The 57,127-nt window shown below is 70.2% G+C and carries 52 protein-coding genes, 1 tRNA gene and 1 pseudogene (1 of these 54 cut by a window edge); 20 read left to right on the forward strand and 34 right to left on the reverse strand.

All coding sequences use genetic code 11. The annotated features are described in order from the left end of the window. Nucleotides 1-349: 349 nt before the first annotated feature. The 5 genes from B8W67_RS08645 to B8W67_RS08665 all read right to left on the reverse strand — a co-directional run bounded on the left by B8W67_RS08645 (nucleotide 350) and on the right by B8W67_RS08665 (nucleotide 4,646). Nucleotides 350-422: transfer RNA gene (locus tag B8W67_RS08645), tRNA-Ala, on the reverse strand. 52 nt (nucleotides 423-474) lie between these two features. Continuing rightward, the gene (gene sepX / locus B8W67_RS08650) at nucleotides 475-1,614 is read right to left on the reverse strand and encodes a divisome protein SepX/GlpR (protein WP_069391397.1); all 1,140 of its coding nucleotides are present in this window, start codon (nucleotides 1,612-1,614) and stop codon (nucleotides 475-477) included. Nucleotides 1,615-1,758: 144 nt separating this feature from the next. After that, nucleotides 1,759-2,412: a GNAT family N-acetyltransferase gene (locus B8W67_RS08655; protein ID WP_085303454.1), complete on the reverse strand. Its 654-nt coding sequence runs from the start codon at nucleotides 2,410-2,412 to the stop codon at nucleotides 1,759-1,761. Further along, entirely contained in the window at nucleotides 2,409-3,677 is a 1,269-nt protein-coding gene (gene glp / locus B8W67_RS08660) for a molybdotransferase-like divisome protein Glp (protein ID WP_069391395.1), read from the reverse strand. Before glp ends, B8W67_RS08655 begins: the two co-directional genes overlap by 4 nt. Nucleotides 3,678-3,707: 30 nt before the next feature. Beyond that, complete coding sequence (locus B8W67_RS08665) at nucleotides 3,708-4,646, reverse strand: UTP--glucose-1-phosphate uridylyltransferase (RefSeq protein ID WP_085303456.1); 939 nt, start codon at nucleotides 4,644-4,646, stop codon at nucleotides 3,708-3,710. A 61-nt stretch (nucleotides 4,647-4,707) separates the two neighbouring features. Here B8W67_RS08665 and B8W67_RS08670 point away from each other — a divergent pair, with 61 nt between their 5' ends. The 3 genes from B8W67_RS08670 to B8W67_RS08680 all read left to right on the forward strand — a co-directional run bounded on the left by B8W67_RS08670 (nucleotide 4,708) and on the right by B8W67_RS08680 (nucleotide 6,470). Continuing rightward, nucleotides 4,708-5,313, forward strand: a complete 606-nt coding sequence (locus B8W67_RS08670) for a 5-formyltetrahydrofolate cyclo-ligase (RefSeq protein ID WP_085303458.1) — start codon at nucleotides 4,708-4,710, stop codon at nucleotides 5,311-5,313. A gap of 63 nt (nucleotides 5,314-5,376) precedes the next feature. Continuing rightward, on the forward strand, nucleotides 5,377-5,730 hold the full coding sequence (locus B8W67_RS08675) for an FmdB family zinc ribbon protein (RefSeq protein WP_085303460.1): 354 nt from the start codon (nucleotides 5,377-5,379) through the stop codon (nucleotides 5,728-5,730). A gap of 92 nt (nucleotides 5,731-5,822) precedes the next feature. Further along, entirely contained in the window at nucleotides 5,823-6,470 is a 648-nt protein-coding gene (locus B8W67_RS08680) for an SAF domain-containing protein (RefSeq protein WP_069391391.1), read from the forward strand. Between the two features lie 37 nt (nucleotides 6,471-6,507). On the opposite strand, the gene B8W67_RS08685 is transcribed toward B8W67_RS08680, so the two are convergent. From B8W67_RS08685 to rpmF, 6 genes and pseudogenes are all read right to left on the reverse strand, one after another. After that, entirely contained in the window at nucleotides 6,508-6,966 is a 459-nt protein-coding gene (locus tag B8W67_RS08685; RefSeq protein WP_338065980.1) for a large conductance mechanosensitive channel protein MscL, read from the reverse strand. Nucleotides 6,967-7,191: 225 nt separating this feature from the next. Continuing rightward, nucleotides 7,192-7,686, reverse strand: coding sequence for a MogA/MoaB family molybdenum cofactor biosynthesis protein (locus B8W67_RS08690; protein ID WP_069391389.1), 495 nt, complete (start codon nucleotides 7,684-7,686; stop codon nucleotides 7,192-7,194). A gap of 47 nt (nucleotides 7,687-7,733) precedes the next feature. Continuing rightward, nucleotides 7,734-9,047 carry a S1C family serine protease gene (locus B8W67_RS08695; RefSeq protein WP_069391388.1) on the reverse strand — a complete coding sequence of 438 codons (1,314 nt, stop codon included), beginning with the start codon at nucleotides 9,045-9,047 and terminating at the stop codon, nucleotides 7,734-7,736. A gap of 80 nt (nucleotides 9,048-9,127) precedes the next feature. After that, nucleotides 9,128-10,579 (reverse strand): annotated as a pseudogene (locus tag B8W67_RS08700) (HAMP domain-containing sensor histidine kinase); the annotation flags it as partial. Beyond that, nucleotides 10,579-11,265, reverse strand: a complete 687-nt coding sequence (locus B8W67_RS08705; protein ID WP_069391449.1) for a response regulator transcription factor — start codon at nucleotides 11,263-11,265, stop codon at nucleotides 10,579-10,581. The pseudogene B8W67_RS08700 and the gene B8W67_RS08705, both read right to left, overlap by 1 nt. 110 nt (nucleotides 11,266-11,375) lie before the next feature. Continuing rightward, nucleotides 11,376-11,549 carry a 50S ribosomal protein L32 gene (gene rpmF / locus B8W67_RS08710; protein ID WP_069391386.1) on the reverse strand — a complete coding sequence of 58 codons (174 nt, stop codon included), beginning with the start codon at nucleotides 11,547-11,549 and terminating at the stop codon, nucleotides 11,376-11,378. A gap of 197 nt (nucleotides 11,550-11,746) precedes the next feature. Between rpmF and B8W67_RS08715 the strand changes: the two genes are divergently transcribed. From B8W67_RS08715 to B8W67_RS08745, 7 genes are all read left to right on the forward strand, one after another. Then, a complete protein-coding gene (locus B8W67_RS08715; RefSeq protein ID WP_109561743.1) occupies nucleotides 11,747-13,438 on the forward strand; it encodes an acyclic terpene utilization AtuA family protein in 1,692 nt (563 codons plus the stop codon). Beyond that, entirely contained in the window at nucleotides 13,435-14,604 is a 1,170-nt protein-coding gene (locus tag B8W67_RS08720) for an acyl-CoA dehydrogenase family protein (protein WP_085303486.1), read from the forward strand. Before B8W67_RS08715 ends, B8W67_RS08720 begins: the two co-directional genes overlap by 4 nt. Nucleotides 14,605-14,642: 38 nt before the next feature. Then, nucleotides 14,643-16,232 carry an acyl-CoA carboxylase subunit beta gene (locus tag B8W67_RS08725; RefSeq protein WP_174254799.1) on the forward strand — a complete coding sequence of 530 codons (1,590 nt, stop codon included), beginning with the start codon at nucleotides 14,643-14,645 and terminating at the stop codon, nucleotides 16,230-16,232. Nucleotides 16,233-16,242: 10 nt separating this feature from the next. Then, a complete protein-coding gene (locus B8W67_RS08730; protein WP_085303489.1) occupies nucleotides 16,243-18,243 on the forward strand; it encodes an acetyl/propionyl/methylcrotonyl-CoA carboxylase subunit alpha in 2,001 nt (666 codons plus the stop codon). Then, on the forward strand, nucleotides 18,240-19,406 hold the full coding sequence (locus tag B8W67_RS08735) for an acyl-CoA dehydrogenase family protein (protein WP_069391381.1): 1,167 nt from the start codon (nucleotides 18,240-18,242) through the stop codon (nucleotides 19,404-19,406). The genes B8W67_RS08730 and B8W67_RS08735 overlap by 4 nt, the downstream gene beginning before the upstream one ends. Next, nucleotides 19,406-20,221: an enoyl-CoA hydratase family protein gene (locus B8W67_RS08740; RefSeq protein WP_085303491.1), complete on the forward strand. Its 816-nt coding sequence runs from the start codon at nucleotides 19,406-19,408 to the stop codon at nucleotides 20,219-20,221. Before B8W67_RS08735 ends, B8W67_RS08740 begins: the two co-directional genes overlap by 1 nt. Before the next feature lie 79 nt (nucleotides 20,222-20,300). Next, nucleotides 20,301-20,879: a DUF1707 SHOCT-like domain-containing protein gene (locus B8W67_RS08745; protein WP_085303493.1), complete on the forward strand. Its 579-nt coding sequence runs from the start codon at nucleotides 20,301-20,303 to the stop codon at nucleotides 20,877-20,879. A 20-nt stretch (nucleotides 20,880-20,899) separates the two neighbouring features. Here the strand turns inward: B8W67_RS08745 and B8W67_RS08750 are convergent, their stop codons facing one another. From B8W67_RS08750 to B8W67_RS08775, 6 genes are read right to left on the reverse strand one after another with little or no spacing between them, the layout of a single operon-like run. Next, nucleotides 20,900-22,879, reverse strand: a complete 1,980-nt coding sequence (locus B8W67_RS08750) for a vWA domain-containing protein (protein ID WP_085303495.1) — start codon at nucleotides 22,877-22,879, stop codon at nucleotides 20,900-20,902. After that, entirely contained in the window at nucleotides 22,872-24,266 is a 1,395-nt protein-coding gene (locus B8W67_RS08755; protein WP_372507428.1) for a sigma 54-interacting transcriptional regulator, read from the reverse strand. The genes B8W67_RS08750 and B8W67_RS08755 overlap by 8 nt, the downstream gene beginning before the upstream one ends. A gap of 39 nt (nucleotides 24,267-24,305) precedes the next feature. After that, nucleotides 24,306-25,907, reverse strand: a complete 1,602-nt coding sequence (gene purH / locus B8W67_RS08760; RefSeq protein WP_085303499.1) for a bifunctional phosphoribosylaminoimidazolecarboxamide formyltransferase/IMP cyclohydrolase — start codon at nucleotides 25,905-25,907, stop codon at nucleotides 24,306-24,308. Continuing rightward, a complete protein-coding gene (gene purN, locus B8W67_RS08765) occupies nucleotides 25,904-26,533 on the reverse strand; it encodes a phosphoribosylglycinamide formyltransferase (RefSeq protein WP_085303500.1) in 630 nt (209 codons plus the stop codon). The genes purH and purN overlap by 4 nt, the downstream gene beginning before the upstream one ends. A 56-nt stretch (nucleotides 26,534-26,589) precedes the next feature. Then, entirely contained in the window at nucleotides 26,590-27,972 is a 1,383-nt protein-coding gene (locus tag B8W67_RS08770) for a cell division protein PerM (RefSeq protein WP_085303555.1), read from the reverse strand. 39 nt (nucleotides 27,973-28,011) lie between these two features. Beyond that, entirely contained in the window at nucleotides 28,012-28,887 is an 876-nt protein-coding gene (locus tag B8W67_RS08775) for a DUF5336 domain-containing protein (RefSeq protein ID WP_085303502.1), read from the reverse strand. Between the two features lie 170 nt (nucleotides 28,888-29,057). Between B8W67_RS08775 and B8W67_RS08780 the strand changes: the two genes are divergently transcribed. Then, on the forward strand, nucleotides 29,058-29,903 hold the full coding sequence (locus tag B8W67_RS08780; protein ID WP_085303505.1) for an LLM class F420-dependent oxidoreductase: 846 nt from the start codon (nucleotides 29,058-29,060) through the stop codon (nucleotides 29,901-29,903). A gap of 31 nt (nucleotides 29,904-29,934) precedes the next feature. Here B8W67_RS08780 and B8W67_RS08785 read toward each other — a convergent pair whose 3' ends face one another. From B8W67_RS08785 to sucC, 3 genes are all read right to left on the reverse strand, one after another. Continuing rightward, nucleotides 29,935-31,479: an acetyl-CoA acetyltransferase gene (locus tag B8W67_RS08785; RefSeq protein ID WP_085303507.1), complete on the reverse strand. Its 1,545-nt coding sequence runs from the start codon at nucleotides 31,477-31,479 to the stop codon at nucleotides 29,935-29,937. Nucleotides 31,480-31,626: 147 nt separating this feature from the next. Next, complete coding sequence (sucD, locus tag B8W67_RS08790; protein WP_085303509.1) at nucleotides 31,627-32,529, reverse strand: succinate--CoA ligase subunit alpha; 903 nt, start codon at nucleotides 32,527-32,529, stop codon at nucleotides 31,627-31,629. A gap of 3 nt (nucleotides 32,530-32,532) precedes the next feature. Then, complete coding sequence (gene sucC, locus B8W67_RS08795; protein WP_085303511.1) at nucleotides 32,533-33,708, reverse strand: ADP-forming succinate--CoA ligase subunit beta; 1,176 nt, start codon at nucleotides 33,706-33,708, stop codon at nucleotides 32,533-32,535. 277 nt (nucleotides 33,709-33,985) lie between these two features. Between sucC and B8W67_RS08800 the strand changes: the two genes are divergently transcribed. From B8W67_RS08800 to B8W67_RS20525, 3 genes are all read left to right on the forward strand, one after another. Further along, the gene (locus B8W67_RS08800; protein ID WP_085303513.1) at nucleotides 33,986-35,083 is read left to right on the forward strand and encodes a M23 family metallopeptidase; all 1,098 of its coding nucleotides are present in this window, start codon (nucleotides 33,986-33,988) and stop codon (nucleotides 35,081-35,083) included. Between the two features lie 89 nt (nucleotides 35,084-35,172). Then, nucleotides 35,173-35,631, forward strand: coding sequence for a hypothetical protein (locus tag B8W67_RS08805; RefSeq protein WP_069391367.1), 459 nt, complete (start codon nucleotides 35,173-35,175; stop codon nucleotides 35,629-35,631). A gap of 18 nt (nucleotides 35,632-35,649) precedes the next feature. Then, on the forward strand, nucleotides 35,650-36,330 hold the full coding sequence (locus tag B8W67_RS20525; RefSeq protein ID WP_133056084.1) for a hypothetical protein: 681 nt from the start codon (nucleotides 35,650-35,652) through the stop codon (nucleotides 36,328-36,330). 12 nt (nucleotides 36,331-36,342) lie between these two features. Here B8W67_RS20525 and pcrA read toward each other — a convergent pair whose 3' ends face one another. Next, nucleotides 36,343-38,688 (reverse strand): DNA helicase PcrA, encoded by a 2,346-nt coding sequence (gene pcrA, locus B8W67_RS08815; protein ID WP_109561742.1) that lies wholly within the window; start codon nucleotides 38,686-38,688, stop codon nucleotides 36,343-36,345. Nucleotides 38,689-38,931: 243 nt separating this feature from the next. On the opposite strand from pcrA, the gene B8W67_RS08820 reads away from it, so the two are divergent. Continuing rightward, nucleotides 38,932-39,264, forward strand: coding sequence for a chorismate mutase (locus B8W67_RS08820; RefSeq protein ID WP_372507427.1), 333 nt, complete (start codon nucleotides 38,932-38,934; stop codon nucleotides 39,262-39,264). Nucleotides 39,265-39,280: 16 nt separating this feature from the next. Here B8W67_RS08820 and B8W67_RS08825 read toward each other — a convergent pair whose 3' ends face one another. Beyond that, on the reverse strand, nucleotides 39,281-41,095 hold the full coding sequence (locus B8W67_RS08825) for a molybdopterin-dependent oxidoreductase (RefSeq protein WP_085303520.1): 1,815 nt from the start codon (nucleotides 41,093-41,095) through the stop codon (nucleotides 39,281-39,283). 205 nt (nucleotides 41,096-41,300) lie between these two features. Between B8W67_RS08825 and ric the strand changes: the two genes are divergently transcribed. Continuing rightward, nucleotides 41,301-41,987, forward strand: coding sequence for an iron-sulfur cluster repair di-iron protein (gene ric, locus B8W67_RS08830; protein WP_085303521.1), 687 nt, complete (start codon nucleotides 41,301-41,303; stop codon nucleotides 41,985-41,987). Between the two features lie 29 nt (nucleotides 41,988-42,016). Continuing rightward, a complete protein-coding gene (gene pgi, locus B8W67_RS08835; RefSeq protein ID WP_085303522.1) occupies nucleotides 42,017-43,666 on the forward strand; it encodes a glucose-6-phosphate isomerase in 1,650 nt (549 codons plus the stop codon). A gap of 3 nt (nucleotides 43,667-43,669) precedes the next feature. On the opposite strand, the gene B8W67_RS08840 is transcribed toward pgi, so the two are convergent. The 10 genes from B8W67_RS08840 to cobF form a co-directional block, all read right to left on the reverse strand. Further along, nucleotides 43,670-44,041, reverse strand: a complete 372-nt coding sequence (locus tag B8W67_RS08840; RefSeq protein WP_085303523.1) for a DUF732 domain-containing protein — start codon at nucleotides 44,039-44,041, stop codon at nucleotides 43,670-43,672. Then, on the reverse strand, nucleotides 44,041-45,354 hold the full coding sequence (locus tag B8W67_RS08845; RefSeq protein WP_085303524.1) for a PPE family protein: 1,314 nt from the start codon (nucleotides 45,352-45,354) through the stop codon (nucleotides 44,041-44,043). Before B8W67_RS08845 ends, B8W67_RS08840 begins: the two co-directional genes overlap by 1 nt. Before the next feature lie 14 nt (nucleotides 45,355-45,368). After that, nucleotides 45,369-45,668, reverse strand: coding sequence for a PE family protein (locus B8W67_RS08850; protein ID WP_069391359.1), 300 nt, complete (start codon nucleotides 45,666-45,668; stop codon nucleotides 45,369-45,371). Between the two features lie 73 nt (nucleotides 45,669-45,741). Continuing rightward, on the reverse strand, nucleotides 45,742-47,001 hold the full coding sequence (locus tag B8W67_RS08855; protein ID WP_069391358.1) for a PPE family protein: 1,260 nt from the start codon (nucleotides 46,999-47,001) through the stop codon (nucleotides 45,742-45,744). 149 nt (nucleotides 47,002-47,150) lie between these two features. After that, complete coding sequence (locus B8W67_RS20825) at nucleotides 47,151-47,324, reverse strand: hypothetical protein (protein WP_163797292.1); 174 nt, start codon at nucleotides 47,322-47,324, stop codon at nucleotides 47,151-47,153. A 117-nt stretch (nucleotides 47,325-47,441) separates the two neighbouring features. Beyond that, entirely contained in the window at nucleotides 47,442-48,191 is a 750-nt protein-coding gene (locus B8W67_RS08860; RefSeq protein WP_085303525.1) for an SDR family oxidoreductase, read from the reverse strand. Between the two features lie 55 nt (nucleotides 48,192-48,246). Beyond that, on the reverse strand, nucleotides 48,247-49,110 hold the full coding sequence (locus B8W67_RS08865; RefSeq protein ID WP_069391356.1) for an Fpg/Nei family DNA glycosylase: 864 nt from the start codon (nucleotides 49,108-49,110) through the stop codon (nucleotides 48,247-48,249). After that, complete coding sequence (locus tag B8W67_RS08870) at nucleotides 49,103-49,780, reverse strand: phosphatase PAP2 family protein (RefSeq protein WP_085303526.1); 678 nt, start codon at nucleotides 49,778-49,780, stop codon at nucleotides 49,103-49,105. The genes B8W67_RS08865 and B8W67_RS08870 overlap by 8 nt, the downstream gene beginning before the upstream one ends. Further along, nucleotides 49,777-50,175, reverse strand: coding sequence for a phage holin family protein (locus B8W67_RS08875; protein ID WP_069391447.1), 399 nt, complete (start codon nucleotides 50,173-50,175; stop codon nucleotides 49,777-49,779). Before B8W67_RS08875 ends, B8W67_RS08870 begins: the two co-directional genes overlap by 4 nt. An 8-nt stretch (nucleotides 50,176-50,183) precedes the next feature. Further along, nucleotides 50,184-50,969, reverse strand: coding sequence for a precorrin-6A synthase (deacetylating) (cobF, locus tag B8W67_RS08880; RefSeq protein WP_085303527.1), 786 nt, complete (start codon nucleotides 50,967-50,969; stop codon nucleotides 50,184-50,186). A gap of 131 nt (nucleotides 50,970-51,100) precedes the next feature. Between cobF and B8W67_RS08885 the strand changes: the two genes are divergently transcribed. The 3 genes from B8W67_RS08885 (at nucleotide 51,101) to B8W67_RS20830 (ending at nucleotide 53,218) form a co-directional block, all read left to right on the forward strand. Beyond that, a complete protein-coding gene (locus tag B8W67_RS08885) occupies nucleotides 51,101-52,018 on the forward strand; it encodes an AurF N-oxygenase family protein (protein WP_085303528.1) in 918 nt (305 codons plus the stop codon). Next, on the forward strand, nucleotides 52,015-52,788 hold the full coding sequence (locus tag B8W67_RS08890; protein ID WP_234806706.1) for a DUF4873 domain-containing protein: 774 nt from the start codon (nucleotides 52,015-52,017) through the stop codon (nucleotides 52,786-52,788). Before B8W67_RS08885 ends, B8W67_RS08890 begins: the two co-directional genes overlap by 4 nt. A gap of 283 nt (nucleotides 52,789-53,071) precedes the next feature. Further along, nucleotides 53,072-53,218, forward strand: a complete 147-nt coding sequence (locus tag B8W67_RS20830; protein ID WP_163797290.1) for a hypothetical protein — start codon at nucleotides 53,072-53,074, stop codon at nucleotides 53,216-53,218. A gap of 2 nt (nucleotides 53,219-53,220) precedes the next feature. Here the strand turns inward: B8W67_RS20830 and B8W67_RS08895 are convergent, their stop codons facing one another. Then, nucleotides 53,221-55,167: a fumarylacetoacetate hydrolase family protein gene (locus B8W67_RS08895; RefSeq protein ID WP_085303529.1), complete on the reverse strand. Its 1,947-nt coding sequence runs from the start codon at nucleotides 55,165-55,167 to the stop codon at nucleotides 53,221-53,223. Between the two features lie 19 nt (nucleotides 55,168-55,186). Next, nucleotides 55,187-57,127 carry the 3' portion of an ATP-dependent DNA ligase gene (locus B8W67_RS08900; RefSeq protein WP_085303530.1) on the reverse strand. 303 nt of this gene lie beyond the right edge of the window, so only the last 1,941 of its 2,244 coding nucleotides appear in the window; its start codon lies off the right edge, out of view — the gene reads right to left on this strand; it ends in the stop codon at nucleotides 55,187-55,189.

Genomic DNA, 57,127 nt, shown 5'->3' on the forward strand with positions numbered 1-57,127 from the left:
CCGAGTTTGCCCTACAGTGGGCCACGACCCACCAACCGAAAGTCGCATAACGACTGGACCACCAAACGGGTCCCCCTTACAAGGCCCGTAGCCACAGGGCCGACAGGTGCGCCGCCTGCCCGCGGAACACAGCGTCTGGGGTCTCTCTTGGCCTCCCTTGAACCTGCGGAGCTCAGTCGGTACCGAAGTGCCGGAGGAGGCTTCCCGGCGTGCCGGAAGCCAGCGACCGACACACTCCAGCGCGCGCTCTCCGCCGGTGTCCTCCGTGTGTCCTCGACTGCGGGAACCCTTAGCACGAGCAAACCCCCTCCCCCGGCTTCGTGGCCGGTGAGAGGGGGTCTGCGCCCTGTGGAGCTAAGGGGAATCGAACCCCTGACCTACTCGATGCGAACGAGTCGCGCTACCAACTGCGCCATAGCCCCGTGACCGGTAGCAGATTACCAGCCGCCACCGGCGGACCCGAAAACCGCTGGGCTACTGTCCCGCGGCGCGCGGCAGATCCGCGGCCCAGTCGTGCTCGCGTGCGAACTCGGTGTACTCCAGGTGTTCGAAGATCGGGTCCTCATCATCGATCTCGAGCACCGCCGCACCGGGCTGGCGCAGCCGCGACGGCACGATGTCGTATTCGCGGTCGGCGGTGTTCTCCACACCGAGGCGGGCACGTGCCATCCGCTGGGCGCGCCGACGCCGCAACTGCTCCTCGATGCGGGTCTGCCGGCGCAGATACGTCAGGTAGAGCACGGTGACCGCGCCGGTGACCACGCACAGCCACCACGCCCCGGGAGCGACGGTCAGCGCCGCCACCGCCGAGACCAGCAGCAGCGCCGCCATCACGCCGATCATGCGCTTGCGGAACCGGTACTTGCGGGCACTGACCGCCGCGGCGGTCCGGGCGTCGCGCTGGTAGCGGCGGGCTGCCGCCCGCTCGGACGGCGTGGTGGGCTCGCGCCGAGCCGCCCCGGCGGCCCCGCCGACATCACCACTCCCGTCGCCGTAGCCGTCCTCGCCGTAGGCCTCGTAGGCATCCTCGTCGTCGATGCCGTCCTCGTCGACGTCCTCGGTCTCGAACACATCGTCGGCGCGCGCGGCCGGTGCCTCGGTGGGCTCCGCATCGGGTTCGGGGCTCTCGACGGTCTCGGTGACCGGGCCCGGCCCGGCGTTGACCGCCTCGGCGGCCTCGCGCACCTGCCCGTGGGGCTGGGCGGCCAATTGTTCGGTGTCGGCCTCGGCGCTGCTCTCGATGCTGCTCTCGGCCCTGTTCTCGGCGGGGTCCTCGACGACGTCGACGTCGAGGTAGTCCGGTTCGGCGGCAACCGGGGCGGCGACCGTCATCGCGGTGCCCGCGGTGGCCGCGTCGAGATCGGCGTCGATCGGCTCCTCGTCGTCGAGGGCTTCCTCGGCCGGCTGCCAGTGGGGGTCGCTGCGGTGCCCGCTGGCCGGGCCGCCGCGCTTGAGCAGACGGGCACTCGCACCGCTGGTGAGCACCCGGGTCGCCAACGCCACGTCGCTGGTACGCCGGACCGCGTCGCGCTTGCTGATCAGCATCGGCACCAGCACGAACAGCCAGAGCACGACGAGGGAGATCCACAGCAACGACTGGGGGATGCTTGGCATGGTGACCTGCTCCTTTCCCCGCCTAGGCTATGCCGGTCGGTGACAGCGTCCGGACAGGCGCGCCGAGACAAATTACACTTCTGTCATTAAACAGTTAAGCATCATCTATCACAGGTTTCACTTCTGTAACAGGGCGTGTTGGGGTCAGGCCCACTGGGCGCGGCCGGCGGCGACCAGCGTGGCCGTCACCGACCCGGCCACCTCTTCGACGGTCATCCCCAACAGCAGGTGATCGCGCCAGGCCCCGTCGACGTCGAGGTAGCGCCGCAGCACCCCCTCCTCGCGGAAGCCGACCTTGGCCAGGACCGCGCGGCTGGCGGTGTTCTCCGGGCGCACCGTGGCCTCCACCCGGTGCAGACCGACCGGGCCGAAGCAGTGGTCCAACCCGAGCGCCAACGCCGCGGTGGCCACCCCGGCGCCGGTGACCGCCGTGGACACCCAGTAGCCGATCCACGCCGAGCGCAGCGCCCCGCGGGTGACGTTGCCGATGGTCAACTGGCCGCAGAAGCGCCCGTCGACCTCGATGACGTAGGGCAGCATCCGGCCGGCGCGCGCCTCGGCGCGCAGCCCCGAACACAGCGGCGGCCACGCCGCGACCGCGTGGCGGGTCGCCCACTCCGGCCCGGCACTGGGTTCCCAGGGTTCGAGGTGATCGCGTTCGGCCAGCCGGATGCGGCTCCACACCACCCCGTCACGCATCCGCACCGGCCGCAGCCGCACCACCCCGGCGGTCACCCGCAGCGGCCCCACCGGGTCGGGCCAGCCCGGATGCAGCGCCCCGGAACGAAGGAAATTCACCCGCGCTGTGCCAGGAACGCCACGTCGACGGACTCGCCGGTGCGGATCTGGTCCACCTCGTCGGGCACCACCACCAGGCAGTTCGCCTCGGCGAGGGTAGCCAGCAGGTGCGAGGACTCCCCGGGCGTGCCGCCGAGGGCTTGCACCAGGTATTCGTCGGTGTCCTTGTCCCGCATCAGCTGGCCGCGCAGATAGCCGGTGCGTCCGGCCACCGAGGTGATCGGGGACAGGGCGCGGGCCCGCACCATCCGCCGCATCGGCTGCCGTTTGCCCAGCGACAGCCGGATCAGCGGCCGGATCATCACCTCGAAGACCACCAGCGCGCTGACCGGGTTGGCGGGCAGCAGAAACGTCGGCACCCGTTCGTCGCCGAGTTGACCGAAGCCCTGCACCGACCCGGGGTGCATGGCGATGCGGCTGACCTCCATCTCCCCGAGTTCGCCCAGCACGGCGCGCACCGATTCGGCGGCCGCCCCACCGACCGCCCCGGCGATCACCACGATCTCCGAGCGGGCCAACTGGCCCTCGATGACCTCGCGCAGCTTCTGCGGATCGGAGTCGACGATGCCGACCCGGGTCACCTCGGCGCCGGCGTCCCGCCCGGCGGCGGCCAGCGCGTAGGAGTTGACGTCGTAGACCTGCCCGTTGCCGGGGGTGCGGGCGACGTCGACGAGCTCGCCGCCCACCGACATCACCGACAGCCGCGGGCGCGGATGCACCAGCACCCGCTCACGGCCCACCGCGGCGAGCAGCCCCACCTGGGCGGCACCGATGATGGTTCCCGCACGCACCGCCACGTCCCCGGGCTGGACGTCGTCGCCGGTGCGCCGCACATAGGCGCCCGAGCGCACCCCGCGCAGCACCTGCACGCGGGTGTCGCCGCCGTCGGTCCAGCGCAGCGGCAGCACCGCATCGGCCAGGGTCGGCATCGGCGCCCCGGTCTGCACGCGGGCGGCCTGACGCGGCTGCAACCGGCTGGGGGTGCGGGCACCGGCCTCGATGAACCCCATCACCGGCAGGCTCACCGGCCCGCCGGCGGAATCCGCCTCCTCGGGGTCACCGCCGATGCTGCCCACCCCGAGCACGTCGACGCTGCGCACCGCGTACCCGTCGATCGCGGCCTGGTCGAAGCCGGGCATCGGCGCCTCGGTCACCACCTCCTCGGCACACATCAGCCCCTGTGCCTCCGCGATGGCCACGTGGATCGGCCGGGGGGCCACCGCTGCGGCAGCTACCCGTGACTGCTGCTCCTCCACCGAACGCACAATGCGCCTTTCTCCCAATCGGACCGAGCCCTACCGCTCGGCCAGCCCCAGTCGGGTCACCAACCAAGCCCGCAGATCCGGACCGTAGTCGTCGCGGGCCAACGCAAAGTCAACCGCAGCCTTAAGGTAGCCGCCGGGATTTCCCAGGTCGTGTCGAGAGCCGCGGTGCACCACGACGTGCACCGGATGCCCCTCGGCGATCAGCAGCGCGATCGCATCGGTGAGCTGCACCTCCCCGCCGGCACCGCGGCTGGTGCGCCGCAGGGCGTCGAAGATCGCCCGGTCCAGCACGTAGCGCCCGGCCGCGGCCAGCAGCGACGGGGCGTCGGCGGCGGCCGGTTTCTCGACCATGCCGTTGACCCGCAGGACATCGGGATCCTCGCCGTCGGCCAGCGCCGCGACGTCGAACACGCCGTAGGCGCTGACCTCCTCGCGGTCCACCTCGATCGCGCAGAGCACCGAGCCGCCGTAGCGGGCGCGCACCGCCGACATGGTCTCCAGCACCCCGGTCGGCAGCACCAGGTCGTCGGGGAGCAGCACCGCCACCGCGTCCTCGTCGGGCGCCAGGGTCGCCTCCACGCAGCCGATCGCGTGGCCCAGCCCCAGCGGCTCGGCCTGCACCACCGACTCCACCTTGATCAGCCCCGGGGCACGGCGCACCTTGGCGAGCATCGCCTTCTTGCCGCGCGCCTCCAGGGTGCCCTCGAGCACCAGGTCCTCGACGAAGTGCGCCACGACGCCGTCTTTGCCCTCGGAGGTGACGATCACCAGTCGCTCGGCGCCGGCTTCGGCGGCCTCGGCGGCCACCAGTTCGATGCCGGGCGTGTCGACGACGGGCAGCAGCTCCTTGGGCACGGTCTTGGTGGCGGGCAGGAACCGGGTGCCCAGGCCGGCCGCGGGCACGATGGCGGTACGCGGGACCGGTCCGCGGGTGGACGGTCGCGGCTGCGGAGGCGGGTCGGACGACATTGTTCACACGATAACGGCAGCACCGCGATGCCCCCGGCGCGGCGGTGGGAAACTAAAGGTCATGGCCGATTCGCCGAAGGTCGCGCTGCGCCGACGACTGCTCGCCGCCCGCAGCGCGGTACCCGCCGACCGCCGCGCCGCCGAGGCCGACGCCCTGCAGGCCCATCTGGCGGCACTGCCGATCGCGGGCACCACGGTCTGCGCCTACGTTCCGGTGGGCACCGAGCCGGGCACCCCGGACATGCTCACCGCGCTACGGCGCCGCGGGTTGCGGGTGCTGCTGCCCGCGGTGGCCGACGGACCGCCGGCACCGCTGCACTGGGGTGAATACCACCCCGACACGCTGGTCACCGGACGCTTCGGGCTGGCGGAGCCGCCGCCGCCGTGGCTTGCCGCCGAGGCCGTCGGGGATGCCGCGGTGGTGCTGGTGCCGGCGCTGGCCGTCGCCACCACCGGTGCCCGGCTCGGTCGCGGCGGCGGCTTCTACGACCGGTCGCTGCCGCTGGCCGACGCCGGCGCGGCCCTGGTGGCCGTGGTGCGCGACGACGAGGTGCTGGCGGCACTGCCCGCCGATCCCCACGACGTGGCGATGACCCATGCGCTGACCCCGGGGCGGGGTCTGGTGCGTCTCACCCGGGAGGCATCGGGAATCACCCCGTCCGATTAGCGGTTTTAGCACTTAAAACGATAGAGTGCCAATGCGCACTCGCATCACATCACGGAGGTTCTCGTGCCGACCTACAGCTACCAGTGCACCGACTGCGGCGACCGGTTCGACGTGGTGCAGGCGTTCACCGACGACACATTGACCACCTGCACCAAATGCTCGGGCCGGTTGCGCAAGCTGTTCGGGTCGGTCGGGGTGGTTTTCAAAGGCAGCGGTTTCTACCGCACCGACAGCCGGGCCGGAGCGAAGTCCAGTGCACTGGCCGCTTCGGGCAACGGCGAGAAATCCGGCGGCAACGGTGAGTCCTCCAACGGCTCGAGCGCCAAATCCGACTCCTCCGCCGGCTCGAACACCACCGCGTCCTCGGGATCCTCGGGATCCTCGTCCTCGGCATCATCGTCGGCGTCGGCCGGCTGACCGTCCCGACGGCCGGACCGTCCGGCGAGGCTATCCACAACCACCCACCGTGGTGAGCACGCCGACGGGCCCGGCGGGTCTAGCGTGCCGACATGGCCGAATCGCTCAACCCCACCGTGTGGAGCCGGTTGGCGGTCATGGTGCGACCGGACTGGTCGCGCACGATGCGGGCCCGACGGATCACCGCCGCGGCGTTGGTGATGCTCGCCGGCGGCGCCGCACTGCGTCCCGAACCCGGCGAACCCCGCATCACGGTGGTGGTCGCAGGCCACGACCTACGCCCCGGCGTCACGTTGAGCCCTGACGACGTCAACATCGAAAACTGGCCGAGCACAAGGGTTCCCGACGGCGCACAGACCGATCCGGACGTGGTCTTTGGCGCGATGCTCGCCGGACCGGCCCGCCGCGGGGAGATCCTCACAGATGTGCGGCTGGTGGGTTCGCGCCTGGCGGTGGCGACCGCGGGTCCGCAGGCGCGCATGGTGGCCATCCACCCGGCCGACCCCGCGGTCCTCACCCTGGTGCGCCCCGGCGACGTCATCGACATCCTGGCCGCCACCGATTCGCAGACCACGCCGACCCTGCTCGCCGGTGACGCAGTGGTGGTCTCGGTGTCGACCGCACCGAGCGGCCGGGAGCGCGACGACGACCGGGTGATGCTGGTGGCGTTGCCGGCCCCCGCCGCGACGACGGTGGCCGCCGCCGCGCTGGCCGGCCCCGTCGCGCTCACCGTGCACTGACCGCGCCCCGACCCGGCGGGGCCCAGACCGCGGCCGGCTAAACGGTGGTCTGCAGGCTGCCGCAGTGCTTGCACTTGCGGGCAAGCTCGGGCAGGTCGTCGGAGAGGCATTCCGGGCAGGCCTTGGTGGGCGGCTCCGGCTCTTCCTCGCCGAAAACGGTGATGCCGCGGCGGGCCTGAACGGCCCGGTAGGGCACCACGATGGCGAAGTACACCACGATCATGAACACGATGAAGTAGACGATCCCGGAGATCAACGCCCCGAAGTCCATGAATGTGGCCTCGTTGCCCTCTTCGCCGAGCTGCACACCCAGCCCGAACGCGCTGTCGGGCTGCGCCGCGGCGACCAACGGGTTGATCACGCTGTCGGTGAATGACTCGACCAGTTTCGAGAACGCCAGCGCGACCACCAAACCGATGGCCACCGTGATGACGTCATCGCGCATCAGAAAATTTTTGAAGCCCTTGATCACGACAGCGGTCCCTTTCGTCCACACGGGTCAGACGGGCACCCCCGTCTCGCCGCATTTTATGCGGATGGCACTACCGCTGCGGATCTTTCGCAGAACTGACGGTATTCAACGGTGGTGCGGTGGCACGTTATCACGCAGCCACCGCTCGCGATCCTCGGCTTCCCGCTGGGCGTCGGGATCACGTTCATCGGCGGATTCGGGCGGGAAGTCGCCGCCGAAGACCGGATCCCCGGTGCCGCCCACCGCTATTCAGAGCTCCAGACTGGAGAGCTGATCGATGATCGTCGCCGCCAACGGGATCAGCGTGGCCATCCCGTCGCGCACCGCGTACCGCGACGACGCCAGGTTGACCACCAGTGTGCTGCCGGAGATCCCGGCCAGCCCCCGCGAGAGACTCGCGTCGGTGATCCCGGCTGCCAGCGCCGAGGCGCGCAACACCTCGGCAATGCCGAGCAGCTCGCGGTCGAGGATGTCGCGGGTGGCTTCCGGCGTGACATCACGCGGGGTCACCCCGGTGCCTCCCACCGAGATCACCAGATCCACTCCCCCGATCACCGCGGTGTTCAACGCGCTACGGATCTCGACCTCGTCGGCCTCGACGGCGATCACCCCGTCGACGAGGAATCCCCCCTCGGTGAGCAGCTCGGTCACCAACGGGCCATTCGAGTCGACGTCGCCGTGCGCGGTGCGGTCATCGACGACGATGACCAGCGCCCTGCCGATCCGTTCCGCTGCCTGTTCCATGGTTGTCACCGTATATCCGCCTGCCCTCCGCGTCGCGGCTACTCCGCTCAATCGTCTGCCTCCCCCAACGTCACCTGCACCGTTTTACTCTCCCCCGACGCATCCCGGTACGTCAGGGTGATGGTGTCGCCGGGCGCCTTGGAGCGCACCGCGGCGATCAGTCCGTTGGCGCTGCCGATCGGACGATCGTCGCAGCGGGTGATCACCACGTCGTTGGGCAGTCCGGCGTGTGCGGCCGCGCCGTCCTCGACGACCTCGACGACCTTCGCCCCGTGCAGGCTGCTGTCGGCGGCCAGCATCACCCCCAGCGACGCGTGCGAGGCCTTACCGGAGGCGATCAACTCGTCGGCGATCCGTTTGGCCTGGTCGATGGGGATGGCGAAACCCAGCCCGATCGAGCCGCTCTGCGCGTCGGCGCTGTCGCCGCCCAAGGTGGCGATCGCGGAGTTGATCCCCACCAATTCGCCGTTCATGTTCACCAGTGCCCCACCGGAGTTTCCGGGGTTGATCGCGGCGTCGGTCTGGATGGCGTCGAGCACCGTGCTCTGGTTGCGGGCGTCACCGGCGCTGGATACCGGCCGGTTCAGCGCGGAGACGATCCCGCTGGTGACGGTGCCCTGCAGTCCCAGCGGCGAGCCGACGGCCACGACCTGCTGGCCGACCCGCAGGTTGGTCGACGAGCCGATCGTGATCGGGGTGAACCCGGTGCTCGCCCCCTTGATGCGCACCACGGCGATGTCGCTGGCCGGGTCGGTGCCGACCACGGTGAACTCGGCGGTGTTCCCGTCGGCGAAGGTGACCATCGTCTCCGGGGCGGTGCGTCCGTCACCGGAGCTGTTCGCGGCCGCGACGACCACATGGCTGTTGGTCAGCACCAACCCGTCGTCGGAGTAGATGATCCCGGAGCCCTCCTCGAACTGCCTGCCCAGAAACGTCTCCAGGGTGACCACGCTGGGCACCACCTTGGCGGCCACCTGCTCCACCGAGCCCAGCGGCGGGGCCTCGGCGGCCGGCCGCGCCGGGGTGGAGTCGAGCACGCTGTTCGGCGGCGCCCCGGGCCCGGACACCGCGGGGTCCTCATGTGCCAGGGTGGCCACCCCGCCGCCGATGCCGGCCGAGACGATGGCGATGGCCGCGGCGCCGGCGGTCAGTGCGGCGGTACGGCCCGAGCGTCGCCGCCGGGGGCGTTCCGGCGGGGGCGGGTAGCCGCCGAGGTGCTGGGGATGACCCCACCCGGGATGCATCGGGTGCGGGCCGGTGCGCGTCGGGTGGGGGCCGGTGTGCGTCGGGGGAGCGGTCGGATTCGGCGCGTGATAGCCGGCCTGGCGAGGCGGTGGCTGGAACCGGGGATCAGTGGTCATGGTGCTCCGTTGTTCATTGTCGGGGCGTGAGCGGCCCGAACCGACACGTCGTGCGCTCACCGCTGCTCCGGCGGCGAGTGCGCAGGGACAACGTGCGGATTATCGGTGGAGTTCCCGGCCGGTGGGTCTGCCGCGGCGGAATCCGTCGCCGGTTTCCCCGGAAAGCGCACGTGAAACGTGGTTCCGGGCGGGTCGGCGCCGGCGGTGGTGTCGTCGATGGTGATGGTGCCGCCGTGTTTGAGCACCACCTGTTTGACGATCGCCAGCCCGAGGCCGGACCCGGGCATCGAGCGGGCCGCCGTGGCCCGGTAGAAGCGCTCGAAGACCAGATCGCGCTCCGATTCGGGGATTCCCGGGCCGTTGTCGGCGACCAGAAGCTCCGCGGCGCCCGGTTCGACCTCGGCCAACCGCACGGTGACCCGCCCCTGCGGCGGGCTCCATTTCGCGGCGTTGTCCATGAGGTTCAACACCGCACGCGACAGCGCGGCCGCGTCTCCGTCTACCACCCACCCGGTCACGTCGACGTCGAAGTCGATGTCGTTGCGGCGGCGGCGAACCCGATCGAGACCGCGGCCGATCACCTCGGACAGGTCGACCTCCTCGCGTTGACCGCCGCCGGCGTCCTCCCGGCTGAGGTCGATCAGGTCGCCGACCAGGGTCGACAATTCCTCGATCTGCGCGACCGCGTCATGGCGCAGATCCGCGATCTCGCTGTCAGGCAGTCGCGGCGCACCCGGTTGCATTGCAGCCATGAGCAATTCCACATTCGTGCGCAACGATGTCAGTGGTGTTCGCAGCTCGTGTCCGGCGTCGGCGACCAAACGTGCTTGCCGGTCCCGAGATTCGGCCAGCGCACGCAGCATCGTATTGAATGCCGTGGTGAGTCTGGATAATTCGTCGTCGCCGGTGACCGGGATCGGACGCAGATCATCGGTGCGGGCGACCCGTTCTGCGGCTTCGGTCAGACGCGCAACGGGACGCAGCGCGGTGCGCATCACCAGCCAGCCGGCCACCGCCGCGACCGCAACCCCCAACGCACCCACCGCCAGCAGCACCCAGCGCAGCCGGTGGATCACCGTGTCGGTGGGCACCAGACTCTGGGCCAGCACCAGGGTGCTGCCGTCGAGGCGGCGGACCGCGAAGATCCGCTGATCGTCGAGGGTGTTCCACGACCACAACGACTCCCCGCGCAGCACCGCCTGTTCCGGGGCGCCGACCGGCACCGGCAGCGGACCGCCGGCCGGGTAGCGCGTGCCGCCGGGCAGCACCAGCATCACGTCCATGTCGGAGTAGGTGGTGCCCTCGATGGCACGCTCCGGGTCGGTTTCCAGCACACCGCTGGAGCTCAGCACCCGCGCCTGATCCTCCAGCTGGTGGTCGATGTCGGCATACAGCGCCGCGGAGATCACGTGGTAGACGGCGAAGGCGACGACCACCACCACCAGTTCGACGGTGACCATGGCCAGCACCATCACCCGCGACCGCAGCGACACCGTCGAGGCGGCATGGCGACGCGGACGATGGCCCGACATCAGTTGGGCGACTCCCGAAGCACGTAACCGACCCCGCGCACGGTGTGGATCAGCCGGGATTCCCCCTCGGCCTCGGTCTTGCGCCGCAGGTACCCCACGTAGACCTCCAGCGCGTTGCCGGAGGCGGCGAAGTCATAGCCCCACACCTCCTCGAGGATGCGGGTGCGGGTCAACACCACCCGCGGGTTCGCCAGGAACAACTCGAGCAGGGCGAACTCGGTACGGGTCAGGCTGATCGGCCGGCCGTTGCGGGTCACCTCCCGCGTCACCGGATCCAAGGTGAGATCCCCGAACGTCAGGGTGACCGGTTCGGCGATGTCCTCGGCGATGGTGCGCCGCAGCAGCGAGCGCAGCCGGGCCAGCAGTTCTTCCAACGCGAACGGTTTGGGCAGGTAGTCGTCGGCACCGGCGTCGAGCCCGGCGACCCGCTCGGAGACCGAGTCACGGGCGGTCAGCACCAGGATCGGCAGGCCGTCGCCGGTGCTGCGCAGCTGCCGGCAGACTTCCAGCCCGTCCAGCCGGGGCATCATCACGTCGAGGATCATGCCGTCGGGCCGGTCGGCGGCGATCGCCTCCAGCGCCTCCACACCGTCGGTCGCCAGGCTCACCGCGTACCCGTTGAACGACAACGACCTGCGCAGCGATTCCCGTACGGCGCGATCATCGTCAACGACAAGTATCCGCAAGGCCACCGCTGTCATCCCATCGTCCGAGGTGCTGGTTAGGACCGTACCGTGCCGGTGGCCGGCACGCGGTCAACGACGGTCGGTGACCCTCGGCGATCGTTGCGCGACCGTCAGCGACGGTCCAGATCGATCAGGCCCAGCCGGGCCGCCTTGAGCAGCCGCCGCGGCACCTTGTGCTGCTGGCCGGCGACGTTGACGGTGACCAGGCCTTGGGCCTCGGCCTTCCACTGCGCGCGGCGATGCCGGGTGTTCGCGCGCGACATTCTGCGCTTGGGCACAGCCATGGTCGAGCTCTCCTATCGGGGTGTGCCGGGCAGACGACCGCGGCAAACGACTGCTCTCAGGGTAACGGGTCAGGCCCACCGGCTCCAAAACCCCCGGGGCAGGCCGGGCGGGCACCCCCGCGCGTGCGCTTGACGCGGTACCGCCAGTCCGGGCTAACCTACCGGTTGGTTGAGGGAGGGTGTGTATGACGGCTGCGGTGCGAATCGGGAACTGTTCGGGGTTCTACGGCGACCGGCTGGCGGCGATGCGCGAGATGCTGACCGGCGGCGAGCTGGATTATCTGACCGGTGACTACCTGGCCGAGTTGACCATGCTGATCCTGGGCCGCGACCGGATGAAGAACCCCGAGCGCGGCTACGCCAAGACCTTCCTGCGCCAGCTCGAGGAGTGCCTGGGGCTGGCCCAGGAGCGCGGGGTGAAGATCGTCGCCAACGCCGGCGGGCTCAACCCGGCCGGACTGGCGGGCGCGGTGCGCGAGCTCGCCGCACGCCTCGGCGTCGCGGTCACCGTCGGCCACGTGGAGGGCGACGACCTGCTCGACCGCGCCGACGAGCTGGGCCTGGGCTCGCCGCTGACCGCCAACGCCTACCTGGGCGCCTGGGGGATCGTGGACTGCCTCAACCGGGGCGCCGACGTGGTCATCACCGGCCGGGTCACCGATGCGTCGGTGATCGTCGGGCCGGCGGCGGCGCACTTCGGGTGGGCGCGCACCGACTACGACCGGCTGGCCGGGGCCGTGGTGGCCGGCCATGTCATCGAGTGCGGCACCCAGGCCACCGGCGGCAACTACGCGTTCTTCACCGAGATCCCCGCCGAGCAGGCGCTGCACCCGGGCTTCCCGATCGCCGAGATCGCCGCCGACGGTTCGGCGGTGATCACCAAACACGCCGACACCGGCGGGCTGGTCAGCGTCGACACCGTCACCGCCCAGTTGCTCTACGAGGTGACCGGCGCCCGCTACGCCAACCCCGACGCCACCGCCCGCCTCGACAGCATCGCGCTGACCGGCGACGGCCCCGACCGGGTGCGGATCTCCGGGGTGCGCGGCGAGGCCCCGCCGCCGACCCTGAAGGTCTCGCTGAACAGCATCGGCGGGTTCCGCAACCAGATGACGTTCGTGCTCACCGGGCTCGACATCGAGGCCAAGGCCGCCCTGGTGCGCCGCCAGCTCGAGGACGCGCTGACCGTCGCCCCGGCCGAGTTGGACTGGACGCTGGCCCGCACCGACCACGCCGACGCCGACACCGAGGAGACCGCCAGCGCCCTGCTGCGCTGCGTGGTGCGCGACCCCGACCCGCAGACGGTGGGGCGGCGATTCTCCGGCGCCGCGGTGGAGCTGGGCCTGGCCAGCTATCCGGGGTTCACCCTCACCGCGCCGCCCGGCGACGGCCAGGTCTACGGCGTGTACCGCCCCGGCTACGTCGACGCCGCACAGGTGCCCCACGTCGCGGTGCACGCCGACGGCACCCGCACCGCCATCCCCGCCGCCACCGACACCCTGGTGCTCGCCGGCGCCGAAGAACCGGCGCTGCCGCCGGCACCGCCGTCGGGGGCCACCCGCCGGGTTCCGCTGGGCCGTATCGCCGGGGCCCGCAGCGGCGACAAGGGCGGGTCGGCCAACGTCGGGGTGTGGGTGCGCACCGAAGCGCAGTGGCGCTGGCTGGCGCACACGCTGACCGTCGACATGCTGCGCACCCTGCTGCCCGAGACCGCGGAGCTGCCGGTCACCCGCCACCTGCTGCCGAACCTGCGCGCGATCAACTTCGTCATCGAGGACATCCTCGGGCTGGGGGTGGCCTACCAGGCCCGCTTCGACCCGCAGGCCAAGGGCTTGGGCGAATGGCTGCGCAGCCGCCACATCGACATTCCGGAGGACCTGCTGCCATGACCGTCTGGACCACGCCCGAGCGCCTGGCGCTGCGCCGCACCGTGCGCACGTTCGTCGACCGCGAGATCACCCCGAACATCGACGAGTGGGAGCGCACCGGGGAACTGCCCCGGCAGTTGCACCGTCGCGCCGGGGAGGCCGGCCTGCTCGGCGCCGGTTTCCCGGAGGAGGTCGGCGGCGGTGGCGGCGACGGCGTCGACGCGGCCATCATCTGCGAGGAGATGCACGAGGCCGGTGCGCCCGGCGGGGTGTTCGCATCCCTGTTCACCTGCGGGATCGCCGTGCCCCACATGATCGCCTCGGGCGATCAGCGCCTCATCGACGAGTTCGTCCGCCCCACCCTGCGCGGGGAGCGCATCGGGTCGCTGGCGATCACCGAACCCGGCGGCGGCTCCGACGTCGGGCATCTGCGCACGACCGCCGTCGCCGACGGCGACCACTACGTGGTCAACGGCGCCAAGACCTACATCACCTCCGGGGTCCGGGCCGACTACGTCGTCACCGCGGTGCGCACCGGCGGCGCCGAGTTGCCCGGCGCCTCCGGGGTCTCGCTGCTGGTGGTCGAGAAGGACGGCCTGGGCACCAGCCCCGGGATGGCGGTCACCCGCAAACTGGAGAAGATGGGCTGGCGCTCCTCGGACACCGCCGAGTTGTCCTACACCGATGCGCGGGTGCCCCGAGCCAACCTGGTGGGCGTGGAGAACAGCGGGTTCCTCCAGATCGCCCAGGCGTTCGTCGCCGAGCGGATCGGGCTGGCCGCCCAGGCCTACTCCAGCGCCCAACGCTGCCTGGATCTCACCGTCGCCTGGTGCCGCGACCGCGAGACGTTCGGCCGGCCGCTGATCTCCCGACAGGCGGTGCAGAACACCCTCGCCGAGATGGCGCGGCGCATCGACGTGGCCCGCGTCTACACCCACCATGTGGTGGAACGTCAGCTGGCCGGGGAGACCAACCTGATCGCCGAAGTGTGTTTCGCCAAGAACACCGCGGTCGAGGCCGGCGAGTGGGTGGCCCACCAGGCGGTACAGCTGTTCGGCGGTATGGGCTACATGGCCGAATGCGAGGTCGAACGCCAGTACCGTGACATGCGGATCATCGGAATCGGCGGCGGAACCACCGAGATCCTGACCTCGCTGGCCGCCAAAACGCTCGGGTTCCAAAGTTAGTCGGTTCCAAAGCTAGTCAAGGAGAGACAACCATGACGGTGTTGCGGTCGACCCTGGATCCCGCCTCCCCCGCCTTCGCCGAGGCGTCCTCGGCGCTCGGCGAGAAACTCGACGCCCTCGACGCGGAGCTGGCCAAGGCTCTCGCCGGGGGCGGGGAGAAATACGTCGACCGTCACCACGCGCGCGGCAAGCTCACCCCGCGCGAACGCATCGAGTTGCTCGTCGACCCCGATTCACCGTTTCTGGAGCTGTGCCCGCTGGCGGCGTGGGGCAGCGACTTCAAGGTCGGCGCGAGCCTGGTGGTCGGCATCGGCGTGGTCAGCGGGGTGGAATGCCTGATCGTCGCCAACGACCCGACCGTCAAGGGCGGCACCAGCAATCCGTGGACGCTGCGGAAAATCCTGCGAGCCAACCGGATCGCGTTCGAAAACCGCCTCCCGGTGATCTCTCTGGTGGAGTCCGGCGGGGCCGATCTTCCCACCCAGAAGGAGATCTTCATCCCCGGCGGGCAGATGTTCCGCGACCTCACCCAGCTGTCGGCGGCGGGCATCCCCACCATCGCGCTGGTGTTCGGCAACTCCACCGCGGGCGGCGCCTACGTGCCGGGCATGTCCGATCACGTCGTGATGATCAAGGAACGTTCCAAGGTGTTCTTGGCCGGTCCCCCGCTGGTGAAGATGGCCACCGGCGAGGAGTCCGATGACGAGTCGCTGGGCGGTGCTGAGATGCACGCCCGCACATCCGGCTTGGCGGATTACTTCGCATTGGACGAGCCCGACGCCATCCGGATCGGCCGGCGCATCGTGGCCCGGCTGAACTGGGCCAAGAAGGGACCCCGCCCCCACCCGGTCACCGAGCCGTTGTTCGACCCCGAGGAGCTGATCGGGGTGGTGCCGGCGGATCTGCGGATCCCGTTCGACCCGCGGGAGGTGATCGCCCGCATCGTCGACGGCTCCGAGTTCGACGAGTTCAAGCCGCTGTACGGCTCGTCGCTGGTGACGGGCTGGGCGCGGCTGCACGGCTACCCGGTCGGCATTCTGGCTAACGCACGCGGGGTGCTGTTTTCCGAGGAGGCCCAGAAGGCCACGCAGTTCATTCAGCTGGCCAACCGCTCCGACACGCCATTGCTGTTCCTGCACAACACCACCGGGTACATGGTCGGTCGCCAGTACGAAGAGGGCGGCATGATCAAGCACGGCTCGATGATGATCAACGCGGTGTCGAATTCGACGGTGCCGCACATCTCGGTGGTGATCGGCGCCTCGTACGGCGCGGGCAACTACGGGATGTGCGGGCGTGCCTACGAACCGAGGTTCATGTTCGCGTGGCCGTCGGCGAAATCCGCGGTGATGGGCGGAACGCAACTGGCCGGGGTGCTCTCGATCGTGAGTCGGGCCGCCGCGGCCGCCCGCGGTCAGGACTTCGATGAGGAGGCCGACGCGGCGCTGCGCGCGGCCGTGGAGGCCCAGATCGAGGCGGAGTCGTTGCCGATGTTCCTCTCCGGAAGGCTCTACGACGACGGGGTGATCGATCCGCGCGACACCCGCACCGTGTTGGGAATCTGTTTGTCGGCCATCGCCAATGGCCCGGTGGAGGGGACGTCGAACTTCGGCGTCTTCCGGATGTGAGGACGACGCGATGATCACTTCGGTTCTGGTCGCCAACCGCGGGGAGATCGCCCGCCGGGTCTTCGCCACCTGTCGACGGCTCGGCCTGTCCACCGTGGCCGTCTACACCGACCCCGACGCGCACGCCCCGCATGTCGCCGAGGCCGACGCCCGGGTGCGGTTGCCGTCGGCGAACAGCTACCTGTCGATCCCCGACATCATCGCCGCGGCGCGTTCCGCCGGCGCTGATGCGATTCACCCCGGCTACGGGTTCTTGTCGGAGAACCCCGATTTCGCCGCTGCCGTCATCGACGCCGGGTTGATCTGGGTCGGCCCCCCGGTCGCGGCGGTGCAGGCGATGGGCTCGAAGATCGAGGCCAAGAAGATGATGGCCGCGGCCGGCGTTCCGGTGCTCGACGAACTCGACCCGGCCACGGTGAGCGCCGATCAGCTGCCGGTTCTGGTCAAAGCTTCCGCCGGCGGCGGCGGGCGCGGGATGCGGGTGGTCGGTGACCTCGCCGCGCTCCCCGACGAGGTGGACGCCGCCCGCCGCGAGGCCGGCTCGGCTTTCGGGGACCCGACGGTGTTCTGCGAGCGGTACCTGCCCACCGGCCACCACGTCGAGGTGCAAGTCCTCGCCGACGCCCACGGCACGGTGTGGGCGGTCGGTGAACGGGAGTGCTCCATTCAGCGCCGCCACCAGAAGATCATCGAGGAGGCGCCCTCGCCGCTGGTCGAGCGGATCGCGGGGATGCGCGCCAGACTGTTCGAGGCCGCCCGGCTGGCGGCCGCCGCGATCGGCTACACCGGGGCCGGCACGGTGGAGTTCCTCGCCGACGACAACGGCGAGTTCTACTTCCTGGAGATGAACACCCGGCTGCAGGTCGAGCACCCGGTCACCGAGGAGACCACCGGGCTGGATCTGGTGGCATGGCAACTCGCCGTCGCCGAGGGGGCGGCGCTGCCCGCCGAGCCACCGGCGGCCACCGGACACGCGATCGAGGTGCGCATCTACGCCGAGGATCCCGCCCAGGATTGGCAACCGCAGGCCGGGGCGGTGCACACCTTCGACGTGCCCGGCGTCGCAGCCGAATTCACCCGTGTCGGGCGCGACGGCGGGGTTCGGCTCGACTCGGGTGTGTGCGCGGGCTCGACGGTGTCGATCCACTACGACCCGATGCTGGCGAAGGTGATCAGCTACGCCCCGACCCGCACCCAGGCGGCGCGGCTGCTGGCCGACACCCTCGCCCGCGCCCGCCTGCACGGGGTGCGCACCAACCGGGATCTGCTGGTGCGGGTGCTGCGCCATCCGGCATTCCTCGACGGCGCCACCGACACCGCGTTCTTCACCACCCACGACCTGGCCGCACTGGCCGCCCCGTTGGCCGACGACGACGCGGTGCGCGCCGCCGCGGTCGCGGCCGCGCTGGCCGAAGCCGCACGCAACAGAGCCGACGCCACGGCGCTGGCCGGTCTGCCCAGCGGCTGGCGCAACGTGGTCTCCGCCGACCAGGTCAAGACGTTCCGCGACGACACCGACCGCGAACACCGGGTCGCCTACCGTCACACCCGCACCACGGTGCTGCTTGCCGACGACCCCGGCTACGCGGTGGACTCGGCGAGCCCCACCGCGGTGGTGCTCACCGACCCGGCCGGGGTGGCGCGCACCTTCTGCGTCGCCCGCCCGACCGATCGGGACGTCTTCGTCGACTCCCCGCACGGCGCGGTGCATTTGACCACGGTGACACCGCTGCCCGAACCCGGCAGCGAGGTCGAGCCGGGCTCATTGGTGGCGCCGATGCCGGGCACCGTGATCCGGGTCGGGGCGGCCGTCGGTGACACCGTCGCCGCCGGACAGCCGCTGATCTGGCTCGAGGCGATGAAGATGGAACACACGATCAGCGCCCCCACCGACGGGACGCTGGAGGAACTGCACGTAGAACCCGGAACCCAGGTCGACGTCGGGACCGTCCTGGCCCGTCTGACGACCTCCCCCACCCCGACCCCCACCGACGAAGGAGACCCCCAGTGACCGACACCAGTTTCATCGAGAGCGACGAGCGCCGCGCCCTGCGGGAGGCGGTCGCCGCGATGGCCGCCAACTACGGCCAGGAGTACTACCTGGCGAAGGCGCGGGCCGGCCAGCACACCGACGAGTTGTGGGCCGAGGCCGGCAAACTCGGGTTCCTCGGGGTCAACCTGCCCGAGGAGTACGGCGGCGGCGGCGCCGGGATGTACGAGCTGTCACTGGTGATGGAGGAGATGTCGGCGAACGGCTGTGGGCTGCTGATGATGGTGGTCTCCCCGGCGATCAACGGCACCATCATCTCCAAGTTCGGCACCGACGAGCAGAAGCAGCGCTGGATCCCCGGCATCGCCGACGGGACGCTGACGATGGCGTTCGCGATCACCGAGCCCGACGCCGGATCCAACTCGCACCGCATCACCACCACCGCCCGCCGTGACGGCGGTGACTGGATCCTCAAGGGCCAGAAGACGTTCATCTCCGGGGTCGACCAGGCGCAGGCGGTGCTGGTGGTCGGGCGCACCGAGGAAGCCAAAACCGGCAACCTGCGCCCAGCCCTGTTTGTGGTGCCCACCGACGCGCCGGGGTTCAGCTACACCCCGATCGAGATGGAGCTGGTCAGCCCCGAACGGCAGTTCCAGGTGTTCCTCGACGATGTGCGGCTGCCCGCCGACGCCCTGGTCGGCTCGGAGGACGCCGCGATCGCGCAGCTGTTCGCCGGACTGAACCCGGAGCGCATCATGGGTGCGGCCAGCGCGGTGGGCATGGGGCGGCTGGCCATCGACCGGGCCGTCGACTACGTCAAGACCCGTCAGGTGTGGAAAACCCCGATCGGGTCGCATCAGGGCATCGCGCACCCGCTGGCGGCCAACCACGTCGAGATCGAGCTGGCGAAGCTGATGATGCAGAAGGCCGCCACGCTCTACGACAGCGGCGACGACGTCGGTGCCGCCGAGGCCGCCAACATGGCCAAGTACGCCGCCGGGGAGGCCTCGACCCGCGCGGTCGACCAGGCGGTGCAGTCCCTCGGCGGCAACGGTCTGACCAAGGAGTACGGGATCGCCGCGGCGATCACCAGCTCGCGGCTGGCCCGCATCGCCCCGGTCAGCCGGGAGATGATCCTCAACTTCGTCGCGCAGACCTCGCTGGGCCTGCCCAGGTCCTACTGATGGACACCCCGGTCGACTACACCGTCGCCGACGGGGTGGCGCGGCTGACCCTGAACTCGCCGCGCAACCGCAACGCGCTGTCCCCGGCACTCATCGATGGGCTGCACCGCGGTCTGCGCGACGCCGCCGCCGACGACGCGGTGCGGGTGGTGGTGCTCGGCCACACCGGCAACACGTTCTGCGCCGGGGCGGACCTGTCGCAGGCCACCGGCGGGGACCCGTTCGACCTGGCCGTCGAGCGGGCCCGTGAACTCGCCGCGACACTGCGGGCCATCGTCGCATCGCCGCTGCCGGTGATCGCCGCGATCGACGGGCACGTGCGGGCCGGCGGGATGGGGCTGGTCGGGGCCTGCGACATCGCGGTGGCCGGGCCGGCCAGCACCTTCGCGCTCACCGAGGCCCGCATCGGGGTGGCCCCGGCGATCATCTCGCTGACCCTGCTGCCGAAGCTGTCGGCCCGCGCCGCCGGCCGCTACTACCTGAGCGGGGAGACCTTCGGCGCCGCCGAGGCCGCCCGCATCGGGCTGATCACCGAGGCGATCGACGGGGCCGACGGGGCCGACGCGGCCGACGGGTCCGACGGGGTCGCCGCCGCGATCGACGCGCTCACCGGCCAGCTGCTGCGGGCCTCACCGCAGGGGTTGGCCGCCTCCAAGGCGTTGACCACCGCGGCGGTGCTGGCCGGGTTCGACCGGGACGGCGAGCGGCTGGCCACCGAGTCCGCCCGGCTGTTCGTCTCGGCCGAAGCCCAGGAGGGCATGCTCGCCTTCCTGCAGAAACGCCCACCGCGGTGGGCGCCGGATCCGGGGGCTTGACGGGCGTTCCGTCCGGCGCGCGACCTGGTTGCGCCGTCCCGGCTTGCTCTTGTGACGGTTCGTCGTAGGCTCTTAGGCCATGAGCACGCCAGGTCAGCCCTCATCGCGCGCCGCCGACACCGACCGGTTCCACATCGCGCAGCTGCTCGGCGAGGCCGCCGAGCAGGGCCAGCTCGCCCCGGAGGACTACCGCGACCGGCTGTCGAAGGCCTACGCCGCACAGACCCAGGACGATCTGGAACGCATCAGCGCCGACCTGCCGTGCGCGTTCGGCAGCCACCGCCCGGCGGGCGAGTCCAAGCCGGCGCCGTCGACGCTGCTGCTGGCGATCTTCAGCGGCTTCCAGCGGCGCGGCCGGTGGAACGTCCCGAAACGGCTGACCACGTTCACCCTCTGGGGCGGCGGGGTGGTCGATCTGCGGTACGCGGACTTCACCTGCGCCGACGTCGAGATCAACGCGTACTCGATCATGGGCGGGCAGACGATCCTGCTGCCGCCGGAGGTGAACGTCGAAATCAAGGGCCACGGCGTGATGGGCGGGTTCGACCACGAGGTCAACCGCACCGGCACCCCGGGAGCGCCGACGGTGACGATCCGGGGGTTCTCGCTGTGGGGTGGGGTCGGGATCAAACGCCGCCAACGCAGCCGCGGGGACTGAGCCTGCAGGGACTGCAGCCGTCAGCGCCGGTGCCGCCGGGCGTTGAGGTAGTCGCCGACCACCGCCGCACCGAGCCCGTCGAGATCGGGATCGATGACCCGCCCGCCGACCCGCCGGGCGATCTGGTCGATGAACTGCGCCAGTCCCGGGTCATCCCCGAGACGGAAGATCGTCACCTGCGCGCCGAGACGGGCGATGTCGCCGAAGCCGCGCACGGTCAGCCCGACGGTGCGCGGGTGCGGCGGGTAGTCGAAATACACCTCCACCCCGTCGCCGAAATCCTCCAGGTGCGCGGTCGGCTCCCCGTCGGTGACGATCAGCACCACCGGTTGGGCCCCGGGGTGGCGCCGCAGATGCCGAGCGGCCAGCGCCAGCGCGTGGTGCAGGTTGGTGCCCTGCTCGTAGATGCCCTCCAGCCCCATCAGTTCCTCGGCGGTGACCGTGCGGGCATGGCGGCCGAACGCGATGATCTGCAGCGCATCGGAGCGGAATCGGGTGCTGACCAGATGGTGCAGCGCCAGCGCGGTGCGTTTCATCGGCACCCACCGGTTCTCCATCACCATCGAGAAGGAGGTGTCGACCAGCAGCGCGACCGCCGCCTGGGTGCGGGTCTCGGTCTCGGAAATCTCCACATCGTCGACGGTGATCGACACCGCCGCCCCCGCCGTTCGCGGCCCGGCGCCGGCTTGGCGCAGCACCGCGTTGGTCAGGGTGCGCGCCACGTTCCACGGTTCGGTGTCGCCGAACTGCCAGGGCCGGGTCGCGCCGGTCAACTCACCGGCCGCGCCGGCGCGGCGGTGGTCGCGTTGTCCGCGGCGGGCCGAAAGCCGGTCGGCGACGTCGCGTAGCGCGGTCTGGCCGAGCCGGCGCATCGCCTTGGGCGAGAGCCGCCACTGCCCGTCGGGGCCGCGCCGGAAGAACCCCTCCCCCAGCAGGGCGCGTTCCAGCTCGGCCAGGGCCCGGGCGTCGACGACGGCGTCGTCGCCGAGTTGGCGGGCCAGCGCCTCGAGGTCGACATCGTCCATGCTCGCACCGGGGTAGCTCTGGGAGAGCTGCTCGATGAGCTGCTCGAGTTCGCCGACGTCGGCCAACGCCTGCACCGCCTGCCCCATGCCCAGCGGGTTGTCCCCGGAGAACCGTTCGCTGCCGGTCCAGTCCTCCCCCGGTCGGGCGGCCTGCAGGTGGCTGTCGAGGCGGGTCAGCGCCTGCTGCAGCGCCGGGGAGCCGAACGCCTGCATGGCCAGCGCGTCGAGTTCGGCCCGCTGCTCGGGGCTGAGGCTGTTGCGGAAACGCTGGGCCGCCGCGGCACGCCGGGCCAGCGAGTCGAGCAACTCCTCGACGTTGGCGGGGTTCTCCGGGAAGAACTCGCCGTGGCGTTCCATGAACCGCTCGAAGTCCTCGGCGGTGTCCTCACCGCGGGCGTGGGAGTCCAGCAGCGCGTTGAGGTCGTCGAGCATGTCGGTGACGCGCTGACGGTCGGCGTCGGTGGCCCCTTCGAGCGCCTGCTTCATCCCGGCGAAGCGCTGGTCGAGCATCTCGCGGCCGAGCAGGTCCTTGATCTTCTCGTAGGACTCCCGCGCCTGCGCCGAGCGCCACTGGTAGTCGGCGAGCTCGTGGACCGCCTTGGCCGGCGAAGCGGAGAGCGCGCCCAGTTGCATCTCGGCGAAGCGGGCGTCGTCGTCGAGTGCGCGGGCCAGCGCCTTGCGCTCGGCCAGCACCGCGTCGTCGAGCAGCTTCTTGATGTCGGCCAGGGTCCCGTCGAGGTTGTTGTTGCGCAACAATTCCCGCCGGCGCCGGTGCGCCTCGGCGGCCAGTTTGTCCGCGCCGGGCTGCGCGGCGTTGCCGCGGCGCAGCAGTTCGGCCAGCGCCCGACGCGGTGAGGCGCCGGCCATGACGTCCTCACCGATCTGTTCGAGGGCATCGCGCAGATCCAGCGGCGGCGCCAGCGGATCGGGCCCGCCGGTGTAGGCCGAGTATCGCGACGAATGCCGATCAGCCATAGACGGTTTCGCCCTCACCGGAGTGTTTGTCGAGGCGTTTGGCCAGATACAGCGCCTCCAACGCCAGTTCCACCGCGGCGGCGCGCTGTCCGGCGGACTCGGCGCCGACCCGCGCGGCGATGTCGTCAAGCACCGGCAGCTCGGGCAGCGCGGACAGCACCGCCTTGGCCGACACCCGTTCTCCGGTGGTCACCACCGAACCGGCCTCGACCGCGGTGACCAGGGCGCCGACGTCGATACCGCCGAGGACCGCGGCGGCGGTGTCGGCGACGGCCCGGCGCAACAGGTGCTCCAGCACCGCCTGTTCGCGGCCCTCCTCCCCGGACTCGAATTCCAGTTTGCCGCGCAGCACGTCGACGACGGCGCCCAGATCCACCACCCGCGCCACCGGATCGGACTCGCCGAGCACGGCCGCGCGGTGGCGTGCGGCGGCGGCGACGGTCTCGGCCGCGGCGATGGAGAACCGCGCCGACACCCCGGAGCGCTGGTCGACCGAGCGGGACTCCCGCAGGCTGCGGGTGAACCGGGCGATCACCGCCAGCAGGTAGTCGGGGACCTCGGCACTCAAGTGGGCCTCTTGGGCGATGACACCGACCTCGGCGTCGAGCTCCAGGGGGTAGTGGGTGCGGATCTCGGCGCCGAACCGGTCCTTGAGCGGGGTGATGATGCGACCCCGGTTGGTGTAGTCCTCCGGGTTGGCGCTGGCCACCACGAGCACGTCCAGCGGCAGCCGCAGTGTGTAGCCGCGCACCTGGATGTCGCGTTCCTCCATCACGTTGAGCATCGCCACCTGGATGCGCTCGGCGAGGTCGGGCAGTTCGTTGACCGCGACGATGCCGCGGTGGGCGCGCGGGATCAGCCCGTAGGCGATGGTCTCGGGGTCGCCGAGGCTGCGCCCCTCGGCCACCTTGATCGGGTCGATGTCGCCGACGAGGTCGGCGACCGACGTGTCGGGGGTGGCCAGCTTCTCGGTGTAGCGCTCGCTGCGGTGGCGCCACACCACCGGCAGCTCGTCGCCGAGTTCCTCGGCGCGACGGATCGATTCCGGTGTGACCGGCGTGTAGGGGTGTTCGTCGAGTTCGGCGTCGGCGATCACCGGGGTCCATTCGTCGAGCAGCCCGATCAGCGCCCGCAGCAACCGGGTCTTGCCCTGGCCGCGCTCCCCGAGCAGCACGAAGTCGTGTCCGGCGATCAGCGCACGCTCGAGTTGCGGCAGCACGGTGTCGTCGAACCCGAGGATGCCCGGCCAGATCCCGTCGGTGCCGGCTCCGTCGGCGAGAGCGGCGAGCAGGTTCTCGGCGATCTCCTGTTTGACGCTGCGTTGACGATGGCCGGCGGCGCGCAGCTCACCGACCGTGGTGCGGGGTTGAAAATCAGGTGCGGCCACCACTCCAACCTACGTGGGAGCGGCCGGACCCGTCGACGATCAGTGCGCGAAGTGCCGCGTTCCGGTCAGGTACAGGCTGATTCCGGCCGCGCCGGCCGCCGCGACGACCTCCTCGTCGCGCACCGACCCGCCGGGCTGCACGATCGCGGTCACCCCGGCAGCGGTCAGCGTCTCCAACCCGTCGGGGAACGGGAAGAAGGCGTCGGAGGCGGCGACCGCCCCGCGCACCCGCTCGCCACCGCGCTCGACGGCCAGGCGCGCCGCGTCGACCCGGTTGACCTGACCCATCCCCACCCCGACGGTGGCGCCGTCGGCGGCGATGACGATCGCGTTGGACTTCACCGACCGGCAGGCCCGCCAGGCGAACGCCAGATCGGCCAGAACCGCCTCCTCGGCACGCGCTCCGGTGGCCAACGTCCAGGAGGCCGGGTCGTCGCCGGGGGCGTCGAGGTTGTCGCGCTGCTGCATGAGCAGCCCGCCGCTGATCGGGCGCACCTCGATGCCCGAACGCAGCGGCTCGGAGACCACCAGGATCCGGATGTTCTTCTTCGCCGAGAGCACCTCCACCGCGCCGGGGGCGTAGGCCGGCGCGACGATCACCTCGGTGAAGATCGTGGCGACGTATTCGGCCATCTCGACGCTGACCTCGCTGTTGGTGGCGATCACCCCGCCGAACGCACTCAGGGGGTCGCAGGCGTGCGCCTTGCGGTGGGCGTCGGCCACCGAGATCGCGGATACCGCGATGCCGCACGGGTTGGCGTGCTTGATGATCGCCACGGCTGTCTGCTCGTGGTCGAACGCGGCACGCCACGCCGCGTCGGCGTCGGTGTAGTTGTTGTACGACATCTCCTTGCCGTGCAACTGGTCTGCCTGGGCCAGCCCCGGCCACGCTCCGGCGTCGCAGTACAGCGCGGCCTTCTGGTGGGGGTTCTCGCCGTAGCGCAGCACCGCGGAACGGTGCCACGTCGACGCAGTCCACTCGGGTAGCGGTTGACGCGGCTGTTCGGGGGCGAGACAGGTTTCCATCCAGGACGCCACAGCGATGTCGTATTCGGCGGTGTGTCGGAATGCCAACGACGCCAGACGTTTCCGCTCTGCGAGGGTGAAACCGCCGGTGTTGACCGCGGCGAGCACCCCGTCGTAACCGAGCGGGGAGACCACGACCGCGACGCTGGGGTGGTTCTTGGCGGCGGCCCGCACCATCGACGGTCCGCCGATGTCGATCTGCTCGACACATTCGTCGATGTCGGCCCCGGAATCCACGGTTTCGCTGAACGGGTAGAGGTTGACCACCACCAACTCGAACGCGGCGATCCCCAGATCGCGCAACGCGGTGACGTGTTCGGGTTTACGCAGATCGGCGAGGAGGCCGGCGTGCACCTTCGGGTGCAGGGTCTTCACCCTACCGTCGAGGACCTCGGGGAATCCGGTGACCTCTTCGACCGCGGTGACGGGGATACCTTTGTCGGCAATGGTTTTCGCAGTTGAGCCGGTTGACACGATCTCCACGCCGGCGGCGTGCAGTCCCTGGGCGAGGTCCACGAGACCGGTTTTGTCGTAGACACTGATCAGCGCTCGGCGGATCGGCCGTCGCGACGAGTCCGTCGGCTCATTCTCTGCAGCACGGGTGTCCACGCTCATCCTAGGATCGCCTTTCGTCCGGTCCAGTTCACACCGCCGGTCGCCAATGCGGCGACGACCTCCACCAGGAGTCGCCGCTCGGTGACTTTGATGCGTTCGTGCAGGGTGTCCTCATCGTCGTCATCGAACACGGTAACGGCCTGCTGGGCCAGGATCGGCCCGGTGTCGGTGCCGGCGTCGACGAGGTGCACCGTGCAGCCGGTGACCTTGACGCCGTGGCTGAGCGCATCAGCGACCGCATGGGCGCCGGGGAACGCCGGCAGCAGCGCGGGGTGGGTGTTGACGGTGCGGCCCAGATATTCGGAGAGAAACCGCGCCCCAAGTATTTTCATGAATCCGGCCGAGACGATCAGGTCGGGGTCGTGGGCCCCGACGGCGTCGGTGATCGCCGCATCCCAAGCATCCCGGCTGGGGTGGTCGGCCACGGGTATGCAAAACGTCGGCACGCCGGCCTGCTCGGCGATCTCGACCGCCCGGCACTCACGGTCCACACCGACGGCGACCACCCGGGCCGGGTAGTCACCGACCGCGGCGTCGAGCAGTGCTTGCAGCAACGATCCGGTTCCCGACGCCAGGACCACCAGTCGCGCCGGTGCGGTCGGAGGCACACGGATCGGCTGCTGCACGAGGGTGAGCCTAGTCGGCGGCGACGCCGCGGTGGCGGCCGGACACCGCGATCGGCTCACGAACCGGTCGGCGGCGGGTCGTCGTCGGTGAACATCTGGTCTTCGAGGTCGGCGAGCGGGGCCGGCGGCGGGCGCTGCGGCTCGGGCGCCTCGGTGTCGGCGGGCGCCGGCGGCTCCGGCGGGATGTCGGCGACCGGCTCGACCGGTGGCCCGTCGGGGGTATCGGGGACGTCGGGGGCCACCGGGTGGGGGGTCTGCGTGGTGGTGTCGGCGCGGGACGCAGGCTTGGCGGCCCGCCGGGGCAGGGTGACCCCACCGGCGACGACCACGGTTGTCGCGCCGATCAGGGTGAACCAGACGAACACCGCGGGGCCGAACGACGCCTGGTCGACGCCGACGTCGCCGAAGTTGCCCAGTCGCCCGCCCGCGGCGTATCCGAGTGCGGCCATGGCCAGCGCGGCCAACAGCGCGGCGACCAGCACCTGTGCGGCCGCCTGCAGCACCGGCAGGGCGCGGCGGGCACACTGTTGCCCCAGCGCCACACCCGACGATGCCCCGACGATCAACAGCGCCACCCAGACCGGCCCCAGCGGCGGCGGCGGGGCGGCGGCCAGGATCGGCACCGCGGGCATGTCGCCACCGAAGACGGTGAACGAACTGAATGTCGCGAACCCGAGGTGGGCGCTGGAGCCCACCGCGACGGCCGCAGTCCCGATGATCACGTTCGGGATGTACAGCACCGCCAGGGCGGTGAGGCTGAGCTGACCGAACGGGGAGCCGGTGATGGCGTAGAGCTCGTGCATCGTCGACCAGTGCACGACCAGGGACGCGGCGGTGACCGCCCCGGACAGACCGAACAACGCGAGCACGCCGGCGGTGGCCCCGCGAATCGATCCGGCCAGCCACCCCGGCAGCCGGGTCAGCGCCAGCAGTCGTGGGCCCACCTGCGAGCCGATTCCCAGTGCGGCCCCGAGCGCGTGGACGGCCACCACCCCGGTGAACGCCGACAACGCATTGGGGGTCTGCAGTTCGGTGATCACCGACGCGGCGTCGTGGATGACCGCCAGCGCGATCGCGGCGATGAGCACCGGCCCACCCACCGCCGAGGCGGCGATCCAGCGGATGACCAGCCACGATGACTGCGCTGAGGCGGCGTGGGCGGTGGTGCGCGCCACGGCCCACACCATCAGCATCGTCGGCAGCAGCGGCAGCACCCCCAGTTGGGCGCCGCCGACGGTGACCGGGACCAGGTGCACCGCCAGCCACATGCTCGCGGTGGCTCCCAGCGCCCCGGTCATGTCGCTGTTGGCGATCACCAATTGCAGCAACGTGACGGCCGCGATGATCAGCAGCGCGACCAGGGACGGCCCGAACGCCACCCGCAGCAGATCGCGCGCTTCGCGCGCCCCGACCGTGGGGCCGGGGGGCACCGCGGTCATCGGGCGCACACGGTGGTCAATGGGCGCTCTCGCGCCCGGCTACGACGGCGTCGGCCCGGCCGACCCGGCGTTGTCGGCGCTGCCGGCGCTGCCGGATTCCGACCCCGCCGACCCCGCGCCCGACGAACCGCTGTAGCCGGGGAAGCCGGTCGGCGGGGTCGATGCTGCGTGGTTCTGGGCATGTTGCGGGTTCGCGGAGTACCCGCCCGGCTGCGACTGATACGGCGAGTGCACCACGGTCTGCTGGTCGGCGCCGGGTGCCTGGGCGGACTGACCCGGCTGCCCCGGCTGCTGGGCCGGCTGGCCCGGCTGGCCCGGCTGACTGTAGTAGCCGGCGGGGGCCGACTGCGGCGCGTACTGCCCGTACGGCGAGTACTGCGGGTAGCTGGGCTTGGGCGCCGGCGCGGAGATGATGCCGGTCTCCAACAGCAGCGCGGCGACCGCAGCAAACGCCTGCAGAACCACCAGGACCAGGGCCAGCCACAGGCCCCAGCCGACCTTGGCGCTATCGAACTGGGAGGTGAACGCGTTGGAGACGACCCACAGCATCGACGTCACCGCGAGCACGGCGACCACCGGCGTGAAACTCCGTGCCCCCTTGCCGTCGGCGTCCTTCGCCGGCACCAGGCCCACCGCGGCGAGCAATCCGGCGATCACCGCCAGCGCGGTGTCGAAATCCAGTCCGGAACGATCCATGGACCCGGAGTAGGCGCTCTCGATGACCATTCGGGGGGCGAAACCGCTCAGGAACACCAGCAGGCCCAGCACGGCCACGACCGCACCCAAGATCAGCGGCAGCTTGTTGTCCCGGGCGTCGGGAGCGCCGAACGCCGACGCCGACGATGCGCTCGGGGCGCCGTAGGAGCCCGGGGACTGCGCAGGGGGATATCCGGGGGTGCCGGGCGGGTAAGTCATGGGCTTCTCCTGTGGTTCGCGTACTTCACGACGCCGCTGCCCGCGACGCGATTCGGCCTTCCACGCTAGCGCACCGCCGGATCCGTCAAACACAGCAAGTCCGGTGTTAACGGAATCGACACAGCATCGTGAGCTTGCCAGCGCGACTGGAACACGTTCTAATCCTGGGTATGGATTACGGGCTTGTGTTGTTCACCAGTGACCGCGGCATCACCCCCACGGCGGCCGCGAAACTCGCCGATGAGCACGGTTTCCGGACGTTCTACGTCCCCGAACACACCCACATCCCGATCAAACGGCAAGCCGCACACCCCACCACTGGTGATGCGTCGCTGCCCGATGACCGCTACATGCGCACCCTGGACCCGTGGGTGAGCCTGGCCACCGCTGCGGCGGTCACCTCGCGGGTGCGGTTGTCGACGGCGGTGGCGCTGCCGGTCGAACATGACCCGATCACACTGGCCAAGAGCATCGCCACCCTCGACCATCTCTCCGGTGGCCGGGTCAGCCTGGGGGTGGGGTTCGGTTGGAACACCGACGAGTTGGCCGATCACGGGGTGCCCCCGGGTCGACGACGCACCATGCTGCGCGAATATCTCGAGGCCATGCGGGCGCTGTGGACCGAGGAGGAGGCCTCCTACGACGGCGAGTTCGTCAACTTCGGACCGTCCTGGGCGTGGCCGAAACCGGTGCAGACGCATGTTCCGGTGCTGGTGGGCGCCGCCGGCACCGAAAAGAACTTCAAGTGGATCACCCGCAGCGCCGACGGCTGGATCACCACTCCCCGTGACTTCGACATCGACGAACCGGTGAAGCTGCTGCAGGACACCTGGGCGGCCGGGGGACGCAGCGGTGCCCCGCAGATCGTCGCGTTGGATTTCAAGCCGGTGCCCGAGAAGCTGGCGCGCTGGCGCGAACTCGGCGTCACCGAGGTGCTCTACGGGCTGCCCGACCGCAGCGAGGACGAGGTCGCCGGCTACGTGGAGCGCCTCGCCGGCAAACTCGCCGACATCTGAGCCGGCTCCCGCGGCGCGGGGACCGGCACGGTCAGCGCAGTGAGCAGCGGTTGCCGTAGTCCAGCGCGCGCACCGTGATCTCGGCGCCCAGCGGCTCCCCGTCGGAGAGCAACGCCACCAGGTCGTCGTCCTCACTGGTGGCCAAAAAGCGGGTGCCGTCCGCGAGGCGACCGATGATGATCCCGGTGCGGGTCGGCCAGTCGTAGCGCACGCTGTAGGTCTCGATGGTCGCGCGGCCCTCGGCGGTCTCGGTGACCGGCACCCGCGCCACGGCGTCGAGTTCTGCCTGCAGCTGGCGGCTGTCGTCGCCGCGCCAGCCGGTCGGGGTGGTCGCGTACACGCCGACGGAGTATTTGCTCATCATGCCGCCGTTCGCGCCGACCAGGCTGAATCGGCCGGGGCGGCGGCGTGCCGCGGTCACCGCCTCGGCGATCGCGTGCATCGAGTAGTTGTTGCCGGCCCCACCGAAGAACGGCAGGCCGCCGGTGAGGGTCAACCCACGCGGGTCCTCGGCGCTCAGCGCGAACGCGTCGCAGATGTTGAACACCGGGATCGGGAAGCAGCTGTACAGGTCGAGTGCGGCGACGTCGTCGAGTCCGATGCCGGCCACCGCCAGCGCTTCGGTGACCGCGGCGACCGCGGCCGGGCTGCGCCCCAGATCGGGGCGCTCCAGCAGCGGCTGCTCGCGCAGATCGGCGTGGCCGTGCAAATAGACCCAGTTGCTTTCCGGGACGCCGAGGCGTCGGGCGGCGGCCACCGAGGCCACCACCACCGCTGCGCCCTGGTTGACCTGGTCGCGGGCCACCAGCAGCCGCGGGTAGGGGTCACAGATCATGCGGTTTCCGGTGCTGATCGTCACCAGGTCGTCGACGCTGCGCTGCACCGGGGACGCCGACAGCGGGTTGCCCGCGGCGACCGCGGTGAACGGGGCGAACAACTCCCCCATCGCCTGCAGATACTGCGCCGGCGTCAGGCCCAGCCGCGCGCGACGGGCGTTCTCCAACAGGCCGTACTGCACCGGGGCGCCGGTGAGCCCGTGGCTGATCGTGTAGCGGTCGACGAACTCCTCGAGCCCGAATCCGCGGTCCTCGAGTTGCCCCTCGACGGTCTCGTGGAAATCCGGCGCACCGGCGGGCGGGACCCCGTCGGCGCCGGGGGCGAAGTGGCGGGCGGTCGAAGTGGCGTCGGATCCGCACAGCACCACCACGTCGGCGGTGTCGGCGGCGATCGCCGCGGCGAATTCGGTGAGCAACGCCTGCGGGCCCTGCCCGCCCACCTTGTCCAGGACGGCGCGGGCCGGATCGGCACCGATGCGGGCGGCCACCGAGCGCGGGAAATTGTTCGACTTGCCCAGCGGCGCAGGCGCGTTGGGCACCGAGATCTCGAACTGGCGGGTCGCGACGATCGTATCGACCGCCGCGGCCAGCGACGTCGGGTCGGCACCGCTGTCGGCGAGGGCGTGCCGCGCCGCCTCGGCGGCCAACTCGACCGGCGAGAGGGCGCGGTAGTCGGCGTCGTCGATACGTTCGGTCACCTGACCGACACCGATCACCACCGGTGTGCGCGGATCAATCACCCTGCGACTCTCCCTCTCCGGCCAGCCGCGCCCAGGCACAGAAGTCCCGCCCCGGCGAGCCGGGATTCCTGCGTCTGGGCGCGTTCTGGTGCGGTCTTCGCGGTCCCTGCGTCAGAGGAGCTCTGGGGGGTCAGAGGCTCTGGGGTGTCAGAGGCTCTGGAGGATCTCGCGGGCCAGGGCGGCGGTCTCCGAGGGGGTCTTGCCGACCTTGACCCCGGCGGCCTCCAGCGCGTCCTTCTTGGCCGCGGCGGTGCCCGACGAACCGGACACGATCGCCCCGGCGTGGCCCATCGTCTTGCCCTCCGGCGCGGTGAACCCGGCCACGTAGCCGACGACCGGTTTGGTCACGTTGGCCTTGATGTAGTCGGCGGCCCGCTCCTCGGCGTCCCCGCCGATCTCACCGATCATCACGATCACCTTGGTGTCGGGGTCGGCCTCGAACGCCGCGATCGCGTCGATGTGGGTGGTGCCGATGACCGGGTCGCCACCGATACCGATCGCGGTGGAGAAGCCGAAGTCCCGCAGCTCATACATCATCTGGTAGGTCAAGGTCCCCGACTTCGACACCAGCCCGACCGGGCCTGAGCCGGTGATGTTGGCGGGAGTGATCCCCACCAGGCACTCGCCGGGGGTGATGATGCCCGGACAGTTCGGCCCGATGATGCGGGTCTTCTCACCCTTGTCGGTGTTGTAGGCCCACGCATAGGCGCTGTCCTGCACCGGGATGCCCTCGGTGATCACCACCAGCAGCGGCACCTCGGCGTCGATCGCCTCGATCATCGCGTCCTTGGAGAACTTCGGCGGCACGAAAGCGATCGAGACGTCGGCGCCGGTGGCTTCCATCGCCTCGGCGACGTGGGCGAACACCGGCAGTTCGATCTCGTTGCCACCGGCGTCCTTGTGCGTGACAGTGGTTCCGGCCTTGCGGGCGTTGACCCCGCCGACGATCTGGGTGCCGGCGGCCAGCATCCGCGCGGTGTGCTTGGTGGCCTCGGCACCGGTGATGCCCTGAACGATGACCTTGCTAGCGGAGTTGACGAAGATCGACATCGACTACGCGTCCTTTCCGGAGTTGGCCAGCTCAGCGGCCTTGTCGGCGGCTTCGTCCATGGTGGGGACCACCGTGACCAGGGGGTGATTGGCTTCGGCGAGGATCCGTCGGCCTTCCTCGACGTTGTTGCCGTCGAGGCGGACGACCAGCGGCTTGGTCGCGGCGTCGCCGAGAATGCCCAGCGCCGAGACGATGCCGTTGGCCACGGCGTCGCAGGCGGTGATCCCGCCGAACACGTTGACGAACACGCTTTTGACCTGTTCGTCACCGAGGATGACGTCGAGACCGGCGGCCATGACCTCCGCGGAGGCGCCGCCGCCGATGTCGAGGAAGTTGGCCGGCTTCACCCCGCCGTGGCGCTCCCCGGCGTAGGCGGTGACGTCCAGCGTCGACATGACCAGACCGGCGCCGTTGCCGATGATGCCGACCTGCCCGTCGAGTTTGACGTAGTTGAGGTCGTTCTCCTTGGCTTTGAGCTCCAGCGGGTCGGTGGCGTCGCGGTCTTCGAACTCGGCGTGGCCGGGCTGGCGGAAGTCGGCGTTGGCGTCGAGGGTGACCTTGCCGTCCAGCGCCAGGATCTGGTCGTCAGGCGTGCGCACCAGCGGGTTGACCTCCACCAGCGTGGCGTCCTCGGCGACGAACACCTCCCAGAGCTTCTGGATCGTCACCGCGGCCGCGTCGAGCACCTCGGCGGGCAGGTGCCCCTGCTCGGCGATCGAGCGGGCGAACGCCAGGTCGACGCCGTTGACCGCGTCGACGGGCACCTTGGCCAGCCGGTCCGGTTTGGTTGCGGCGACCTCTTCGATCTCCATGCCGCCCTCCACCGAGCACATCGCCAGGTAGGTGCGGTTGGCGCGGTCGAGCAGGAACGAGATGTAGTACTCCTCGGCGATGTCACTGGCCTCGGCGACCAGCAGCTTCTTGACGATGTGGCCCTTGATGTCCAGGCCGAGGATGTTCTGGGCGTGGGTGTAGGCGTCGTCGGGGGTGGCAGCGAATTTGACCCCGCCGGCTTTGCCGCGGCCGCCGGTTTTGACCTGAGCTTTCACCATGACCGGCTTGCCGATCTCCTCGGCGATCGCTTTCGCGTCATCGGCGCTGTCGGTCACCCGTCCCAGGGTGGTGGGCACGTTGTGCTTGGCGAACAGTTCCTTCGCCTGATACTCGAAAAGATCCATGGCCTCACTCTGTTGCTGGCTGTCTGCTGGCGGACTTGTCCGCGACGGGTTCGGCGACCACGCCCGGGGGAACTGTATCGACCCCGCCCGGCGCCGCTGTCGTCGCCTCCCCGTCCTGTGGCGCATCTCACGACGGAAAACGCCGTGATCAAGACCACATTCGACGCTGTTTTCCCTGCTGGACTTGCCACCGAACGCCGATTCTGGCTACTCTCTGCGAGGTCTGTCCGAGATAACGGTACGGTTACGAAACCCAGAAACCCAAGGGAATTTCCACGTGACGCAGAATCGCAGCGAGCCCTCTGTTGTTTCACGGACCTCGCGGCGGCTGCGCGACCGGTTCGGTGCGCGACCGGCCGACGACGTGACCGACATCATCCCGATCGACGAACTCCTGGAAGGCTTCGCCGCGCTCGCGGCCGCCGACGCCGCCGGTGAACTCCCCGACTTCGACGCCGAGAGCACAGGGATCGGCGAGACCGCCGAGAGCACCGAGACCGCCGAGACCGCCGTCTCTGACGCCGACGACGACGGATGGCTGCTCGACGCCCCGGAACTCGACGACCTGCACAGCCACGACGACCTGATCGCCACCGAGTTGCTGCCGTGCGCCGACGACGCCGCCACCGACGTCATCCCCGCCTGCAGCGGTCCGGTACGCCGACGCGGCAGCCACCGGCGCGGCAGCACCGCCGCCTCCTCCCGCGGTCGGGTGTTGATCGGAGCGATGGCGGTCGGCGCGGTCGCTGCGGCCGCCCACACCACGTTCGACCGGTCCGAGGCCAACGACGCCCAGCCGGTGCTCGTCGCTGAGCAGGCGCCGCTGCAACACGCCACCGACAGCGCAGCGCCGCGCGGCATGCAGGTCATCTCGGTGAAGCCGGCCGCGACGTTCGCGGTGCACGACGAGGAGTTCGCCAAGGGCGTCGCGTACGCACAGGAGCGCGCCGAGCGGGAGGCGCGGCTGCAACGGCCGCTGTTCGTCGCCCCGACCACCGGCATTTTCACCTCGAACTTCGGGTACCGCTGGGGGTCGCTGCACGCCGGTATCGACATCGCCAACTCGATCGGCACTCCGATCGTGGCCGCCTCCGACGGCGTGGTCATCGAGGCCGGACCGGCCGCCGGGTACGGCGCCCTGGTCAAGCTGCGGCACAGCGACGGCACCGTGACCCTCTACGGCCACGTCAACACCTGGACGGTCGACGTGGGCGACCGCGTGATGGCCGGCGATCAGATCGCCACCATGGGCAACCGCGGCTTCTCCACCGGCCCGCACTGCCACTTCGAGGTGCTGCTCAACGGCACCAGCCGGGTCGACCCGCTGCCGTGGCTGGCCCAGCGCGGCATCAACATCGGTAACTACACCGGCTGATCGGATCGGCTGCCCAGCCGATCGGGGCCGGCGGCGCCACGGCGGGGCTCCACTGGAATCCGGCGGGATCTGGCACTAGCGTCATAACGATGGAATCTCGAGAACGGTCGGCCAGCAGCCGTACCACGCTGCTGGCCGGATGGTTGAGCATTCTGGCGGGCGCCTTCCTCATTGTCAGCAGCGCGGTGCTGCTCGCCTTTCATCTGGTGTGGCTGCTGCTGCCGGTCTCGGTGAACCAATCCGCCGGCCCGCTGCCGGTGGGCGCCCTGGTGACCGTGGGAGTGGCCGGGGTGGCCGGGCTCCTGTTGATCGGCGGGGTGATGCTCCTGCGCGGCCAACCCCTGGGACGGTGGCTCGTCGTGGGCACCAGTGCCGCTGCGGTGGTACTGAGCGTGGTCGGCTTGATTCACGGCCCGCTGTCGGCCTCCGAAGTGGGCTGGTTGCTGGTGCCGGCGACGATCGCCGCACTCGCGTTGGTCCCCCCGGTGCACCGCGACGAGCGCGGACCGGTCGGCATGTCGGGATCTGCGGCCGCCCATCACAGCTGACCCTGCTAGCGTTTCCCTATGCATCCCTGGCAGCCCGGAGCACAGCCCGGCCCGGAACAGTCCGGCACACCCCAAGCTCCCGGGACTCCCGGGGCTCTCGGGGCTCCCGGGAATCCAACGCCTCAGTATCCGGGCGCCCAACAGCCGCCCTACCCGCCGCCGGGGCAGTACGCCCCGTACCCGCAGTACTCCCAGCACCCCCAGTACTCCCAGTACCCCCAGTACCCGCAGCAGGGGTTCGGGGGTCCGGCACCGAGTGGCGGAACCGCGATCGGGGCCGCGGTTTTGAGTTTTCTCGGGGCCCTCGCCAACATCCTGGGTGCGCTGGGCAATTTCTCGGTGGCGTCGATGCCGCAGTTCCACGGTCAGAACACCGGGCTGTTCGTGGTGATGGGGGTCGTGGCGTTGGCGATCGCCGCAGCGCTGGCGGTCGGCGGGATCATGTTGCTGCGGCGCAATCCTGTCGGCCGCATGATCATCGCGATCGCCTGTGGCGTGGTCATCGTGCTCGCACTGGTCGGCTACCTGATGGCCCAGGCGCTGTTGAACCAGGCGGGGCTGTCGGCGTCGGCGACGATGCCGTCCCTTCTGGGGCGGACCATCGGCAGCATCGTGTTCCCGGTGGTGACGATGGCGCTGGCGCTGGTGCCCTCCACCAAGAACTGGTGCCTGGCGGGCCGGCAAACCTCCGGTTGGTGACCGGCCCGTCGGTCACAGTTTGGTCAGCGGCGCATGGTTGTGCATGAGTTTGACGCGCCCGGCGCTCCCGAAGTCGATAAGCGACATCGCCGACTCGCCGACCCCGGAGACCTCTTCGACACGGCCCAGCCCGTATTTGTCGTGTGAGACCCGGTCGCCGGCCGCCAGCACCAGCGGCGGGCGCCGCGTCGCCGACCGTACCGGCGCGGGACGCCCGCCGCGGTCGATGCCACTGACCGGGGCGCTGAACGACGGTGTCGTGTCGGTGCGGCGCCAGTCGATGAGGTGCGCGGGGATCTCTTGGAGGAACCGCGATTCGGGGTTCATGTTCGGCTGCCCCCATGCCGAGCGGATCTTGGCCCGGCTGACGTAGAGACGCTGCCGAGCCCGGGTGATCCCCACGTAGGCCAACCGCCGTTCCTCGCTGAGTTCGGTCGGGTCGCCCAGCGCCCGCATGTGCGGGAACATCCCGTCCTCCCAGCCGGTCACGAACACCACCGGGAACTCCAGTCCCTTGGCGGTGTGCAACGTCATCAGGGTGACCACGCCGGCGCCGTGCTCGGGGATGTCATCGGTGTCGCTGACCAGAGACACCCGCTCCAAAAACTCCCCCAGTACGCTGAGCTCGCCGGTCTCGGCGTCCTCACCGGCCTCGCCGTCCCGGGGTTCATCTGGCTGCAGGGCCTCGCGGTTCTCCCAGTCGGTACTGAATTCGTGTGCGACGCTGACGAGTTCGTTGACGTTGTCCAGTCGGGCAAGGTCTTGCGGGTCGGTGGACGCCTCGAGTTCGCGGCGATAGCCGGTCCGCTCGAGCACCGCGTCCACCACATCGCCGGGCCCGGCATCGATCTCGGCGCGCAACTGCTGCATCAACTCCAGAAACCCGCTGATCGCCTTCACCGACCGGGTGTTGAGCATCGGGACCTGCCCCCCGGCCGCCGCTGCCAACGCCTCGGCGAACCCCACCCGGTTGTTCTCCGCGTACACCGACACACACGCCTGGGCACGGTCGCCGATTCCGCGGCGCGGTGTGTTGAGGATGCGCCGCAGACTGACCGTGTCAGCCGGATTGTCCAGCACCCGCAGGTAAGCCACCAGGTCGCGGATCTCTTTGCGCTCGTAGAAGCGCACACCACCGACCACCTTGTAGGGGATGCCGGTTCGGATGAACACCTCCTCGACGGCGCGGGAGGAGTTGTTGGTGCGGTAGAACACCGCGATGTCGTTGTAGGTGATCTCGCCGGCGTCGATCAGGGTGTCGATCTCGGTGGCGACGAACCGGGCCTCGTCGTGTTCGTTGTCGGCGACGTAGCCGACGATGAGTTCACCGTCGCCGGCGTCGGTCCACAGCCGTTTCTCCCGCCGTCCGGCGTTGCGGGCGATCACCGAGTTCGCCGCCGACAGGATGGTCTGGGTGGAGCGGTAATTCTGTTCCAGCAGAATCGTTGTCGCGTCCGGGTAGTCGCGCTCGAAATCTTCGATGTTGCGGATCGTGGCCCCGCGGAACGCATAGATCGACTGGTCGGCGTCACCGACGACGCAGAGCTCTGCCGGAGGCGCTGCGTCGGCGTCGGTGTCACGGGTGCCACCGTGGCCGGCGAGTTCACGCACCAGCATGTATTGGGCGTGGTTGGTGTCCTGGTACTCGTCGACCAGGATGTGGCGGAATCGCCGGCGGTAGTGCTGGGCCACCGGCGGGAACGCCTGCAACAGCCCGACGGTCTCCCCGATCAGGTCATCGAAGTCCAGCGCGTTGGCCGCACGCAGTCGGCGCTGGTATTCGCCGTAGACGCTGGCCGCGGTGCGGGAGAGCTCATCGGCGTCCTCGTCGAGGTTGCGCAGCGCCTGGTCGGGGTCGACGAGTTCGTTTTTCAGGTTGGAGATCGCGGTGGCCAGCAGTCGCGGTGAGTACCGTTTGACGTCGAGGCCCATGTCGCGCGCGATCATCAACAGCAGCCGACGGGAATCGTCGGCGTCGTAGATGGAGAAATTGGAGTTCAACCCCGGGATCAGCGCAGCCTGGCTGCGCAGAATCCGCACACAGGTGGAGTGGAAGGTCGCCACCCACATCGCCGTGGCCCGCGGTCCGACCAGTTGCGCCACCCGTTCACGCATCTCGGCGGCGGCCTTGTTGGTGAACGTGATCGCCAGGACCTCGCCGACCCCGACGCCGCGGGCGGCCAACAGGTAGGCGATCCGGCGGGTCAGCACCGCGGTCTTGCCCGATCCCGCCCCGGCGACGATCAGCAGCGGTGTGCCCTCGTGGAGCACCGCGCGGCGCTGCTGCGGGTTGAGATCGGCCAACAAAGCGGCCACCTCCCCGGACACTTCGGCGGCGGCCTCCTCGTTGACGTGCACACTCACCTTGCGCCGCTCCTCCTTCTGCCCCGGCCGGTCGCTGCAGCTCCAACCTACCGCCGCCGGCGGACAGGTTTTGCGCTGGCACGGCTCCGGGTGGCACACTCGATTCGTGCTCGACACGCAGCTTCGATTCTTTCCCGGGTACCGCCCGCCGGTGCCTATCGCGTAGCTGTTTTCCGACGAGCCCCGCGGTCCGCACCGAGATCCGGGGTTCACCTGTTGCGTGAGGCCGGAGTACCGATGAGACCAGAACCCACCAACAGTCAGCGTACGGAGTCACCCGCCATGGCCACTGAGACGTCCACTGAGAAACGCCCGTCGTCCCACCCGACCACCGACATCGATGACCTGCGCGGCGAGATCGACCGCCTCGATGCCGAGATCCTGGCCGCGGTGAAGCGACGCACCGAGGTCTCCCAGGCGATCGGCCGGGCCCGGATGGCCTCCGGGGGCACCCGGCTGGTGCACAGCCGGGAGATGAAAGTGATCGAGCGTTACAGCGAACTCGGGCCCGACGGCAAGGACCTGGCGATGCTGTTGCTGCGGATGGGGCGCGGCCGGCTCGGTCACTGAGCGCGGCGCGCCGCGATCAGATCGGCATCCGGTAGCCGTAATACTCGTGGTCTTCGTTGTAGCCGCCCATGCCGAGGCCGAGCCGCTCGAAACTCTCGACGAATTCGATGGCCTGCACCCACTTGACCATTTTGAATCCGAGTTCGTGCTCGTTACGCAACCGCAGCGGCGCACCGTGCGCCACCGCGAGCGGGGCGTCGTTCATCTCGTAGGCCAGCAGCGTGGTGGGCTCGCGCATGTGCTCGATCTTGTGACAGTCGTAGTAGCGGCCCTCGGTCGACGGTCCCGAGCCCTCGGCGAACGAGTAGAACACCACCCAGTGCGCATTCGGCAGCGGGCGCACCTCATCGAGAATGTCGGCCATGGCCACCCCGCCCCACTTGGCCACTCCTGACCAGCCCTGGATGCAGTAGTGCCCGGTCACCTGCTCGTGTTTGGGTAGTGCGCGCAACTGGTCGTAGCTGAACGTTCTCGGGTTCTCCACCAGCCCGGTCACCACCAGCTCGTAGTCCGCCCAGTTACCGGCCTGTAGGCGCCGGTAACGCGGTGAATCGGGCAGCGTGCCGTTGGGCCACAGATAGGAGGAGATGTCACTCTCGGAGTAGGTGGCGTTCGGGTGCGGCCGCTCCATCAGCGCCTTCGCCCAGCCGACCACCGCGACACCGACCCGGCGCACCACCGCCGGGTACCGCAGCGTCAACGGCGAGGCGGCCAGCCAGGCGACGCCGATCACCACCATCGCCACGACGTAGACGATCAGGGGGCCGTAGGACTCGGTGTCGGTGCCCAGCACGATGTGGTTGAGGTTGCCGACCAGCCCGGTGGTGAACACCATCACCGTGTGGATGACGATGAACACCACCATCCACACCAGCACCCCGAAGTGCACACTGCGGGCCACCTGGCGGTTCAGCGGTCCGCGGGCGAACCCGAATCGCGCGGCCACCCCCGGCGCCTGCAGCAACCCGGTGGCGAACGCCAGTGGCGCGGCGATGAACACGGTGGTGAAGTAGGCGATCATCTGCAGACCGTTGTAGTTGGTGAACCCGGCGTTGACCGGGAAATCCAGTGAGGCGTACTGCACCGCGGTCGACGCCGCGTTGGGCAGCACCTCCCAGGATTGCGGCACGATGCGCCGCCATTGGCCGGTGGTGAACAACAACACGTAGAACACCAGCCCGTTGGTCAGCCAGAACAGGTCGAACACGAAGTGCCACCACCGAGCCAAACCGACGGTGTGGCGGATCCCGGGGATTCCCAGCCAGGTCGGCAGGGCCACCGAATCGTCCTTGGCGGTCCACAGCCGGTCCGGCCGGCTTTTGTCCATCCGGTCGGCGGGCACGGCCGCGCGCATCCGCAGCCAGGCACTGCCCGGTCGGCACCCCGAGTTCAGATACAGCCGCGGGTGGTCGGCCAGGATCTGCAGACCGGCACGCATGAGGAACATCATGAACACGATGTTGAACAGGTGCTGCCAGCGCAGCCAGGCGGGAAACCCGGAGTGCAGCGGTGTCGCGAAACTGTCGGCGGTACCCGGATAGGTGGCGATGAAGTCCTGCATCCAGCCGTAGCGGCGCAGCTGCTGCGCGAGCGCGACCGCCACCACAAGCCCCACGACGGTCAGCGGCAGCAGCCACAGCGTGCTCACCCAACGTCGCCCGACACGCACGCTGGGCACCCGAGCCATCTCCTGCTCGATACCCCCGGCCCAGTCCCCCGGCACAACGCGGCGTTGCCACAGCCCACGCCGGGAGTTGTGATCCAGCAACGATTCCAGATCTTCGGGGGTGGGCGGGGACGCCCCGGAGCGCGCGACGGGATCGACGGCCATAACCGACCATATCGCCACCGGGCGACGCCGTGGGGCTTCCAATACCGGTCTGGCGGCGCTGGTGGGCGCTCTGGCGGCACCGGCGGACGCAATGCCTGCGCTGCTGAGCGCAACCGGTCGGCTCGGAATAATCGCCGCGCACCGGTGTGTTACTCCGGCCAGTCGGGCGTGCAGGCTCGGCACACCGCACTGAAGGAGACTTGCGATGACCACCTACACACCCGAGACGATCCTCGGCGACATCGTGACCGCCGACCCCTCCCGTACCCGCATCATGGACCGGTTCGGCATCGACTACTGCTGTCACGGTCAGCGGCCGGTCAGCGAGGCGTGCGCGGAAGCCAAGATCGACGTCGAGGAGTTGCTGGCCGCGTTGAACACCGAATCGCCCGGGACCAGGGAGAGTTGGGCCGACCTCGGTGACACCGCCCTGATCGAGCACGTCGTCGACACCCATCACCGCTTCCTGTGGGAGGAGTTCCCGCGGATGCAGGTGCTGGTGGACAAGGTCGCCCGGGTGCACGGGCCCAATCACGGTGAGCTGGCCCAGGTTCGCGATGTGTTCACCAAACTCCGCAACGGCATCGAGCCGCATCTGCGGGAGGAGGAGGAAGAGCTGTTCCCGGCGATCACCGCCCGCGACGGCGCCGCGGACGGCCCGCTGCCCGAGGGATTGCGCAGCGCCCTCAAGGAGAACATGGTCGAACACGACGGGGCCGGTGAACTGCTCGCCGAACTGCGCCGGCTCACCGACGACTACACGGTGCCCGCCGACGCCTGCGGTTCCTACATGGCGATGCTGGCCGGGCTCGAGGAGATCGAATCCGATCTGCACATGCACGTCCACAAGGAGAACAACGTTCTCTACCCGCGGGTGCTCGCCGGCGGGTGAGCCGGCCCGGGCCGCGTTAGAGTCGAAGGATGGCCTCGGATATCTCCGCGAGCTCCGCGTGGAGTGCGCTGACTCAACACCATGAACAGATCCGCAGCACCCATCTTCGCGAGCTGTTCGACGCCGACCCCGACCGCGGACGCACCTTCGCCGTCGGGGTCGGCGATCTCTACATCGACTACAGCAAACACCGGATCACCGCCGAGACGGTGCGGCTGCTCTGCGATCTGGCCCGCACCGCGGAACTCGAACGTCATCGTGACGCGATGTTCTACGGGGACCACATCAACACCTCCGAAGACCGTGCGGTGCTGCACACCGCGCTGCGTCTGCCGCGCGAGGCGACGCTGACCGTCGACGGCCAGGACGTGGTCGCCGACGTGCACGCGGTGCTCGCCGCGATGGGCGAGTTCACCGACCGGGTGCGCAGCGGAGCCTGGACCGGGGCGACCGGCAAGCCGATCCGCTGCGTGGTCAATATCGGCATCGGCGGATCGGACCTGGGGCCCGCGATGGTGTATCGGGCGCTGCGCCACTACGCCGACGCCGGGATCTCGGCCCGCTTCGTCTCCAACATCGACCCCGCCGACCTGGTGGCCACCCTGGCCGATCTGGATCCGGCGACGACGTTGTTCATCGTTGCCTCCAAGACGTTCTCCACTCTGGAGACGTTGACCAACGCAGCCGCCGCCCGACGTTGGCTCACCGACGCACTCGGCGACGCGGCGGTCGCACAGCATTTCGTCGCCGTGTCCACCAACGAACGGCTGGTCTCCGAGTTCGGCATCGACCCGACCAACATGTTCGGGTTCTGGGACTGGGTCGGCGGACGGTATTCGGTGGATTCGGCGATCGGCCTGTCGGTGATGGCGGTGATCGGCCGGGAACGCTTCGCCGAGTTCCTCGCCGGTTTCCACACGGTCGATGAGCATTTCCGCACCGCACCTCTGGAGGAGAACGCACCGGCCCTGCTCGGCCTGCTCGGCGTGTGGTACACGAATTTCTTTGGCGCCCAGTCCCGTGCGGTGTTGCCGTACGCCAATGACCTGGCGCGGTTTCCCGCCTATCTGCAACAGCTGACGATGGAGTCCAACGGTAAATCTGTGCGCACCGACGGCACCGCCGTCAGCGTCGACAGCGGTGAAATCTATTGGGGAGAGCCGGGAACCAACGGTCAACACGCCTTCTACCAGTTGCTGCACCAGGGCACCCGGCTGGTTCCGGCTGACTTCATCGGTTTCGCCGAACCGCTCGACGACCTGCCCACCGCCGACGGCGACGGCAGCATGCACGATTTGTTGATGAGTAATTTCTTCGCCCAAACCCAGGTGCTCGCGTTCGGCAAGACCGCCCAGGAGATCGCCGCCGAGGGGACCCCGGACGCGGTCGTCCCCCACAAGGTGATGCCCGGGAACCGGCCGAGCACGTCGATTCTGGCAACCCGGTTGACCCCGTCGGTGCTCGGCCAACTGATCGCACTCTATGAGCACCAGGTGTTCACCGAAGGGGTGGTGTGGGGTATCGACTCGTTCGACCAGTGGGGTGTTGAGTTGGGCAAAACCCAAGCCAAGGCGCTGGTTCCGGTGCTCACCGAGGACGCCGCGCCCCCTGCCCTCTCCGACAGTTCCACCGACGCCCTGGTGCGTCGCTACCGCTCCGAGCGGGGACGGTCGGCTTAGCCGCTATCCGGTGGGAGCCAGTTCATGCGGGCAGTAGGTGTTCGCGGCGATCGCGGCGAACTCCGCAGCGCCGTCGGTACTGATTCCGGGATTGTTGACCTTCAGGTCGTGCAGGATCTCCAGGCCCGGTTCACCGCTGTCGGCCAATCCGCACATGGTGTGGGCCGCTGAGACCGCCTGCGCCGGATCCGGAAAGGTGATTCCCGCCGCGCGCAGAGCATCGATGAAACCGTCGTCCTGGGAGCCGGGGGTGCCGTCGGTTCCCGGCTCCGCACCCGCGGGTGCGGCGAGACCGATCACCGCTGCGACGCCCAACGCGCCCAGCAGACCGGCCGCCAACCGGGTGCGCAGACCAGCACCGTTGTTGCACACCATCACATCGCACCTTCCTGATTCGGTGTCTTCGTTCCCGACGTGACATGCACCGCGTGCAGTCCCGCCTTGGTGGATAGTTTCGCGAGCAGATCGTCGAGGCCGTCTTGCTCAACATGCCAGTGCTGCACCGAATCCCGGCGCTGCTTGAGCTGGCTGATCACCTCATCGAGTTGAACCGGCGACTTACCGTCCTTGCCGGCGCGCACCCGCAGACCGACCGCACCGCCGATCCGCGGCGCCGACGAGCCCACCGCGCCGCCGGTGAGGCTGCCCAGGGCGGCCGGGTTCACCCAACCGCCGGGCGCGTCGGCGGCGGGAACCGCCGCCAGACCCGAGCCACCGGCCTCGGCGGCCACCAGCCGGATCGCCGGCGTCGCCGAGGCCCAACTGGGCGGCACCGACAGCCCACCCACCGCGGGTGCCCGCCCCAGTCCGGCGGTCGCCGGGCTCACGGCGGCAGGGCTCGCCTGGCGCATCAACCCGCCGGAGTGCACCGCGGCGGTCTCCCCGAGCCCGGCCCCCAGCCCCGACTTCGGCAGCGGCAGAAGCCCGACGGCGGGGTGGGAGGCCACCTTGAACTCGACCATGCCGAAGTTGGTGGCGCTCATCGCCACGTTGGCGACCGTCCCGATCCGCGAGGACGAGGACAGCTCCCCGAAGATCGACTGCCACGCCGAGGCCAGCGACGACAGCGGGTTGTCCGGTGCGGCGGCGAGCGCGGTGGGCACCGCCGAGCGCGCGGCGGAGACCGGCCCGGTCAGCGTCGCGGCCGCCGAGCCGGGCGCACCGTTGCCGGTTCGCGACGGCTCGCTGAACGGGGTCAGCCGGGTCGCCGACGCCGCGGCGGCGGAATAGTTGGTCATCGCGGCGACGTCCTGGGCCCACATCGCCTCGTAGGCCGCTTCGGTCGCCGCGATCGCCACCATGTTCTGGCCGAGGACGTTAGTGGCCACCAGGCTCGCCAACTCGGCGCGGTTGGCCGCGATCACCGGCGGGGGCACCACCGCCGCGAACGCCGCCTCGTACGCGGTGGCGGCCGCGGTGGCCTGGGCCGCGGTCTGGGCGGCCAGCGCGGCGGTGGTCGTCATCCAGTGGATGTACGGCGTGACCGCGGTGGCCATGCTCACCGACGACGGCCCCAGCCACGGCCCGCCGACCAGCGCGGCGACCTGGGACTGAAACGCCGTCGCCGATGCGGCCAACTGGGTCCCCACCCGCTCCCAGGCGGTGGCGGCCGCCAGCAGCGGCCCGGCGCCGGGGCCGGTGTACATCTGGGTGGAGATGACCTCGGGGGTCATCGCTGCGAAGCTCATGCGGCGTCCACGCCCTAACCCATCGCGGTCATGTTGGTCGCCTCGGCTTCGCTGTAGGCCCCGGCGTTGCCGCTCAGGGTCGCCACCAGCATCTGGTGGACGGCGGCCGCCTGCGCGGCGACCGACTGGTAGAGCTGGCCCTGCAGGCCGAACTGCGCGGCCGCCAGCATCGAGACGTCATCGGCGGCCGGCGGGGCGACCGCGGTGGTGGGCGCGGCGGCCGCGGCGCTCTCGGCGCCCATCGCGGCCCCCAGGCCGCGCAGGGCCTCGGCGGTGGCCGCCAGGGCCTCCGGTTCGGTGTTCAGAAAAGACATCGGTCCTCCCAAGATGTGGTGCGGAATGGGTCTCGGCGCCGCGTCGATGCGGCCCCCACGGCGACAGCGGTGATCACGACGGCCCGCCCAGCCCGTCGAGGCCCTCGGTACCGGCCGGGATCACGATGATGGTCGCGCTGGTGGCCGTGTCGTCGTCGGCGGCGGCGGCACCGCCGACAGCGCGGGCGGTGCCGGTCGCCGCGATCGGTCGGGTCCCGGCGTTGCCCATCGCGGAGCCGGCCAGGCTGGACATCGCCATGTTGCCGAACAGCCGGGCCTCACCGGTGGCCGCCGGCCCGGCGCCGGTCAACGAACTGACCGCCGCGAGCGTGCGCACCGACGGGGCGGCAGTGGCCCAGCTGGGCGGCACCGCCAGCCCGCTGACCAGCCGGGCGTTGCCCAGCCCCGCGGTCACGGGGGCGCTCGGTGCCACCCCGGCGGTGGGCGCTGGGGTGGTGGCCGAGATGTAGCCCCCGGCCAGCGGACCGAGCACCCCGCCGGGGTGGGGGTGGCCGCTGAGCAGGCCCGAAACGCCCGCCCCGTTCTGGGACAACCCCAGGACCTGCATCGCGGCCAGCCATCCGACACCGGCGATGGCACCGACCCCGATCGGCGAGAACGCACCGGTCAATGTCGAGATCAGACCGCTGGGCGCGCTCGCGGCCGCCGGCGCCGCCAGCGTGGCCGGCGCCGCGGCGGGCACGACCAACTGCTGCAGCGCCGCCGGTACCACCGTGCTCAGCTGCGCCAACTGGGTGGGCAGGCCGGCACCGTGCGCACCGGCGCCCGCCGCGTCGGCGGCCATCGTCTGCGAGGTCGGCGGCGGCTCACTGAACGGGGTCACCGCGGTCGCCGCGGCGGCCGCGGCGGCGTAGCCGACCATGGCCGCGACATCCTGGGCCCACATCTGCACGTAATGCGCCTCGGTGGCCGCGATGGCGGCGGTGTTCTGGCCGAGGATATTCGTCGCGACCAGCGACATCAGCAGGCTGCGGTTGGCGGCGATCACCGGCGGCGGCACCGTCGCGGTGAACGCCGCCTCGTAGGCGACGATCGCCGCCCGCAACTGAGCGGCTGTCTCCTCAGCCTGCGCGGCGGTGGTGTGCACCCAGCTCAGATAGGGCGCGACCGCGGCGCTCATCGCCGTCGCCGACGGCCCCTGCCAACTCGTCTCGGTCAGCCCCGCCACGGCGGCCTGCGCCGAGACGCCGACAGTGTGCAGTTCGGCGGCCAGGGCGTCCCAGGCCGCGGCGGCGGCGGTCATGGGGCCCGCGCCCGGGCCGGTGTACATCCGGCCGGAGTTGATTTCCGGGGGGTAGAGAGCGAAGTTCATGTCGTTCAACCTCTGGCTGCGGCGACGTCGCGCGGCTTGGGCGGCTGGGGCGCTTGGGCGGTGATGCCCGGCTGTGCGCTGGCGCCACGGTGAGCCGACGTCCGGTGGTCAGGGCGTTGTCCGGGGGTTCCCGGCGGCTGCGCTTTCGGTTAGGAGCCGCGCTTGCGCCAGGGTCGGTGCAGCCGACGGTCCAGAAATTCGGTGGCGGCCGAGAAGAACATCGACCGATGCGTCACCAGGGTGTCGCCGGGTGTGTCCAGCCATCGCACGATGTCACCTCCCAGCCCCAGGATGCTGTGCACCTCGCGGGCGACAGCGACCACGGAACGGTTAGGCTAACGCCGCTGACTGGGAATGCCGACCGTGCCAGCTTGACGTTTCCTGTCAAGTTCCTGTCAGTGGGGGGCGGTGCGGGGCCACCGGGTCAGGCGAACGGTGGGTCAGGCGAACGGCTTGGTCAGCCGGGGCGGCAGCACCCGGAGCAGCCGGACCAGCGGCGCCCACGGCCAGGTGGGCACGACCGCCCGTCCGCGTTCCCGTTCGATCGCGGCCACCATCGCGGCGACGCCGGTGTCGTTGTCGACCATCAGCAGCGTCGAGTTCGACTTGGCCGTCATCTCCGATTCGATGTAACCGGGCTCGATCACGGTGACGGCGATCGGACCACTGGGGTACTCCGCGCGCAGCGACTCCCCCAGCGAGGACACCCCGGCCTTGCTGGCGGCGTAGGCGGCCTTCACACCCGGCACGCCCTTGTTGGCCAGCACCGAGGAGATCAGCACCAGATGCCCGGAGCCGGCCTTTTTGAACATCTCCAGGGCGGTTTCGATCTGGATGAGCGCCGCGACCAGGTTGGTCTCCAGCGTGGCCTTGTTGGCCCACGGCTTGCCGTCGCCGAGGGTCCACCCTTTGCCGATGCCCGCGTTGACCACGACCCGGTCGATGCCCCCGAGTTCGTCGGCGAGCGCGGCGAACACCTTCGGCACCTGCTCGTGGTCGTTGACGTCGAGTTCGGCGACCGCCACCCGGATCCCGGGGTGGCTCTCGGTCAGCTCCGCCTTGAGCTCGTCGAGGCGGTCGAGGCGCCGCGCGCAGAGCGCAAGGTCGCGCCCCTTGGCCGCGAAGGCACGGGCCATACCGGCCCCCAGCCCCGAACTGGCACCGGTGATGAGGATTCGTCGACGCGTCACGCCGACAGGATAGCCCGACTCGACAACCGTCAAAAACCCGCCCGAGGGCGGTCGGTCATTTCAGCAGCCGCGACATCCGGCGGTCGGCGAGCACCCGCCCACCGGTCTGACAGGTGGCACAGTATTGGAACGATCGGTCGGCGTAGGCCACTTCCCGCACGGTGTCGCCGCAGACCGGGCACGGCAGCCCGGTGCGGCCGTGGACCCGCAGTCCGGAACGTTTCTCCCCCTTGAGGGTCGCGGCCTGCTGCCCGACCGACCGGGCCACCGCGTCGGTGAGCACCCCGGTCATCGCGGCGTGCAGAGCCTCGATGCTCCCGGCGGTCAGGGTGTTGGCGATCGCGAACGGGGAGAGCTTCGCGGTGTGCAGGATCTCGTCGCTGTAGGCGTTGCCGATCCCGGCGAGCACCCGCTGGTCGGTCAGGGTGGTCTTGAGCCGTCCGCTGTGGGCGCCGAGCACCGTCGCCAGATGGTCGGCGCTCACGGCGAGGGCGTCGGGGCCGAGGCCGGCGATGCCCGGCACCCGCTCGGGGTGGGCGACCACCCACACCGCCAGCCGCTTCTGGGTGCCGGCCTCGGTGAGATCGAACCCGGGCGCCGAGGACGGCGGCCCCAGATGGACCCGCAGCGCGATCGGACCCTTGCCCGGGCGCGGCGGCGCCGCCGCCAACCGGTCCGACCAGCGCAGCCAGCCCGCCCGCGCCAAATGAGCGATCAGATAGCCGTCCTCGACCTGCAGTCCGAGGAACTTGCCCCACCGCCGTGCGGCCAGCACCGCGCGGCCGGCCAGTGCCTGCGGGGCGGGATCGACGGTCTTGAGCGCGGAGAAGGCGACCACGTCGACGCGACCGACGGTGCGGCCGACCGCGTGGTGGCGCAGGAACTCGGCGAGGGCCTCGACCTCGGGCAACTCAGGCACAACATCCAGTCTGCCGGTCTCTGCTCACCCGGTATCCCCAGGCGCCGACCAGGACGGCCGCCGACCCCAGCAGCGCGCCGCCGACCACGTCGGTCAACCAGTGCACCCCCAGGTACAGCCGGCTGACCGCGATCGCGACGGTGGCCACCCCGATGACCGCGGTCAGCGCCGCGCCCACCGCCCGGCCGGCGTGACCGCCGACGACGACGGCGGCGAGGATCCCCATCAACGCGAGGCCGTAGGTGACGTGCCCGGACGGGAACGCCGGGCCGGTCTTGGCCACCAGATGCACCGCCGCCGGCGGCCGGGCCGCACCGACGAGATATTTCACGCCGAGACCGACCACTCCGGCACCGCCGCAGGTGGCGACGATAATCACCGCGACACGCACCGAGCGCCGCCACCACCCCAGCAGCGCGGCCGCCGTCAGGGCTGCGGTCGCCACCGCCAGGCGGCTGCTGACCTGCGACACCACCAGCATCGGCGGGGTCAGCCAGTCCCGACGCTGCGCGACGAACCAGTCCAGCACCCGGTGATCGATGCCGGTGCCGGCGCCGGCCCGATCGGCGAGCACCGCGACCACCGCCAGCGCGATCAACAGCGCGGTAGTGGCCGCGGCGGTGCGGGCGCCGCGGCGGCCCGATGTGGTGGTGATTTGCGCTCCGATCACCCGGCTGCGCGACCGACGTCCCGCACCACCAGCGACAACACCCAGCCGACCAGCGACAGCACGATCGCCGCCCAGATCGCCGTCGGCCAGAATTGCGTGATGCGCAGCCCCCAGTGGGTGGTGTGCTCGGTGATCCAGGCGGTGAGCATCAGCATCGCCGCGTTGATGACGATGTGGATCAGGCCCAGGGTCAGTATGTACAGCGGGATCGACAGGATCTGCACCACGGGTTTGACGAAGGCGTTGACCAACCCGAAGATCACCGCGACGACGAAGATGATCCCCACCCGTTCGACGGTGGTCTGCCCGCCGACGAAGTCCACCCCGCCGACCACCAGTGTCACCACCCACAACGCCAGTCCGGTCAGCGCGGCACGCAGCAGAAACGGCCCCATGGCCGCGATCATGCCACGGGCCGGTCCGGCGCGGGGCGCAACAGGTCCGGCGCGGGGCGCAGCAGGTAGGTGTCCATGATCCAGCCGTGACGGGCCCGGGCGGCCGCGCGGGTGGCGACGATCTTCTCCGCCACCGCGTCGACGGTGCCCGCCACCAGCACCTCGTCGTCGCTACCGAGATAGGCGCCCCACCAGATCCGGGTCTGCGGCGGGCATGCGGTGAACGCGCAGTCACCGTCGAGCATCACCACCGTGGTCCCGGTCAGTGCCTGTGGGTGCAGTTGCCGGCCGGTGGTGATCAGCACCGGGCGTCCGACGTCGTTGAGCGGGATGCGGTGTGCGGCGGTCAACGCCTGGATCGCGGTGATGCCCGGGATCACGTCGTAGCGCAGGGCGACCCGGTCGGCGACGGCGTCGAGGATGCGCAGCGTGCTGTCGTAGAGGGCGGGATCGCCCCAGGCCAGGACCGCGCCGATGCCGTCGGGAGGCAGTTCGGTGGTGATCGCCTCGGCCCACACCGCGGCCCGGGCGTCATGCCACTCGGCCACGGTCGTCCGGTAGTCGACGTCGGGAGCGGTGGCGGCGCGCACCGGGTCGGGCAGGGTCACGAACCGGTAGTCCGGATCGTCGATGAAGCGGTCGCAGATCCGCCGGCGCACCGCCACCAGGTCGGCGGTGCGCTCGCCCTTGTCCATCGCGAAGAACACGTCGGTGTCGTTGAGTGCTCGGATCGCCGCGACGGTGAGCTGATCGGGGTCGCCCACCCCGATGCCGATGACGTGGAGGGTGCGCACACCGGCAGCGTAGCCAAGGCCCCCTGCCCAGCCACCTATACCTTCCGGTATCCGGTACCGTAGGTATTGACTTATTCGGTTGTTGATCCTTAAATGTCGACTGACGCCACGGCAGCGAAGGGATTCCCGCCATGTCCACGACCGCTACGTCCACCACGCAGAAAACCGCCGCACGCACCCGCGACGAGGTCGCCGAACGCCTGCTGAAAGGCTCGGTGCGCAAGTCCTACGCCCCGGTGGTCGACATCGACTGGGACGCCCCGTTGGAGGACGGGAAGTTCTTTCTGCCGCCACGGATGTGCTCGCTGTACGGCACCCCGATGTGGGAGGCGATGAGCCGCGAGCAGCAGATCGAGATGTCGCGCCAGGAGCTGGTGAACCTGCTGTCGGCCGGGATCTGGTTTGAGAACATCCTCAACCAGGCGCTGCTGCGCGACATGATGCACCAGAACCCCACCGCCGCGGCCACCCACTACAAGCTGACCGAACTGGGCGACGAGACCCGCCACATGCTGATGTTCGGCAAGGCCATCGACCGGATCGGGGGTGTGCCGGTGCGCCCGCGGCTGCACCAGCGGATCGTCATCAACACACTTCCGCTGCTGTTCCGCGGCAGCGTGCTGTGGGGGGCGGCCCTCGTCGGCGAGGAGATCTTCGACGCGCTGCAACGCCAGATCCTCGACGATCCGGACCTGCAGCCGATCGTGGCCAGGCTGATGCGTATCCACGTCACCGAAGAGGCCCGTCACATCCAGTTCGCCCGCGACGGTCTGCGCAAGCAGGTCCCGGCGATGCCGCGGTACCGCCGGGCCTACCTGGCGAACCTGCAGGGTGTCGGCGGGCCGTTCTACCGTTACCTGTTCACGATGCCGCTGGTGTACCGCCGCGTCGGACTCGACGGCCGGGCCGCCCGCCGCCAAGCCCGGGCCAACCCGCACTTCCGGGCCGCCTGCCGCTCGGCGTTCGCACCGCTGGCGGCGTTCTTCGAGGAGGTCGGGTTGATGGGTCGACTGGCGCGGCGCAGCTGGCGTCGGGCCGGGTTCCTGTGAGCACCACGGCGGCTCCCGGGCCCGCCGGCACCCCCGACACCATGGTCAGCGCCATGCCGCCGGTGGCCACCGTCACCGTCGTCGGCGACCCGGATCGCCTGCACGGCCTGATCACCGTCGACCACGTCGCCCCCGCCGGCGCGCACACACGCTTCGACAGCGCCACCGACACGTGGACGGTCGGCACCGACGGCGACGACACGGCGGCCTCGCACCGCACCCGGCTGGTGATCGACACCACCCCCGCCGGTGAGGACCTCGTCGCCGTCCACGGCATCCCCAACTATTTCCGGGTGCCGGGTCCGCACACCCGTCGACAGGCCGCCTATGTGGCACGGCTGGTCGCCGCGGTGCGCGCCGGCGGCGCCGAGCGCATCGAGGCGCGCTCGCGGGTGCGGGTGCACCGACGCCTGCCCACCCGCGGGGTGTCGCGCTTCTACGTCAGCGGTGCCTCCGACAGCGACGAGGACCTCTACGACGGTCCCGCGGTGGTGACCCACGACGGCACCGAGCAGACCAGCCGGATCCGGCTGACGGGGCATTTCGATCCGATCGACGGTCAGTACCACTGGCAGGGCATGCTCTACGGAGAACTCACCGGCCCCAAGGTGACCGGCTCACAGGTGGCGATCCGTATCGGCGCCCACCGCGCCGACGCCCGGGTCACCGAGCGCACACCGTGGGGAACGCTGTCGGTGGTCGGCGTCGCCGGGTATCCGCCGTTCCCGCTCGACGACGTCGAGGTCACGCTCCCGCCTCGGTTGGGTTAACAACAACCCAACTCCGACGCCCGGTGTGAGCGACGTCATCGTCGGTGCTCACCGCGGTCTCCCCCGACCCGACCCTCGCCACCTGCGCATATCACGACGCGAGGTGACAGGTGGGCGAAAAACACCACGGTGTAAGCAAGCTCACCGCCTCGGGCACCGCCACCGGGAAACCTCTGCGCCGACAATAGCGTTGTACGCATGGGTTTTCGGTGAGCTGTCGAGAAGGCACGGCACCGGACCCACAGACACGACGAGTATTCGGGATAGCCGGAGGAGGTGCGCCATGGATACCAGGACTTGCTTACGGGCCAGCCGCGAGACCGATCTTCGCGACTACAAGCGCGCGGTTCGCCAACTGCGCCTCGCCGCGGCCGGTCACGGTCAGAGCGAAGAGCACCTGCGCCGCATCCGCGCCGCCACACGCTGCTGATGTCAGCGGCGGGCGCGGGTGCGCGTGGCGAGCCACTCTGCCTGCAGTCTCATCAGTCGCATCAGATCCAAAGTCGGCGTGGCATCGTCGAGTTCGCGGTAGCGCCGGTGAATGTTGGCCACGATCCGTTCGGCGTCAAGCCAGTCCGCGAACCCACCCAGATCGATCCGGTCGGCGGTTTCGGTGAACGACCACCCCCGCCGATGCCCCTCATCGGCACAGGCAACGACGAACCGTAGGTAATCACCGACCGCCGCGATCGCTTCCGGTCCGCAGACCGGCCCGTGGCCCGGAACGATCGTCTGCGCCGACAACCCGATCATGGTGTCGCACGCGGCAATCCAGTTGTCGATCGGCCCCGCCCACACGATCGGGGTGCAGCCGACAAACAGCAGATCGCCGGCGAACAGCACCCCGGCGTCGGGGACGTGGACCACCGAATCCGCGGCGGTGTGCGCCGGACCGAGGTTGAGCACGGTGACCGTGCGCCCACCGATCTCGATGTCGAACCGATCATCGAAGGTGGTGTCGGCGTTGCGCACCGTGATACCGCTGAAATCGAAGTGTTCGAATCGATCTCGCGCATATCGGGTGGCGACCGGACCCAGATCGGCCACCTGGGTCCTCGCCAGCATCGCCGGTTCGGGTCCGTTGTCGATCTCCGCGGCGGTGGCCGACGCGGCGACGATGCGCACCGCGCCGTCGAGGAGTTGGGTGCCGTTGACGTGATCACCGTTGGCGTGAGTCAACACCGCGTGGCTGATCGGCGCGTGTCGGGTGATCGCCCCCATGGCGTCCAACATCTCTCGAGTCAACGGCAGGTCGAACAACGTATCGACCAACAGCGACTCCCCGTCACCTGCTACCAACCCGGCGTTACTCCACCCGAATCCGCCGTCGGGCAGGGTCCAAGCCCATACCCGATCGCCCACCGTGTGCAGACCGCGGCGGTAAGGCACCTGTGCCGGTGCAGGATTCGGCCGCTGCGACGGCGCGTCGTCGGGGCGTGGCCGCACCGCGAGCCGCTGCGGCGGCGGAGTCGCCCGCACCCGCTGCCGGGTCTGCCCCAGTCCCTGCACCCGCAACGTCACCACGTCGCCGTCGCGCAGCCACCCCGGGAAGGCCTGGGGGTCGTCCGGATCCAGATGTTCCAGCAAGGTGCAGGTCGGCACCGTGCCCGAGCCGATCACGTCGCCGGGCACCAGGGTGACACCGCGGGAAAGGTAGGAGATGACTTCTGCGAACGTCCAATCCATCGATCCGGTCGACCCCGAACCGATCTCGACGTCGTTGACCGCGGCGCTCACCGCCAGTGCCAGCTTGCCGTCGGTGCGGTAGTCGCCGAGCTCGTCGGGGGTGACCAGATAGGGCCCCAGGGTCACTCCGCTGTCTTTTCCTTTGCCCTGGCCGATGCCGAGTTGACCCTCCAATTGCTGCAGGTCGCGCGCCGACCAGTCATTGAAGATGGTGTAGCCGATGATCGCCTCCTCGGCCTGCTCGACGCTGAGATCGGAGCCGGTGACGCCGATGACCGCCGCGATCTCCAATTCGAAGTCCTGCCAGGCGCTTCCCGGGGCCATCGGCGCGTCGTCGAAGGGCCCCAGCACGGTCGTGGGGCAGGCGAAGTAGAACGCCGGCACCCGGTACCAGGTGTCGGCGAGGTCGCGTCCCCGACCGAGCGCGGCCTGACAGTTCCGCATGTGCTCGAGGAAGCACAGCGTGTCGCGGATCGACGGCGGACGCGGCAGCGGAGCCCGCAGCGCGGCACCGTTCAATGGCGTGATCGCCGCCGGGGAACGCAGCGCCTCCTGCCCGGCCGCCCGGAGCCCGTCGGCACCGCGCCCCACCAGTTCCAGCAACGTCACCCCCGGCGTGACCGCGTGGATCTGCCCGTCGTGCACCACACCGGTGCGCTCCAGGCCGCCGTCGGTGTAGGTCACCCACTTCATCGCGCCTCCCTGTCTCGTGTCACCACTCCGCGACCACCTGCCCGGGGCTCTTGTCGGGCCGCAGGCCCCGCCAGCTTGAATGGCGCAGCCGCCCGTCGGCGGTGCGCTCGGCAAATCGCACCTCGCCGACCAACTCCGGGCGAACGAACGTCACCCCGCGGCTGTCGCGGGTGCTGAGCCGGTCGGCGAACGGCGAGACGTCGGTGCGCAGCGGCGTGAGCGCCTTCGCCAACTCGGCCAGGGCACGCTCGGTGAATCCGGTGCCGACCTTGCCGACGAACACCAAACCTGTGGCCCCCGCATCTGCCGGCACCCCCATCAGCAGCGAGCCGATCCCGCCGGGGCGCTCACCGTGGCGCCACCCGCCGATGACGACCTCCTGGGTGCGCCACAGCTTGTCCTTGACCCACAGCGACGACCGCCGCCCGGGCTGATAGGTGCCCGACCAGCGTTTGGCGACGACCCCTTCCCAGCCGCGTTCACGGGCCGCCCCGAGTGCCGCGGCGCCGTCGCCGGGAAGCAGCGCCGGCACCGTCATCGCGGTGCCCGCGGCCAGCGTCTCCAACAGTTGGCGCCGATCGCGGTACCGCGCCCGCAGCAGTGAACGCCCGTCGAGGTGCAGCAGATCGAACGCCCAGAACTCGACGGCCTGCTCTGGTCCGCGGTTCTGCAGTGCGCCGAAACTCGGCACCCCACGCCGGTCGGTCACCACGACTTCGCCGTCGAGGACGACCCGGTGGCCGCCCACCTCGTCGGCCAGGTGCTGCAACTGCGGATACTCCGCGGTCACGTCACGTCCGCTGCGGGAACGCAACCGCACCGTGTCGGCGTCGGCGTACACCATCATCCGGTAGCCGTCCCACTTGCCGTCGAACGCCCAGCGGTCGCGCCGCAGCCCCTCGACCGACCCGGCGGCGGCCAGCATCGGCTCGAGATCAGTGAACGCGACCAGGCGTTGATCTTTCATGCGATGCGCCAGCCACTGGTCGCCGTCGGTGCGGATCAGCGCGTAGCGGCCGGTGACGCGGGTGCCGTGCAGGACCACGATGATCTCGTCGTCGGTGAATTTCTCGGTGTCGTAGCGTCCGGTGTCCCAGATGCTGACTGTGCCGGCCCCGTACTCGCCGGCGGGGATCGTTCCCTGGAACCGCGCGTACTCCAGCGGATGATCCTCGGTGCGCACCGCCAGGTGGTTGACCCCGGGATCGTCGGGAAGGTTCTTCGGGACCGCCCAGCTCAACAGCACACCGTCGCGCTCGAAACGGACGTCGTAGTGCAGTCGGCGGGCGTGATGCTCCTGGATGACGAACACGTCGTTGCCACCGGTGGTTGGGGCGCTCGCCGGTATCGGCTCGGAGGTCTTGGCGGCGTTACGTTTCCGCCGGTAGGTCTGCAGGCGGTCGGCGCCGCGGTGGGCGGTGACGGGGTCCAGTTCAGCCAGCAGGTCACCGTCGCGCGCCACCCGGTGCAGCACTTCGTCGTAGCGCAGTTGAGCCAGATCCGGCTCGTCGAGTTCCTCCCAGCGGCGCGGCGCGGCGACGGTGGGATGGTCCCGGCCACGCAGCGAGTACGGGGCGATGGTGGTCTTGGCGGCGTTGTTCTGGCTCCAGTCGACGAACACTTTTTCGGTCCGTGCGGCCTTGGCCATGGTCGCGGTGACCAGATCGGGCAGGTCGCGCTGCAATTGCTCGGCGATGTGGCGGGCCAGCGTCGAGGCCCCGGCGGAACTGACCGGACGCTGCAGCGGGGTGTAGAGGTGCACCCCCTTGCTGCCACTGGTCACCGGGTAGGCATCTAAGTCGATCTCGGCGAGCAACGCGCGGATGGCCCGCGCCACCTGCGTGATCTGCGCCATCGGCACTCCCTCGCCGGGGTCGAGGTCGAACACCAGCCGGGTCGCCGGTCCGGGATGTTCATCGACGAAACGCCATTGCGGCACATGGATCTCCAACGCGGCCTG

The sequence above is a fragment of the Mycolicibacillus koreensis genome (assembly GCF_002104795.1).
Taxonomy (GTDB): Bacteria; Actinomycetota; Actinomycetes; order Mycobacteriales; family Mycobacteriaceae; genus Mycobacterium; species Mycobacterium koreense.

What these genes read in the sequence shown, in the direction of transcription:
- sepX (WP_069391397.1), bottom strand. Translation starts at nt 1,614, where the DNA reads ATGCCAAGCATCCCCCAGTCGTTGCTGTGGATCTCCCTCGTCGTGCTC.
- B8W67_RS08665 (WP_085303456.1), bottom strand. Translation starts at nt 4,646, where the DNA reads ATGTCGTCCGACCCGCCTCCGCAGCCGCGACCGTCCACCCGCGGACCG.
- B8W67_RS08670 (WP_085303458.1), top strand. Translation starts at nt 4,708, where the DNA reads ATGGCCGATTCGCCGAAGGTCGCGCTGCGCCGACGACTGCTCGCCGCC.
- B8W67_RS08680 (WP_069391391.1), top strand. Translation starts at nt 5,823, where the DNA reads ATGGCCGAATCGCTCAACCCCACCGTGTGGAGCCGGTTGGCGGTCATG.
- B8W67_RS08690 (WP_069391389.1), bottom strand. Translation starts at nt 7,686, where the DNA reads ATGGAACAGGCAGCGGAACGGATCGGCAGGGCGCTGGTCATCGTCGTC.
- B8W67_RS08695 (WP_069391388.1), bottom strand. Translation starts at nt 9,047, where the DNA reads ATGACCACTGATCCCCGGTTCCAGCCACCGCCTCGCCAGGCCGGCTAT.
- rpmF (WP_069391386.1), bottom strand. Translation starts at nt 11,549, where the DNA reads ATGGCTGTGCCCAAGCGCAGAATGTCGCGCGCGAACACCCGGCATCGC.
- B8W67_RS08720 (WP_085303486.1), top strand. Translation starts at nt 13,435, where the DNA reads ATGACCGTCTGGACCACGCCCGAGCGCCTGGCGCTGCGCCGCACCGTG.
- B8W67_RS08730 (WP_085303489.1), top strand. Translation starts at nt 16,243, where the DNA reads ATGATCACTTCGGTTCTGGTCGCCAACCGCGGGGAGATCGCCCGCCGG.
- B8W67_RS08740 (WP_085303491.1), top strand. Translation starts at nt 19,406, where the DNA reads ATGGACACCCCGGTCGACTACACCGTCGCCGACGGGGTGGCGCGGCTG.
- B8W67_RS08745 (WP_085303493.1), top strand. Translation starts at nt 20,301, where the DNA reads ATGAGCACGCCAGGTCAGCCCTCATCGCGCGCCGCCGACACCGACCGG.
- B8W67_RS08750 (WP_085303495.1), bottom strand. Translation starts at nt 22,879, where the DNA reads ATGGCTGATCGGCATTCGTCGCGATACTCGGCCTACACCGGCGGGCCC.
- purH (WP_085303499.1), bottom strand. Translation starts at nt 25,907, where the DNA reads ATGAGCGTGGACACCCGTGCTGCAGAGAATGAGCCGACGGACTCGTCG.
- B8W67_RS08770 (WP_085303555.1), bottom strand. Translation starts at nt 27,972, where the DNA reads ATGACCGCGGTGCCCCCCGGCCCCACGGTCGGGGCGCGCGAAGCGCGC.
- B8W67_RS08775 (WP_085303502.1), bottom strand. Translation starts at nt 28,887, where the DNA reads ATGACTTACCCGCCCGGCACCCCCGGATATCCCCCTGCGCAGTCCCCG.
- B8W67_RS08780 (WP_085303505.1), top strand. Translation starts at nt 29,058, where the DNA reads ATGGATTACGGGCTTGTGTTGTTCACCAGTGACCGCGGCATCACCCCC.
- sucD (WP_085303509.1), bottom strand. Translation starts at nt 32,529, where the DNA reads ATGTCGATCTTCGTCAACTCCGCTAGCAAGGTCATCGTTCAGGGCATC.
- sucC (WP_085303511.1), bottom strand. Translation starts at nt 33,708, where the DNA reads ATGGATCTTTTCGAGTATCAGGCGAAGGAACTGTTCGCCAAGCACAAC.
- B8W67_RS08805 (WP_069391367.1), top strand. Translation starts at nt 35,173, where the DNA reads ATGGAATCTCGAGAACGGTCGGCCAGCAGCCGTACCACGCTGCTGGCC.
- B8W67_RS20525 (WP_133056084.1), top strand. Translation starts at nt 35,650, where the DNA reads ATGCATCCCTGGCAGCCCGGAGCACAGCCCGGCCCGGAACAGTCCGGC.
- B8W67_RS08820 (WP_372507427.1), top strand. Translation starts at nt 38,932, where the DNA reads ATGAGACCAGAACCCACCAACAGTCAGCGTACGGAGTCACCCGCCATG.
- B8W67_RS08825 (WP_085303520.1), bottom strand. Translation starts at nt 41,095, where the DNA reads ATGGCCGTCGATCCCGTCGCGCGCTCCGGGGCGTCCCCGCCCACCCCC.
- ric (WP_085303521.1), top strand. Translation starts at nt 41,301, where the DNA reads ATGACCACCTACACACCCGAGACGATCCTCGGCGACATCGTGACCGCC.
- pgi (WP_085303522.1), top strand. Translation starts at nt 42,017, where the DNA reads ATGGCCTCGGATATCTCCGCGAGCTCCGCGTGGAGTGCGCTGACTCAA.
- B8W67_RS08840 (WP_085303523.1), bottom strand. Translation starts at nt 44,041, where the DNA reads ATGGTGTGCAACAACGGTGCTGGTCTGCGCACCCGGTTGGCGGCCGGT.
- B8W67_RS08845 (WP_085303524.1), bottom strand. Translation starts at nt 45,354, where the DNA reads ATGAGCTTCGCAGCGATGACCCCCGAGGTCATCTCCACCCAGATGTAC.
- B8W67_RS08850 (WP_069391359.1), bottom strand. Translation starts at nt 45,668, where the DNA reads ATGTCTTTTCTGAACACCGAACCGGAGGCCCTGGCGGCCACCGCCGAG.
- B8W67_RS08855 (WP_069391358.1), bottom strand. Translation starts at nt 47,001, where the DNA reads ATGAACTTCGCTCTCTACCCCCCGGAAATCAACTCCGGCCGGATGTAC.
- B8W67_RS08875 (WP_069391447.1), bottom strand. Translation starts at nt 50,175, where the DNA reads ATGGGGCCGTTTCTGCTGCGTGCCGCGCTGACCGGACTGGCGTTGTGG.
- B8W67_RS08885 (WP_085303528.1), top strand. Translation starts at nt 51,101, where the DNA reads ATGTCCACGACCGCTACGTCCACCACGCAGAAAACCGCCGCACGCACC.
- B8W67_RS20830 (WP_163797290.1), top strand. Translation starts at nt 53,072, where the DNA reads ATGGATACCAGGACTTGCTTACGGGCCAGCCGCGAGACCGATCTTCGC.
- B8W67_RS08895 (WP_085303529.1), bottom strand. Translation starts at nt 55,167, where the DNA reads ATGAAGTGGGTGACCTACACCGACGGCGGCCTGGAGCGCACCGGTGTG.